The organism is Rossellomorea sp. GAMAL-10_SWC (genome assembly GCF_049568075.1).
GTDB lineage: Bacteria > Bacillota > Bacilli > Bacillales > Bacillaceae_G > Gottfriedia.
Window position 1 is genome coordinate 2,018,497 of the sequence record NZ_CP144911.1, and the last position, 57,671, is coordinate 2,076,167.

Sequence of the window (57,671 nt, forward strand, 5' to 3'; positions counted from 1 at the left end):
TAATTGTTTGGGCTAAAATAGTTCGATTGCCTTCAAGTACTCCATTTACATAGTCGTCTTCTGAAAGCTTTTTCTTTTTTTTGTTTTCGTAATCCATTTAAATCGAATCCTCTAGTCGGCGATTAATTTCTTCAATAACCTTTTGTGCCGCAACTGGGATAACAGTACCTGGTCCGAAGATTGCTGCCGCTCCGTTCTTCAATAAAAATTCATAGTCCCCTGCTGGTATTACCCCTCCAGCTACAAGAACAATGTCCTGTCGACCTAGTTTTTTTAACTCTTCCATTAATTGTGGAAGTAGCGTTTTATGACCACCTGCTAAAGAGCTCATCCCGATCACATGAACATCATTTTCAACTGCTTGAAGTGCCGTTTCCGCTGGTGTTTGGAATAAAGGACCGATATCTACATCAAAGCCTAAATCAGCAAATGCTGTTGCGATTACTTTCGCTCCACGGTCATGACCGTCTTGTCCAAGTTTAGCAATCATAATACGTGGACGACGACCTTCTTTCTCTTCAAAATCATCAGCCATTTTACGTACAATCTCTATTTCATCTTTTTCACCGTATTCCGCACTATAAACACCCATAATTGAACGAATAACGGCTTTATGTCTGCCTACTACTTTTTCATAAGCATCCGAAATTTCACCTAATGTTGCACGGGCTCTAGCGGCTTCGATTGCAAGCGCTAACAAATTACCTTCCCCTGACTCCGCTGCCTCAGTAATTGCGGCTAATGCTGCCTGAACTTTCCCTTCATCTCTAGATGCTCGAAGCTCTTGTAATCGCAAAATTTGCGCTTCACGAACTGCAGTATTATCGACTTCTAAAACATCTAATGGATCTTCTTTTTCAAGGCGGTATTTATTAACGCCAATAATTGTTTCTTTACCTGAATCGATGTGAGCTTGACGTCTTGCAGCGGCTTCTTCAATTCTCATCTTTGGTAAACCAGTTTCAATCGCTTTTGCCATACCACCTAATGATTCAACCTCTTGAATATGTGCCCATGCTTTTTGAACTAATTCATTTGTTAACGATTCAACGTAATACGAGCCTCCCCAAGGGTCCACTACATTACAAATTCCAGTTTCTTCTTGTAAATAAAGCTGCGTATTACGGGCAATACGAGCAGAGAAATCCGTTGGTAAAGCAATTGCTTCATCTAAAGCATTCGTATGAAGTGATTGAGTATGTCCTAATACAGCAGCCATCGCTTCAATACAAGTACGAGTAACATTATTAAATGGATCTTGTTCTGTTAAACTCCAACCAGATGTTTGTGAATGAGTTCTAAGCGCCATCGATTTTTCTTTCTTTGGATCAAATGATTTGATCAATTTAGCCCAAAGCATGCGCCCTGCTCTCATTTTTGCGATTTCCATGAAATAGTTCATTCCGATTCCCCAGAAGAATGATAATCGAGGAGCAAACGAATCAATATCGATTCCTGCTTTTAAACCTGTTCGAACATATTCCAAACCATTTGCTAAAGTATAGCCTAACTCGATATCTGCAGTTGCACCTGCTTCTTGCATATGGTATCCAGATATACTGATGCTGTTGAATTTAGGCATATGTTGTGAAGTATAAGAAAAAATATCAGCGATAATACGCATTGACGCTTCTGGTGGGTAAATATAAGTATTTCTCACCATATATTCTTTCAAAATATCGTTTTGAATCGTTCCTGTAAGCTGTGATTGGTGTACCCCTTGTTCCTCAGCAGCGACAATATAAAATGCTAAAACAGGTAGTACTGCACCATTCATTGTCATTGAAACTGACATTTTATCTAAAGGAATACCATCAAATAAAATTTTCATATCAAGAATTGAATCAATTGCAACCCCTGCTTTTCCAACATCCCCTTCAACACGAGGATGATCTGAATCATATCCACGGTGAGTAGCCAAATCAAACGCAATTGATAAACCTTTTTGACCAGCAGCTAAATTTCTTCGGTAAAATGCATTACTTTCTTCTGCAGTTGAAAAGCCGGCGTATTGACGAATTGTCCAAGGCTTGTTTATATACATTGCAGGGTACGGTCCACGTAAAAAAGGAGCGATTCCAGAAACGTAACCTAAGTGTTGCATTTGATTAAGATCATTCGAATCATATAATGGTTTTACATCTATTTGTTCTAAAGTTTTCCAATCATCATGGTTAACTTGCATCTGTTTAGGAGGTGCTGTATTTGGTGCTGAAAATGTTGTATTAAATGGCATCTTTGTAAAGTCTGTTAGTTTGTTCATTTCATAACCCCTCCATCCATTTGAAGATTTTGCAACTTCTCAAAATTATTTACATTGATATGAATGAAATCATCAATTCCAACTTCTTTATATAAATTCATATCATCTATTGACGGCTTTCCTGCTAATAGTACTTTTGCATACGGATTAATTGTTTTAATCTGATTTGTTAAAGAAGGTACAACTTCTGAATATTGATCATCTGTTGAACAAATGACAGCAATTTTCGATTCTGATTTTTTAAATGAATTGATTACATCATCAATTGATGAAAAGCCTTTATTTTGAAGCACCTTAAATCCTCCGACTTCAAAGAAATCAGTAACAAAGTCCGTACGAGGTTTATATGCTGCAACTTGTCCAAAATTTGCTACAAATACTGTTGGAAATTCACCTGTACTATTTTTATAGCTTTGAGAATTTTGGCGTAATGATTCATAGGGTTGTGCACCACGATGTATGTTTAATGGATTAACTCTAGGAAGTTCTGATTCTACTAGATTCATTGCATTTAAAATGTTCGATATTGTTACACCATCATTTGCTGCATCAATAATATCTTCAATTGAACAACCACTTTGTAATACGAAATGTTCGGAACTGCTCTCGATGTTTTCTTTAATCCCCTGAACTTCCTTACGATCCAATTCTTTTTTCTCTAACACTGTTTCATTCAGATTTGGATAAATATTAGTCCCAATAAATTTATCTTTTCTATTTTTTATGTTGCTCGATTTTTCTTCTGCAACCTGTCTAACTAATGCTTGAGGGAAGCCTTCTTGTATTGCTTTCACCATTCCACCTTTTTCTTCAATCTTTTGGAATAGTTCCCATGCCTTTTCAGCCAAAGAGTAAGTAAGTGATTCAATATACCAAGAACCACCAGCTGGATCAGCGACTTTTGATAAATTTGATTCTTTTTCAAGAATTAAATGTGTATTTCTCGCAATACGTCTAGAAAACTCATCAGATGATTTAATCGATTCATCAAATGGTGAAACATGAAGTGAGTCAGATCCACCAATTACGCCTGCAAAAGCTTCAACAGTTCCTCTAAGTATATTTACATATGGATCATAAATCGTTTTCGTCCAAGAAGATGTACGAGAATGAATTTGCATTTTTTGTGAAGCCTCATTACCACCTAATTCTTTCAACATTCTTGCAAAAATCATTCTAGCTGCTCTTAATTTTGCGATTTCCATAAAGAAGTTCGATCCAACAGAAAACGAGAAAAGTATTTTTGTCGCCGCATCGTCAAGCGGAATTTGTTGGTTATCCATTTCGCGTAGATACTCTAAACCAGTTGAAATAGCAAATGCTAATTCTTGCACTGCATTTCCTCCAGCATCGTGATAAGGATGTGACTGCACTAATATATTTCTTAAATTTGCTGTATGTCTAGCCGACCATTTTGTGATCTCAGCCATCATTTTGTAAGCATTTTCAAGAGAATACGGAAGTGTCCCTTCTTTCACTAAATTACTGATTGGATCCATTCCAATAAAGCCATTTATTTTATTAAAATCGTAATTTTGTTGTTGCAAATATGCGATAAATGAACCAAAAAATGCTTGCCCGCCGTTAACTGTTTCAATATATAAAGGAACTTCCTCTAAATTTATATTTTGAAAGGCTATTCTAAAATCATTAATAGATGTTAAGATTAACCCTTTATTTGAATTATTATTTTTAAGATTTGTTTCAAAAGATTCGTTAAGTTGAATCTTTAGCATCGTTTGCCCTTTGTCTAAATCATGTTTAGCAACACGGTTGAACTCTACTGGTGAAGAACAATCTAATTCCTGACTAATTTCCCATGGTTTTTCTAAATAGCCTTGTTCGCTTGTTCCTCTAACGAAAGGAAATTCACCTGGTTGTGCGTTTAAATAAGGATAGTTAGCGATATCCTCTTCCCCATACATCGGCTTCAAAATTATTTCTTCATACGTTTTTGTTACAAGCTTTTCCTCAATAGTGGCTCCTTTTAAGGATTTTTCAACAACATCTCTCCACTCTTGTACAGTAGGCTTTGGAAATTCAGCAAATAAATTCTCTTCCAAGTTATGGTTCGAAGTTTTCGTATTTTCTGACATGAATAAAGCCACTCCTTTCTTTAACTCTTAATTTAATAAGATGTAAAAAATAAATTAGATCATCGACTTTATCTATGTAATAAAGTCGATTTTTCTTTTCATTAAGAATATAAATGCAAAGAATAATTAAAATTTCGACAAACACTTTCAAAAATCCTCTAAAATTATGAAAATTACGTATTTTTTAAATCCTCTTATTTATAAGTATATTTTGATATTAGTTTTTTTAAAATTAAATGGTCATTTTAAACCAAAAAAGGCTGCCTAATTAGACAACCTTTTTGGACCATTACTAACTAACACATGCACATTAGTTACAAAAGAATGAGGCATAGTGGTGGTGAAATCGTCCTTTTTTTATATTTATTAAATTATATCAATCGAATATGTACTTGTAATTTGAGGGAATATCACATATTTTCAAATAAAATCAAACGATCTATATGCAACTAAATGCCATTTAGCTCAAAAAAAAATCGACTTTTATGTTTATCTTGTTGTTAACCAAAAGCATCTATTAGTCAACCATAAATCTCTAATTCACAACAGCGAATGAAAATTACACTCGTTCTTTCATGATAGTTTAAATTTATTATTATGCTTTCATTAAACTGATAAATGTAACAAAATTTAATTAGCCTAATTATGGTTCTTTTGAGAATGGTTTCTGTAAATTGGTGGACTTCCATTGTCCGCTTGTCAAAATTTGCACTTTTACCTCAACATCTAAGGAAGACGGTGAAAGTGAGATTGCTCCGTTCTTTTCAAATTTTTTCCAGTCTTTTACATTATTTCGATAAAGTATTTGTGAAAGCTGATAAACATCAATTCCTTTATTAACCCCATTTTTGTAGGTTTCTTCAACTTCCTTTTTCAATGTTTTTTCAGCTATTTGTTTTACGGTTTTCATAGGCAAATATTTTACAACTTGAAAAATATCTCCTTCTATACGAATCTCCATTCGAAAATGAGGTTTGTTGTTCTTTATGGAGGCTACTGTTTTGATTTTGGGTTTTTTCAATACGATTTCTGTAACGGGCTCCCCATCTTTTTTTAATAGGATCGGTGCTCGGGTGAAATCCTTGCCCGTCCATTTTAAACCTGATAAGTCTTTCTCAGACAAATACCCTTTGTATCGCTTTGAAGCTACAAAAGCCGACCCGTTATATTTTAATAAGGGGAAATCATTTTTGTCTGATTTCCATTTTTTTGTAATCGATAAAAATGGGATTTGTGTGGTCATCGCAGGCTCATAAAAATAAGCACGAAATTTGTAAAATACCAATGGACTAAAAAGAGAATAGTTTTTTGTCATTTCATTTGGGATATCCCTCACAGTATAAAGGGGTGAGAGATTTAAGATGGTTCCAGTTGCCAAAACCTCCTCGATAGGATCCTTTGTTCCAAATACCCACATCGTATTCCTAAACTGAAAGAAACGAGCAAAGAATTCATCAATTTGACGAATATCTCCATGTTTTAATATATTCTCGGAAAATACGACTGTATTAATGTGCTCCCAAGATACCCTTTGTTGAGTCGTTTTATAAAAGTCGAACGCTGAATGGTCTAAAATCTCCCCTGTTCCTTTTCCAATAAAAATTGGCTGTGGTGTCCGCATAGTGGTTTCTTGTTTTGCAAAAGTGGAAAAATTGATAAATTGAGGATAGAGCACGTATTGATTATTTTTAAAGTCAACTCCTAAGGCGTTTATGTACCATACATGCTCAACTTCTCTTGTGTCCCAACAGCCAGTTAACAGAAAAATAGATGGAAATACTATAAGAAGTTTTTTAAGCCAAAATTTTTTCCTCATCTTTTTTTTTCATCCTTTTGTTTCGTGCTATCGTTCGTATGAATCTCTTTCGGTCTCCGTATCATATTTTTAAAACGAATTCGGATTGTTGCCGGCATCAAACTAGTTGGTACAAATGGAGAGTATGGGGCCATAAATGGAACCCCGAAAGAGCGTAAATTCACAAGATGAATACAAATTACAAAAACAGAAAATATAAGCCCTGTTATACCGAGTAAGCTTGATAGTAGATAGACAAAATACCGAAGAATACTTAATGTTCCCGACAGCGACTGGTTGATCAAAGTAAACGTCGAAACCACAGAAATAGCCATCATTACAACAATACCAGGAGAAGCCAATCCTGCACTGATGGCCGCTTGCCCAATAATTAACCCACCTACTACGGATAACGTTTGACCAACCGTAGTAGGGATTCTAAGACCTGCCTCTCTCAGTAACTCAAATAAAAAAATCATCAAGAATCCCTCTAATGTAGTAGGGAATGGAACTCCCTCTCTCGACAAAGCCAGTGTTGCCAGCAATGTGTAAGGTATTTGATCCGGATGATAAGCGACTAAAGCAATCCAAAATCCCGGTAGAAAAACAGCTATAATTAAGCTGAAAATCCTCAGTACTCTTCCCAAGCTTGCAAAAGGGGCTGACGAATGCTGGTCCTCTGCATTATTCACGAAAAACACAAGAGTAACAGGTCCAATGGATGCAGTCGGAGAGCCTTCCACCAATAAAACGAAACGTCCATAAAGTAGGCAATTAACAGCATAATCAGGTCGTCCCGTATATTCTAATAAAGGGAAAAGACTGAAAGGCCGATCTGTAATAAGTTCTTCAATTTGGTCAGATGAAACAATGCCATCGACTTTAATATTATTTAATTTGGACCGTACTTGTTCTAAAACATCCTGTGAAATAACATCTTTCAAAAAAAGAACAGCAACCCTAGTTTTACTTCTAGTCCCAATAACAAATTCTTCATAACTAAGGGAGCATGTTTTCAATCTTTTTCGTATTAATCCAATATTAGTTTGAAGTTCTTCTACAAAACCGTCCCTTCCCCCTCTTAGTGTCACTTCCGTACTAGGTGATTCTACAGATCTTGCTGGTAGCATCGCTAGTTTGATGGAAAAAACCAGCCTAGACGCAGTGAGGAAAAAGAGAACTTCTCCTTCATAAATTTTTTGGGCGATGTCTTCCTGTGAAAAGTCTGATTTAACGAAAGTGATAGGGAAATCAAGTTTTGACTCAAAATCCTTTGCATCACCGGAAAATCCATTTTCCAACACTTCATGAAGATGAGGCATTATTGTTTTTCTCAATTCTTTTATGTCAATGAGACTTTGACAATATACAGATAAAATAGAAAAATAACGTTTGCCACTATCGATTTGATGTTTTTGGAAGATAACATCTTGCGCCCCTTCAAACCAGCCCCTTAAAATTTCTTCATCCCACTTGACCTTCATCTGATCTTGAACAGGTTGATTATTGCGCTTCATTGATGTTACCTCCATTCTTTTTATTCACAAACATGGAGAGGATGGCTAAAAGTACAAGAATCAAGAATATGAATACAAAAGTTCCCGGTAAAAATTGACGGGATAAAAACAAATAAAAAGAGGTATCATTAATCGACAAAATGGATATTAGAGTGACCCACCCGAGGAAAAAAATTTTCAATCCACTATTTACCTTCTTATTTGTAACTTGAAGAATATCTGAGACTAAAAAAGTAAGAAGAGACAAACGGATGAAAGCTCCAACAAACCATTGATAAACTGATAAAAAGTCGAGATGTTCAATATAACGACCAATTGATACTAGCCTCCATTCTTCAAAGGCTGGGTATCGTTGCTTAGCGGCCACGAATGGACCAAACTCTGTGATGGCCCCAATCGTTGGTCCAAGAGTAAGGATTACAAAAGTGATACCAATCCAAATCAAAGTAGTAACCTTTATTTTTTCATTTAAGTGATGATGAAAAAATAGGATAAAAGCAACCTCTATAAATCCTGATATTGGATATACCATGCCTTTTATAACAGGAGAAGTACCGTGTTCAATATATGGTTTTAAAAAAGAGTAATCTTTATGCGGAAAATTCGCAGTCATGACAAAAAAACCTAAAAGAATGACAATTGGGAGAAGGATACCCGCCGTTAACCCTATGGATTGAATTCCATGCTTTGCATTATAAAAACAAATAATAGAAAAAGTAGCGCCTAGTAATACTCTAGGTGTCATCGGGAGATAAAACGATAAAAAGGTTAACGTTTCCTTTAAAAGGACGACACCCGAGGAAAATAAGTATAGGAGGATCATAGCCATTAATGGATAGGTAATAAATCTCCCGAAATTTCCCTTAAGCCATAGAAACAACTGTTCTCCATTCATACGTTTTTGGATAAAGTAGAGAATTGGTATCAAGAATAATAAAGAAACGCTTGAGAGCAAAATGGTAATCCAAGAATCACGGCCCGAAACGTCTAAAACCATAGGAATGATAATGACATGGTTAACAAGTCCAGTACTACCAATTAAGATAAAAGACATTTGAAGCAAGTTGATAGTTTGGTTTTTCATGTACATTCCTCCAGAAAGCAAATTCATTACCAAGATAGTATATCCTTCTGGAATATTTTTATTATTTTTGAAGTACCCTCCCTACTTAATTATCTATATCAAAACCTACGTATATAGTATGTGGTTGTTTAAATTATCATTAATACACCTCAGAAACGATCCTACTAGTTTGTTCAATAGGAAACGAACCACTTTTGTGATTCGTGATATTTAACAAACTGTGCGCTAAAATTGTATCTTGAATGAACAATACACTTATACAGAGCCTTCTAAAAAAAGCATTAAAATAAAACAGCTAGTCTACCAATTAAATAAGTAGTCTAGCTGTTTTAATAAAATTGAACTCTATATTTCAATGATTATTTGATTTGATTTTGCCCTTGAGACACAGGTTAAAATCATTTTATTACTTTTTCTTTGATCCTCATCCAATAAGAAGTCGTGATGTTCAATTTGACCATCGATTACATTTACTTCACATGTTCCACATCTACCAACTCTACAGGAATAAGGTACTTTTATGCCCTCATCGAGTAAAACATCTAATAAAGTTTTATCAACTGGAACTTGTTTTGTGGTTCCATTTGCCAGTCTAACCTCAAAAGGTCTAGAGTTAGCCAATAATAGTGGTGTAAAAACCTCAATATGGACACTTGATTTTGGATAGCCAAATGCATAAGCCGATTCATTAAATTGAGAAATAAACCGATTAGGACCACAAAAATATACATGAGTTCCGATTGAATGGTCTAAAAGCGTTTCAACTTTTATTCGACTAGAATTGAGCTCTTTCGTAAAGTAAAAATTAGTCTCTTCTTTATAATATTCATTTAAAAAGTCATAAAATGCACTACTTGATTTTGTTGCCGAAGTATAGTGAAGTTCAAAAGATTTATTTTTACTTTTTAATTCTTTCATCATCGATAAAAATGGCGTTATGCCAATACCCGCTGCATAAAACACATGGTGTTTCGCTCTAGAACTTAATGGAAAATGATTTTTTGGATAGCTAATCCGTAATCGATCACCTACTTTAATTCGTTCATGCCAATATTTTGAAGCGCCCCTTGATTCCGAACTTAAATGAATGGCAATTTTATAAGTGTTATCAATAAGTGAATGATGAACTAAAGAATAGGGTCTGCAAATAATCTCATTTTCTGCAGCAACATATGTATTAATATGAGAACCTCCACTAAAAGTTGGAAGATTAAATTCATCAATTGGAATAAAACTAAACTCTTTAACCTGTTTTGTTATTTGCTTTATTTCATTAACACGAACTAGTATCGTATTCTCAATCAATCCATTCACTCCCATCTACAATTTAGCGATATTACCTAAATATGCGTCATAATAGACCGAATAATGGTCAGAAACTGAAAGTAATAAATGACAGTTTTGACACTGAACTTCTTTACCAATTTCTAAATTTTTTAATTCAGTTAAACTATGACAACGACAACAAAAAACCTTAGAGTTCAGTTCTCCATAACCAACATATTGTACTTCATCTTCAAAAAATCCAACATCTTCTATAATTGGTCTTAAATTTTTTAGCTCTTCTTTACTTAGTGCTATATATAAAAAACTACCCATTTTCTGACTTTGCAACCAAGTTTTAAGATTATTTTGCAATTGTTCCGGGCTCGAATCAAATCCGATGAAAACAAAATCAAAAGAATAATTTTTCTCAAGTAACTTTTCTAAAATTGGCTGGATTAACGACCTCCCTTTATGATTCGAACAGACTAAATATTTTCTTTTTCCATCTATAAATCTAGCTTCTTCAACTATTAAATTATTCATCGCATTCTACCCAACTTCATCAAGTTTATTTTTTAGATATGTTATTACTTCTTTTTTATATGTAGAGATTCCTTTATAATCTAAAATGAAATCCGGTAATTCACATAGAATTTTATAAAATTGCTCTAACCATTCCTTATTTAAGGTAAATTGCTCTAGTGGTAATAAGTGAGTATGAATCGTAAAAAGGAGCCCATTACTATCAGCCAACCTAAATAACTTTTGAACCTCGACACGTAAGTGAACAAATTCCCCGACATTATCAACTGTTACTTTTTTTCGATCCTTACCCCATTGATCGAATGTTTCTAATGAAGTATCTAATCTTTTTCCTGCCATTAATGACCAATTTTTACGAGTCCAAGGAGTACCTTGTTCAATATTTTTTAAGAAACGAAGAATTCGATCATCCAATGATTTTTCACTAAACATAGGGATTGGCTGATGAATCTCTTTAAATCTCATCCCTAGTTTAAAAGTAAGTGACCAATTAGAAGGAAAACAGAGATGTCCAGCATCTAAAAATAAATCACCATCTCGCTGACTCATATAAATTAAATCCTCTTGTACATGTCTACCTATGAAATTCAAAGGCTTTCCTAAGACGGAAGTTCGATCCCCAAACCTAAATTGTTCCTCCTCCATCAAAAGCTTATTATAAATAGTCCAATATTCATGCCCCTTATGAACTTCAAAATAGTTTGGATAATACCTTATTAAATGATCTAAAACTAATTCTACAATTTCCCATTGACCTTCAAAACTAGAAGGAATTGCCTGATAACAATCGCTAGGTGAATTGACTAACAAGCTTCTTTTTAATTTTATTTCATTCTCATATTTGGGAGTAATCTCGATGCTTACAGGTGGATCTAATTGAATAGAGTTGTTAGAGTATCGATAAATCTCCTCTTTAAACGGATACGGAAAGCTTTCTAATTCATTAACTTGATTCATCTGAACACCCTTTTTAGTAGATTAAAAATAAATCGTTCAAATAAGTTAAACTAGACAAAGGTAAACATGCTATTAATTTCTTTTTTATTCCATTAGATTTTAATTAATTATAAGAATATTCTGTTTTTTATGTCAATAGCTAGTCCGATTTATTGTTCAATTTAATAGAAAGTATACGATTGAATCGTTAATTAGTGGGTTATTTCATTTTTTGCTATTTTACTTACTTATGAACCCTTTATGAGGTACTAAAACTGAGCTTTTTGGCTTTTTACTTCCTCATGAACCCTTTATTAGGTACTATATCTCTGCTTTTTGCTTTTGTACTTCCTCATGAACTCTTTATGAGGTACTATATCTCTGCTTTTTGCTTTTGTACTTCCTCACGAACCCTTTATGAGGCACTATATCTCTGCTTTTTGCTTTTGTACTTCCTCACGAACCCTTTATGAGGCACTATATCTCTGCTTTTTGCTTTTGTACTTCCTCATGAACCCTTTATGAGGCACTATATCTCTGCTTTTTGCTTTTGTACTTCCTCATGAACCCTTTATGAGGCACTATATCTCTGCTTTTTGCTTTTGTACTTCCTCATGAACTCTTTATGAGGCACTATATCTCTGCTTTTTGCTTTTGTCTTCCTCATGAACTCTTTATGAGGTACTATATCTCAGCTTTTTGCCTTATGTACTTCCTCATGAACACCTTATGAGGTACTATATCTCAGCTTCTTGCAATTTTACTTACTCATGAACCCTTTATGAGGTACTAAAACTGAGCTTTTTGCGATTTTACTTCCTCATGAACCCTTTATGAGGGACTATATCTCATCTTCTTGCTAATTTAGTTCCTCATGAACCCTAGTGTGCAGGTCCTTTCATCCTTTTGCGTTTTCTTTACTAATTAACCTCAGTATGTTATTACCTTTCAATACATATAAAAAAAATTGCCTATATTCTTTTATAAGCAATTTTTGCATTTTGTTTATTCAATTTCTCCTGTCCAAGCAAGCATTCCGCCAGTCATATTCACAACATTAAATCCATGACTTTCTAAAAACTGTACTGCTCGACTACTTCTGCCACCAGCATGGCATACAACGATGTATTCATTATTTTTATCTAGGTCTGCCATACGGAATTCAATTAAACCAAGTGGAATATGCGTCGCACCTGGGATCATTCCGTTTGCTACTTCATCCGCCTCGCGAACATCAATAATATTAAGTGAATTTCCATTCTTTAATAAATCTTCAAGTTTTTCTGCTGTAATTTCTCTCATTCATTATTCTCCTTTATTAAGACCAGGTGCTCATTCCGCCTTTTACATTTGTAATATTGGTATAACCCATTTTTTTAAGAACTTTACATGCTTTTTTACTTCTCATTCCACTTTGGCAAATAATAATTGTTTCTTGATCTTTTGAAAGATGATTTAAATTTTGCTTTAACAAATGCAATGGAATATTTTTGAATTCTTTTATATGTCTTCCTTTATATTCTGCAGGTGTTCTAACATCAATGAATTGTTTTTTCTTACTTTTCAATTCATTTTTTAATTCATTTGTTGAAATTTGCTTTACACCTTTAATTGGAAGAAAAGTTTGTACTAGAAAATAAGCAATTAATACGATGATTAGAATATTTAACATTACTATTTAGGTCCTACTTTCAAGAAGTTGATGTTCAGAAATATTTTGGCCAGTGATAAGTTTTACGAATATTTTTTATCTGCTTTTTACTAATAAGTTAACTGCTTCTTTTACAAGTTCTTCTGCACTTTCTCCATTTTCATCAGCTAATCTTACACATTCAATTAGATTCGTACTAACGATGACTCCTATTGTACGATCCATTGCTGCTCTTACTGCTGATAATTGAGTGATAACATCTTTACACCCTTTATCTTCATCCATCATTTTTAAAATGCCTCTAAGTTGCCCTTCAATTCGTTTTACTCTATTTTTTATTTGATCATCATAAGACATAGAATTCTTTCCTTTCTTAGTAAAATTTTTACATTAGTTAAATTGAACTATATACCCAGATAGGTATGAAGTCAATAAAATTGCCGTCATTTTAGATTACTAGAAAAAGAAGATAGTCAATTTCATTTTAAACAGAATAAAAGCCTGGTATCTAACTACCCCAGGCTTTACTTCTTCACATATTTATTACTAAGAAAGGTATCGTGATGATCGCTACGATCATTAATAACCAATTATTCTTCTTAATATGAATAATTTCTTCCTCCAATAACAGCTCTTCATTTTTTTTCATTATATATTCCTACTTTCAGTTTTGATTAATTTATTCTTATATTTAAGATTTATTTCCTTAAATAAAGCTTAAAATACCTGTAAGTATCAATTTTGTTACTTTTTTACTTTATATAATGAAAATGAAATTTTAATGAAAAACCTTTTTTTAATTTCTACAATCCCTATTTATTCCATTTTACTTTTTCTTTTAGTGTATTATTCTTACTCGATCAAAAGGAAAAAAAACTCCTTCAACTTTTCCGACTATTTCAGACTGTTTAATATACCCTAAACCATTTCTGCTATCTTTACTATTTAGTCGATTATCACCCATTACCAAATACGACCTGCTAGGTACTTTAACTTGATTAAATTGAAGATATTCTTTATAGACATTTTTTAAATGATCATTTAAGTAGTTTTCAGCTAAATGTTTTCCATTAATATATAGGAGCCCGTTCGTTAAATTAACGTTATCACTTGGCAATCCAATGATTCTTTTGACATAATACTTAGGGTCATTTTGTTTTTTTATAATGACAACTTCGCCTCTATTTATTGATGAAATATGAAATGAGGCTTTATTTACAAACAAATAATCATGATTATGTAGGGTCGGTTGCATCGAAGCACCTTGAACAATAAAGGGTGAAAAAATAAAAATCTTTACAATTAATGCGATTGTAAAAGAATAGACTATTATTTTAAAAGTTTGCCATGAAGATTCCTTTTTTCGTATTTTCAAATTTGTATCCCCTTTAAATTTATTGTCTCCACATTTTACCATAACACGATTAATTATTTGAATATTCCTTACAAATATTTAAAGAAAAAAATAGCAAAGCTTTCTGTTTCACTTTGCCATTTCTTCAATGAATAAATCAGATAAATTAAACTTGTTTTGAGGCAGATTCTACTGCTTGCTCTCTAAGTCGGAATTTCTGTATTTTTCCAGAGGCAGTCATGGGATACTCTTTTACAAATTCTATATATCGAGGAATTTTATGTTTTGAGATTTTTCCCTTACAGTACATTCGAATATCCTCTGGTGTAATTTTTATTCCTTCTTTAATAATAATGCAAGCCATTACTTCTTCCCCATACACATGATCAGGTACTCCAACAACTTGAACATCTAACACATCTGGGTGAGTATATAAAAATTCTTCAATTTCACGAGGGTAAATATTTTCTCCCCCACGGATAATCATGTCTTTGAGCCTACCTGTAACTTTGCAATAGCCATTCTCATCCATGATTGCTAAATCTCCTGTATGTAGCCAACCATCTTCATCAATCGCAGTACGAGTAGCTTCTTCATTTTTGTAGTAACCTTTCATAACATGATAACCTCTAGTACATAGTTCCCCTTGTACTCCACGTGGTACTTCATTTGAAGTGCCTGGTTCTACTATTTTCACTTCAACATTTGGTAATGCCTTACCAACCGTTTCAACTCGTACCTCAATTGGATCATTGGTTCTAGTTTGTGTAATAACTGGAGAAGACTCCGTTTGGCCATATGCAATTGTAATCTCTGTAATACCCATTTTTTCGATTACTGCCTTCATAACCTCAATTGGACAGTTTGAACCTGCCATAATTCCAGTTCGTAATGTTGATAAATCATATTTAGAAAAATCAGGTTCATTTAATTCTGCGATAAACATTGTAGGAACTCCATGTAATCCAGTACATTTTTCATCTTGTACAGTTTGAAGTACTCTCTTTGGACTGAAGTCTTGTACAGGTACCATCGTTGCTCCAACAGTAACACAAGCCATGGTGCCTAAAACACATCCAAAGCAATGGAAAAATGGAACGGGTATGCATAAACGATCTGCCTTTGTTAATTCCATACAATTCGCAATATTGAACCCATTATTAACGATATTTGAGTGTGTAAGCATTACACCTTTTGGGAAACCAGTCGTTCCAGATGTATATTGCATGTTTATAACATCATACGGACTCATTCTTGCAATTCGCTTATCCAACTCTATGTCTGAAGTATTTTTAGCCATAGAAATAAGCTCATTCCATGAGAATGTTCCAGGATATTTTTTCTCACCTAGAACAATTACGTTCCGTAAAAATGGCAGTCGACTGCTATGAAGTTCTCCAGGAACAGCACCCTTTAATTCTGGTATAATTTCATAAAGCATTTCAATATATGAAGAATCCTTATACTGATCCATTAAAATAATCGTTGTTGAATCAGATTGCTTTAACAAATATTCTAGTTCTGCTGTACGATAATTTGTGTTTACTGTAACAAGAACTCCACCCATTTTGCCAGTTGCAAATTGGGAAGTAAGCCATTCAGGTGTATTTGAAGACCATATTGCAATATGATCACCTTTTTGAATTCTAAGACTCATCAAACCTTTTGCTACTTCTCTACAGTGATTTTCAAATTGTTCGTAATTCATCCTTAAACCTCTATCCGCATAGACAACAGCCTCATGAGTAGGATGTAATTTCGCTTTTTCTTCTAATAGTTTCCCAATCGTAATATCTAGTAAATTTGTCATCTTTTCCTCCTTAATTGGTTCCCTTCCAAAAGGACGCGTTATTACCACTTAAATTTAAACACAATTAAGAATATTCTATGTTTTTAGACTTTCCCCTTTAAAAAAACTACTGTAAAAGTAGAAAAGCCACAAGGAATTTCTTTTTCCTTGTGGCTTTTGTTTTTAGTTAATTTATTTGAGAGTTAAAATTAAAATATCTTTCCTATATTATACGTTACATAGCAACGTTATTATCATTCTTCACCACTTCTGGTTTAAATGCGCGTTCCCATTTTGCAATTACAACTGCTGCTAAAGAGTTACCTACTACGTTTACTGCAGTTCTAGCCATATCTAGAATACGGTCAATACCAGCAATAAATGCTAAACCTTCAACTGGAATTCCTGCTGTACCTAATGTTGCTAATAATACAACGAACGATACGCCTGGAACACCTGCAATACCTTTTGAAGTGACCATTAGAACTAACATTAGTGAAATTTGATCTGTGATTGATAAATGAATACCATACATTTGAGCGATGAAAATTGCTGCTAATGCTTGATATAAAGTTGATCCATCAAGATTGAATGAATAACCAGTCGGAATAACGAATGAAGAAATTGATCTTGGTACTCCGAATTTTTCTACTTTTTCCATAATTTTAGGTAAAACTGTTTCTGAACTCGCAGTAGAATATGCTAAGATCAATTCATCTTTAATTAATTTAATGAACTTAAATATATTAACTCCTACCATTTTAGCTACTAAGCCTAATACTACAACGATAAAGAATGCCATCGTTAGATAAACAGTTATGACTAATTTTCCAAGTGGAATTAAAGATTCTAATCCAAACTTTGAAACTGTAACTCCGATTAATGCAAAAACACCAAATGGAGCAAATTTCATAATTTGATTTGTAATGTAAAACATTGTATCAGCTGTTCCTTGGAAAAATGCTAAGACTGGCTTTCCTCTTTCTCCTACCGCTGTAATCCCAAGACCAAACAGCACTGAGAAAAAGATAATTGCTAACATATTTCCTTCAACAAAAGCTGAAAAAATATTTGGCGGTACGATATTTACAAATGTATCTGCAAACCCATGACTTTTCACTTCTTTTGCTGTTTCAACATAAGTATTTATATCAGTTTTGTGAAGAATACTCATATCTATACCAGCACCTGGTTTAACGATATTCGCTACTAGTAATCCGATTAAAATTGCAATTGTTGTAATAATCTCAAAGTACAGAATCGTTTTTCCGCCTAAACGGCCAAGTTTTTTTGTGTCACCAACACTAGCAACACCTACAATAATACTTGAAACAACGATAGGTATTACAATCATTTTAATCAGACGTAAAAAGATGTCTCCGATTGGTTGTAAATAGTCAGCAACCTTTGGATTTCCATAAAAAATTGCGCCTACAATGATCCCGATAACAAGACCAATTAATATTTGCCAAGCTAAGCCAATTTTTTTCATAATAAAAGTCCCCCTTGTAGTAGAATTTTGCCAAGTTTTTTAATTTACTAAAAATAACAAAACCATTTAAATTTTTTTAAATGGTTTAAGCACTACTTGGCTTATTAAGATATCGATGGAACTCTCATAAATTACCCATCATTTCCATAATTACTTTTTGATTATATTCAGAATTTACAATCAAAAAAAGTTATAAAAAACAGTATAACAGAAATCATTACGATTTCAATTTTACTATATTTTCCAAATTTCGATTAAGGTACATTACAATTCTACTAAAAAACTAAGATTTTGACAAATTCCCTTTATAGTTTTTTAATTTTTTTTTAATTTTTAACCAAATAATTACATATTTCTATTTATATTCAGAAAAAACTTGCATTTTCCAAATCATTTAAAACCCCTTTGTTTACAAGGAATAAGAAGAAAAAAGTTAAATATTATCAAGACTCTTATTTACGAATCTGTTCGTTTTGTTTATGATATAAGATGAATAATTTGGAAATATAATTTATTTTTTAATAATTAATGAAAATGCTTTCAAAATATTTTTTTGAAAGTGATTTTACATATTTTGTATAATCAGCCTTGATTATTACTAAAATAAGTTAGTAATTTATGTTTAAGAAGTGAGGTAAATTAATTGAAAACTAAAGTAAACCCAAAAGCAGTTATTGTCATTTTTGGAGCAACAGGAGACCTAGCAAAAAGAAAGCTTTTTATTTCAATATATAGATTATTTTTGAGCCAAAAAATTGATGAAGGTTTTGCGGTTGTAGGTGTAGGTAGAAGACCTTGGTCAAATGATGAGTTTCGTGAAACTGTAAAAAAATCAATTCAATCTATTACTTCATCTGATACTGAAATTGAAAGCTTTTTATCTCATTTTTATTACCATCAATTTGAAGTATTAGAACCGTCTTCGTATATAGAATTAGGAAATTTATTAACAAACTTGGATAATCATTACTTAATTCCTGGTAACCGTATTTTCTTCCTTGCAATGGCACCTGAATTTTTCGGAACAATTGCTAAACAGTTAAAACAAAATGGATTGGCTGATACAGAAGGCTGGAGTCGAATTGTAATCGAAAAACCATTTGGCCATGATTTACCGAGTGCAATTGAATTGAATGATGAAATTCGTGAAGCATTTTCAGAAAAACAAATCTACCGTATCGATCATTATTTAGGGAAAGAAATGGTTCAAAATATTGAAGTAATCCGTTTTGCAAATGCCATGTTTGAACCGCTATGGAATAATCGATTTATTTCAAATATCCAAATTACTTCTAGTGAAATTCTTGGTGTTGAAGACCGTGGAAAATACTATGAGAATTCTGGCGCTTTAAAAGATATGGTCCAGAATCATATGCTTCAAGTAGCGGCACTTCTTGCTATGGAGCCTCCTATTAAATTAACAACTGAAGAAATTCGTAGTGAAAAAGTTAAAGTATTTAAAGCTTTACGTAAAATTGATGAAAACGAAGTAAAAGATTACTTTGTTCGCGGACAATATGATGCTGGTGTAATTAACGGTGAAGAAGTTACAGCATATAGAAATGAAAACAATGTTGACCCTGAGTCTCAAACTGAAACATTTGTTGCAGGTAAACTTTTTATCGATAATTTTAGATGGGCTGGTGTTCCATTCTATATTCGAACAGGAAAAAGAATGGCGACAAAATCTACTAAGATAATTGTTCAGTTTTCAGATATACCAATGAATCTTTATTACAATACAAAAGAGACAATGTCTCCAAATTTATTAATTATACATATTCAACCAGACGAAGGAATTACATTGCAATTAAATGCAAAAAGATCTGGCTCAGAAGAAGGCTACACAAAGCCAATTCAATTAACATTTAATAATAATTGTGTTGATTGTGTTAATACACCAGAAGCATATGAGCGATTAATTTATGATTGTATGTTAGGTGATGGAACAAACTTTACACATTGGGATGAAGTAAAATATTCTTGGAGCTTTGTTGATGTCATCTCAAAAGCTTGGGACAATAATTTAGCACCACTTACAACATATAATTCTGGTACAATGGGTCCAAACGAAGCTGATACTTTATTGACAGTTGATGGTCACAAATGGTGGCCAGTTACTGATCGATTAAATGAAAATTAAAAACAATTTATCGATAAAAAAAGTTACTCCCTCATAATAGCGAGGGGGTAACTTTTTTATGTTTCAAAAACCAATTTGAAATTATGTCCACTGAGTATGGAACTTACCTTCTTTATCGATTCGTTCATAAGTATGCGCACCAAAATAATCTCTTTGTGCTTGAATTAAATTTGCAGGAAGTGTTTCAGTACGATAACTATCAAAATAAGCTAATGCTGCAGAGAAACATGGAATTGGTACACCAGCTTCAATTGCTACTACGCTAATTTTACGTAATGCACCTTGATAACTTTCTACGATTTCTTTGAAATATGGGTCAAGTAATAAGTTAGAAAGATTTGCATCTAGATCGTAAGCTTCTTTAATTTTTTGTAAGAAAGCCGCTCGAATAATACATCCACCTCTGAAAATCATTGCGATATCACCATATTGTAAATCCCAGTTATACTCATCAGATGCAGCTCTTAATTGAGCAAATCCTTGAGCATAAGAACAAATTTTACTCATATAAAGAGCTTTACGCACATCTTCAATAAGTTGCTCTTTATCACCATTATATGTACTAGTTGATGGACCAGATAATAATTTACTTGCTTTTACTCTTTCATCCTTCATTGCAGAAATAAAACGTGCAAATACAGACTCAGTAATAATAGAAGTAGGTACACCTAAATCTAGTGTGCTTTGACTAGTCCATTTTCCTGTACCTTTTTGTCCTGCTTTGTCTAAAATAACATCTACAAGTGGTTTACCTGTTTCTTCGTCTGTTTTAGTAAAGATGTCGGCTGTAATTTCAATTAAATAGCTATCAAGCTCACCCTTATTCCAATCACTAAATACATGATGTAATTCGTCAGCACTTAAGCCAAGTACATTTTTTAATAAAAAGTAAGCTTCTGAGATTAATTGCATATCTCCATATTCAATTCCATTATGGACCATTTTTACGTAATGACCAGCACCATCGGGGCCAATATATGTTGTACAAGGCTCATTTTTTACTTTTGCAGCAATCGCTTCAAAAATAGGTTTCACTAGTTCAAATGCTTCTTTTTGACCACCAGGCATAATTGAAGGACCTTTTAAAGCTCCCTCTTCCCCACCTGAAACACCTGTTCCAATAAAATGAATTCCACTATCAGATAGCATTTTGTTTCGTCTTTGAGTGTCTTTATAGTATGTATTTCCACCATCAATTAAAATATCACCTTTATCAAGATGAGGTAGTAATTGTTCAATTGTTGAATCAGTAGGTGCTCCTGCTTTTACCATTATCAATATTTTTCTAGGTGTTTCAAGAGAATTTACAAATTCTTCAATTGAAAATGTTCCAACTACATTTTTACCTTCTGCTTCTTTTAAAAATTCTTCTGTTTTTTCAACTGAGCGGTTATATACAGAAATTGAGAAACCTCTACTTTCAATATTTAAAGCTAGGTTTTTTCCCATTACTGCTAACCCAATTACGCCTATTTGTTGTTTAGCCAATTCAATTAGTCCTTTCTAATTAAAATTTGCAAGGGTTTTCAAATTAAAAATTGTAAAAAATTTACTATCCTTAATATATCCTCCGATTAGTTTTACTATCCTGTTTAATATTCTAACGACTAACCGAGCAAAATCCTTGCATACCATAAACTTAAGGTCAATAATGATATTAACATAACAAGCGCGCTGAATAAATGTAAACATGTTCTATACATTAAAATTTTATAATTTGAAAAGAAGTGAAACTATGGTAATAAATTACAACTATAATAAATGGACACAGCTTTTATTTACTTTAATTATTGCAATTATTGGTGGATTTTTATTTCAATTGATTAAACTCCCAATACCTTGGCTCCTAGGACCGATGTTTTTTGTACTTATACTTTCTAAAATTAAAGGGATAAAATTGTATTGGCCAAGTAAAATTCGAGATACAGCCATGATTATAATCGGTTACACAATTGGGCTATCATTTACATCTTCTACGTTTATTCAAATCGGACATCAATTAACTTCTATGATTTTGATGACCTTTCTACTCATCCTTTTTACAATTACAATCTCAATCATAATTTCTAAAGTATTTAAAATACATTATCCAACTGTTCTATTAGGTAGTATTCCAGGTGGATTAAGTCAAATGATTGCTCTTGCAGAAGAGATTAAGGATATTGACTTCACAATTGTCACATTCTTACAAATTTCTAGGCTTATGATGATCATTTTTATGGTCCCATTATTAATTTTTAGTCCATTTTTTAACGTACATAAAAGTTCGATCTCAGAAGCCATTCACCACACTTCAGCAAGCTGGCAAGGCTTATTTCCAAACATTATTATTTTTGCGATTGCATGTACGCTCCTGGGACTTTTAGGGAAGAAAATAAATTTTCCTACAGCATTACTTTTAGGACCAATGATCGCTACCATTATCCTTAATTTATCTGGACTACATGGACCTGCCTTACCATCTGTTATTTTAGATTCTTCTCAGCTAATGATGGGAAGTTATATTGGCTTATTATTGAAACCAGAAAACTTAACTAACAAATTAAAAATAGTTTTAGTTTCAGTCTTAAGTGGAGTCGTTTTATTAACATTTTCGCTATTGTCTAGTATATTTTTAACACATATTCACACCATTGATCATATTAGTGCCTTACTAAGTTTAGCACCTGGTGGAATGGATCAAATGGCATTAATTGCAAAAGAAGTAGACGCAGATATAACTGTCATTATGTGTTATCAACTATTTAGAACACTATTTATCTTTATTGTTGTACCATATTTATTAAGATATATTTTTAGAGCAAGGATTCAAGAAAGTAAGATAAAGAGAATTAGTAACGAATAAAAAAGCAAGGAAAATAACCTTTCCTTGCTTCAGTGTGAGACAAAATACAGAAAACTTGAGTTTCAGACTGATTGCAAGCGTTTGTCTTTCGAGGCGCGAAGCCTGGTGAGGAGCGGAGTTACCCTAGTCGGTAATGAGCACCGGAGACAGGCGAAGCAACGAAGAAAGCGAGCGTTTGTCAACAGTCTGAAGCAAGGAAAATAACCTTTCCTTGCTTTTTTATTCTTCATAGATCATCTTTCTAGTCATGCCTCCATCAATTATGATATTTTGACCATTGATAAAATTATTTTCTGGATCAGCTAAATAAATACAAGCTTTAGCGATATCTTCAGGCTTACCTACTCGATTTGACCAATGTTGAAGATGATCAGTTTCTTTTAATTCTTCATTTTGATCAACTTGAATCCATCCAGGGCTAATGCAGTTTACTGTTATACCATTTGGCTGTAGCGATGCTGCTAATGAATGGGTAATTGATACAATTCCACCCTTTGATGCCGCATAAGCTTCTGAATTTGGCTCCGACATAATCGCTCTCGTAGATGCCATATTTATTATTCTTCCTCCATTATTCATCACTTTAGCAGCTTCTCTTGACGAAATAAAAACGCTTCTCAAATTAGTATTAATTACTTGATCCCATTCATCTGTTGATAAACTTAAAAATGGCTTAAAAGCGGAAATTCCTGCATTATTAATTAAAATATCAAGTTTACCAATGTTATCAATGACATTGCGAATAAGATTTATGATATCTCTCTCTATACTAACATCAGTCTTAAAGAATATTGCTCTCCCACCATTTTCCTCAATTTTCTTGACAACTCTATGACCTTTTTGTTCATTTACATCAGCTATAAAAACAATTGCACCTAATTTTCCAAATGCAAATGCAACCCCCTCTCCAATTCCATTCGCACCACCTGTAATAATAATTGATTTCCCTTTAAACTTTTCTTCCATATTTTTATACCTCTTCTTACAATTAGTCTATTATTATTATTATTTCCAGCATTAACAGAAAAAGCCGTCAAATGACAGCTTTTAATTAATCTAGTTCGAATTAAGTTATCTCAATCTTGAGTTTCTTTTTTGCTTAATCCAACCTTTTTTATTAAATAGATTAACATATCTTTTTCAGCAGAATTTAGTTGAGAAAATAAGTTATGAATCATTTTACTATGAGCTGGAAAGATACAACTAATTACTCTTCTACCCTCTTCAGTCAAAGCTGCATATATAACTCGTCGATCTTTTGGACAATGAATGCGTTCAATATATCGCCTTGCCTCTAATTTATCTAATACATACGTCATATTTCCGCTTGAGATTAATATCCTTTTTCCAATCTGTTGAATTGGCTGATCTCCTTTATGATAAAGCAATTCTAAGACTGCAAACTCAGTCAAATTCAAACCAAAACATTTAATATTATTAATAGAAGCATCAGTCAAAAATCGATTTGCTTTACATATTTCAGAATATAACCGGAGCGAATTAGTTGAAATTTCATTTTGATTCAATCATATCAACCCCTTTCAACTATCTTGAATTAAAGATAATTTTAAAGTATTTCTTGAAAGTAGTCAATGTCCGAGTATGGATTCAGTTATTATATAATGTTTTTTAGTTTCACTTAGTTTACATAATAATATTATATAATACTAGTTTACATACAATTCTACAGGTTACTAACATGTTCTAAGTTCCGTACTGTTCATTCAATAGTGTTAAAGATTATACAATGGATCACCATTTTATGAGTAGCTATCTCTCTGGTTTTCGTTGGTTTACTTCCTCATGAGCCGCTTATGAGTAACTATATTCCTGATTTTCGCTGCTTTACTTCCTCATGAATCTCTTATGAGTAACTATATTCCTGATTTTCGCTGGTTTACTTCCTCATGAACCTCTTATGAGTAACTATATTCCTGATTTTCGCTGGTTTACTTCCTCATGAATCTCTTATGAGTAACGATATTCCTGATTTTCGCTGGTTTACTTCCTCATGAATCTCTTATGAGTAACGATATTCCTGATTTTCGCTGGTTTACTTCCTCAAGACCTCTTAAAAGTAACTAATCTTTTTTTACGATATTGAAAAGGTAAATTGTGGGTATCCTAACTGTTAGAATCGAGTGCCATAGACCATTTATTATGGTCCTTTAGTAAGCGAGACATTTATATTTAGGACGTGAGATTATGTCAGAGACAGATATGTCAAAATATGAGAAGAAAATTGAAGTTCGAAATATACGTATGGAAGATATTAGTGAAATTATGAAGTTATCAAACCGTTGTTTTCCTGGCATGGAAGGATGGAAACGGGAACAATTAGAAAGTCATATTCGCATTTTTCCTGAAGGGCAGTTTTGTGTAGAGTATGAAGATAAAATTATTGGTTCTTGTTCAAGTTTAATGGTTGACTTCGATGAATATGATGACCAGCATACTTGGAACGTCATAACTGATAATGGTTATATTACAAACCATGATCCGAATGGATTTAATTTATATGGAATTGAAGTAATGGTTGATCCGGAATACCGTCGTATGAAAATTGGCCATCGTCTTTACGAAGCGCGAAAGGAATTGGCTCGACAATTAAATCTTCAAAGTATTATCATTGGTGGTCGAATCCCAAATTATCATAAACATAGAGATGAAATGTCACCACGTGAATATGTAGCAGCGGTAGAAAAACACAGTATTTATGACCCTGTTTTATCATTTCAATTAATGGAAGGTTTTACAATTAAACGGATTAATACTCGTTACCTTCCGGATGATAAAGCATCAGATTCATTTGCCACTTTGATGGAATGGAGTAATATTGACTATCTTCCAAAATCTAAACGCGTTTACCGTGCATCATTCCCAGTTAGAATATGCGCAATACAATACATGATGAAAAAAATCGATTCATTCTCAGATTTCACGAAACAAATCGAGTATTATGTTGACGTCGCCGCTGACTTCGGTTCAGATTTTGCTGTTTTCCCAGAGTTGTTTACAACACAATTAATGTCTTTTCTAGAAGAAAAACGCCCTGATCAGGCTGTTCGTAGGCTTGCAACATATACAGAGCAATATATCGAACTTTTTACAGAGCTTGCTGTACGCTACAATGTCAATATTGTGGGGGGATCTCACTTCGTTGAGGAAGACGGTAATATCTACAATGTTGCATATCTATTTAGACGTGATGGTACGATTGAAAAGCAATTAAAAATTCATGCAACTCCTAATGAGAGAAAATGGTGGGGAATTTCAGAAGGAAACGAAATCCATGTGTTTGATACAGATTGTGGAAAAATCGCTATCCAAATATGCTACGATATCGAGTTTCCAGAACTTGCTCGTATTGCAGTAGATCAAGGTGCAAACATCATTTTCGTTCCATTTTGTACGGATGATCGTCAAGGTTACCTCCGTGTTCGTTATTGCGCTCAAGCAAGAGCGATCGAGAACCAAGTATATACATGTATCGCAGGAACAGTTGGGAACTTAACACATGTACAAAACATGGATATTCAATATGCACAATCTGGTATTTTCTCCCCTTCTGATTTTGGCTTCGCAAGAGATGGCATTGTAGGAGAATGTGATGCAAATGTTGATACTGTCGTAGTCGGAGATGTTGACCTTGAAAAATTAAGACGTTCACGAAATACGGGATCAGTCCGTCAATTACGCGATCGACGTCGTGATTTATATCGAATTGAATTTAAGAATTTAAAGCTAGAATAGAACTTGATTGATAAAAAAATTGATATTAAAGGATTAAGCTCAGTCAAAAATAGTAAGCTGAGCTTAATTTATTTTTATATTCAATTTATATCTTGGCTCCCTATTGTTTGACTCATTTATTACCATATTCAACCATTTTCTCTAGACTCATATCGTTTTATATTTTAATTAATCAATTTACTCTTTAATTAATTAAATCAATCTATTAACCCTTAATCTACTTGTAAGTAATAATTTGACATTTTTAGACATTGATACAAATCTCTACTATTCTAAAAAAATATTATTCTGAGTAATCTTTCCTAAAATTTTTAAAAAGTACAAATCTGTATACGATAACATTTTTTTATGATATCTTTACTTTATAATTTGATTATTCAGAAATAATTACAATTTTAAATTATATGTCGAGTTTTTGTATTTTTCTTATTATTTCTAATGAAATCTGTTTAATATGAGGAGTGAAGGTTTTGGAATTTAACGATGTATTACATGGCCACAGATCAATTCGAGAATATGAGGATATGGAAGTAAGCCAAGAACTGTTAGATCAAATATTAGATGCAGGTATTCGTGCGTCTTCAAGTGGTAATATGCAATCTTATTCGATTATTGTCACAAAAGACAAGGAAATTAGAAAGAAATTATATTCTGCTCATATGGAGCAATCAATGGTTATTGATGCACCTATTCTTTTAACTTTTTGTGTGGATTTTAATCGAATGAGAAAGTGGCTTACGCTTAATGATGCACCTGTGCATTTTGATAATTTCATGAGCTTTATGATTGGTGCCATTGATGCTACTTTGGCATCCCAAAACTGTGCTTTAGCAGCTGAGAACGCAGGTCTTGGCCTATGCTACATGGGCTCTACCCTAGCAAATTGTAATCAGATAGGTGAAATCCTAAACTTACCACCAAATGTCGTACCAGTTGTAGGCTATTCTTTAGGCTATCCAAAAGAAAATCCAGCATTACGTGACCGACTTCCAAGACAAGGTCTAGTTCATTATGAACAATATAATGATTATTCAGATGAAGATATTCTTGAAATCTATAAAGAAAGAAATGAAAAAGGCTGGCAACGTTACATGGACGTTCCAAAGCTTAAAGAAATGACAGAGCGACTAGGATTAAAGAATTTAGCTCAAATTTATACGATTGCAAAGTATACACAAGAATCTCATCATGAATATTCACAAACAGTACTAGAATATTTAGAGAAACAAAATTTTATGAATAATAAATGATAGTTAACAATAAAAAAGTCGATTTCCAATGAAGAATCGACTTTTTATATTTTCATTTTTTATAGATTACTAGTTATTCTTCTCATTTATAAAGATAAATATATAAACTAATATCCTCTTGCTTAATGTTATAATTCTTAAATTCTGTTTCATTTAAAAACATCTCAAAATTTTCTTTTGTATAAGCACCTTTTTTCAAGAAAGTTTTAAATGCAAATTTTACAAAATACTTATCAAACCCCGTCATTCCAGTTTTTCTAATTTCACCTTCTATATCTTGTGCAGTTGCATTAAAATTCATATCGATTATAAGTGATGTTCCACCTGGTTTTAATACCCTATACATTTCTTTGAGTGCTTTTACTGGATCCATAAAGTTCTTAAATGCTGCACTGCAAACAATAAAATCAAATGTGTTATCATCGCAAGGTAGATTTGATGCATTTCCTTCTTTAAAATTTACTAAAACATTTGCTTCCTTTGCATTATTTTTTTCAATGTTAACAAAATCTGGACTTAACTCTACTCCTGTAACATCAAAACCTATTTTTGCAAGCTCAATAGATAGATATCCTGGCCCAGGAGCTACTTCTAAAATCTTTGCACCTTCTTGAACTAAAGATTGTATTTCGGTTGCATATTCTTGCATTTGTGTCATACGGCTTTTTCGGGAGTTTTTGTCATACCATTTTGCTGTATACCCATAAATACCAACATCTTTTTTCTTCCGCATATTTTTCATCATCACATCCACCCTACCTCTTTTTTTAATGTTATCAATCATTGTTCACAAGCCTTATTATTAAAAAAATTTATTTGATTTAGCTAGTAGGTAATTTGTTTGAACTTTAAAGTAGTTTATATTTCTAGTACAATAAGAGAACAAAAACGTCTAACAACGTTAGTTATCTAACACCGTTAGAGTAACATCTAACACTGTTAGAGTCAATGAAAATTATTAAATTTTTGGAGAGATTTTATGGCGATAACGAAAGAAGCAATTGTAAAAGCATCCCTCGATATTTTAAATCGTGACGGAATAAGTAATTTATCGATGCGCACATTAGCGAAAGAGCTTGAAATCAAAGCTGCATCCTTATATTGGCATATTAAAGATAAACAGGGTTTGTATGATTTAATTGCAGAGCACTTAAATAATGAAATTGTGCTACCTGAAGAATTAGATGATGCTAGGGAAGCTTTAACAGCTCTAGCATTTGAAGTGCGAAGAGTCTTATTAAAAACACGAGATGCAGTAGAAGTTTTTTCGCAATCAATGCCAACTACACCAAGTAGATTAAAAGCAGTAAAATTCACTTTAGAAAATTTAACTAAATACGGTGTATCTGATCAAAACTGTCTAGTTGCTGGTAACCTTTTTAACAACTATGTATTATCATTTGTAGCAGATGAACATCGTGCAATGCAGTTCACATACACTCCCGAAGAAGTAACTGCATTTACATCATTTTTTGGTGAGCAGTATCATTATAGTTTTGATTTTGAAGAACAATTTCTATATGGATTAAGGGTAATATTTGCTGGATTACATACCGAATAATTGAACTACTCGCCACTTAACGCCCTTACAGGTTGTTTGAAGTGGGTGATTCTTGGGAACTGAGCATACTTGCTAGTGTATTTCTTTGCCAGCAGAGGTTTCTCTTATTTGACAAGCTATCCCCGTAGATTCCTACGGTTCTATGTTTATTTAGGCCAAAGCCAATATTCGTAATCCTTCAGCTAGAATGTTTTTACTGGCATTTATGTCTCGATCGTGATGTTGATGGCAAATAGGATATGTCCATTCCCTGATTGCAAGAAGAGTAATGAATCAACGTGATGCTTTCCTTAACAAGTTGAGTTCAGAAATAATCAAAAACCACGATCTAGATAAAAAAGTCACATCATACTTTCGATGTGACTTTTTGAAATAGAATTTACATCAATTTTTAATCCGTTAACTTTCTTTGAAACGAAATAGGATCTGAAACCTAATCAGCTCCTATTTTAGTTACATTCATTTCCTTACTAACTGGTTTCCCGTCCTTATCCAATAATGGGGTAAGTACTCCAATATAACCATCCCAACTAAATAAATATTGTATTCCTGTCTCTTAATCTTTTTTACGACAGACATCATTTTAGCTTCTTTATAGATTACATAAAGCTATTATCTAATCTTTTATAGACAAATGTATCCTCCTTAATCAAACCGTACTGTATCAAAACCATCCATTATATCTTCTAATTCAGTTAAAAAATTTAATTGGACTGGACCTGGAATTTGCTCCATCCACTTTTTAACTTCAGGTAACTCTTCAGCCTCTTCAATATTTGTTGGTTTTGGATCAAGCGTTTCCCACCATTTCTTCAATTCATCAATAAATTCATAGAAATAGCGTTCAAATCTTTCTGCCCACTCAGCTCCTTCATCATCAGTCGTTTTTTGCATCATGCTCCAAGCTTCCATTGCTGTTTCAAAGTATTCATCAATCTTTTTCATGGTATTTTCCTTTCACGATAAAAGTACTACTTACTCTATTATATTAACTTTTTCAAGCTTTTACTTCATTCAGAAATTGATTAGAATCCATTCGATGTGTTGGTCATTTTTCAATTTCATAACCACACCAGTGAATTAAAATCTTGGTCGATCATTATTATGTGACTGTCTCGTAATTTCTTCATGTAATTTTTGACTTTCTGTTTTATCTGGCGCTTTTGTTCCGAACTTTTTTTGCATAAAGAACCCAAATGCAATTGCGACAACTATAAACCCCCAAAATAGATAGCCAAATAGTGTCAATTCAATCACTCCTATTAATTAGTATAGGCAAAATAAAAATCGACTTTACGCCGATCGTGTTGATTTAAAGTATATTTAATATACTGCATATTTACTATTACAACCTATGAATTAATTCATTTATTCCTGGTATTAATATCAAAAGTATTGAGGAAGAAACCAATAGTATTCTGACTTTATTCGATAATTTCACTTTTCCTTTACCATTGTACCATCCACTAAATTGAATTTTGTTCCGATATAAGACAAATATTAATAAAAGGATTCCAAATGAACTCCACCATCCAGAATTAGAAAGATTTACACCAAAATCCATGTATATTTCTGATAAAACTGTTGAAAATAGAGCACCTAGTATCCCGAAGATTACTATGATTCTAATCAATTCTAATATTAGTCCCATTGAAGCTAACATTGCCTTCACTTAAAGCCTCCAAAAGTTTATTTTACTTTTTAAAATAGTTCCATCTAAATATATATTCGATGTTTGGTAATTTTCACCTTTTTTATTATATTTACATAATCAAAATTTTAAACGTTTTCAGTAAAAATTGAATGTAGTATTTCCTTATCAAAACAAAGGAAATAATTGAAAGAACTGGATCCAATCCATCATTAATTGAATTCGAAATTACTGAAATTGTTATGAAAAACACGGCTTCTAGTGCTCAAATTATAAATAACTTAAAAGAAATTGGAATTAAATTCTTCTTTCGAAAATCCATTAAAAATAGATCGTTCCTTCATTCAAAATATGACTGAAAATCCTAAGAACTTTTCGTTGGTCAAAGCGATTATTAAGATGGGCCATAGTTTAGGATTTAAAATTGTTGCAGAGGGAGTCGAAACTGAAGAGCAAATGAAAATGTTAAAAAATTTAAATTGCGATATCGGTCAAGGATATTATTTTAATCGTCCTTTACCGATAAAGGTAATCTGCCCTTCAATGGAGATAGGAATTAACTGATTCGAACTTTACTAAAGGGCGTATTAATACGTCCTTTTTTTGAACTCACTATTCTAACAAGATATTCAAGGCTTCTCGTGAGGAATAAAGTGTAAATAGTTAGAAAATACTATTGAAAGGTTTTTAATGTTCAGGGGGGATACTTTGTTTAGTCAGGTCGTAAAATCTATACCCAATTTACTTACAATCGGAAATTTAATTTGTGGTGTTCTATCGATTACGCTTAATATGAGTGGTTTAATCATGTTATCCTCAATTTTTATTTTCATCGCTGCTATTTTTGATCTTCTTGACGGTAGAGTTGCAAGGAAACTAAAAGTGAATAGTGAATTTGGTGTAGAGCTAGATTCTTTAGCGGATATTGTTAGTTTCGGCGTTGCCCCTGCGCTCTTATTTCATTCCATTTCAGCACCATCAATCTTAACCTCACTTGCATTTATCGTTTTTCCTACGATGGGGGCATTAAGATTAGCAAAATTTAGTGCTAAGCCTACCATAGGTTATTTTAAGGGATTACCTATTCCTGCCGCTGGTTTACCTTTAGCTGGTATGGGAATGTTTTTTTATAGTAATGCATGGATTACTTTAATTCTTGCTTTCTTAATGGTTAGTCCAATTAGGTTTAAAAAGCTTTAATAACTGCAATTAAAAATGCTATTACCCTCTGTAGTGGAAATAGCATTTTTAATTTATATTGAAAAATTATTGTAGCATTATTTTACTTATTATTAAATGAAATGATTGCATTTTTTAAGGTGTAAAGTTTTGCTGTGAAAATATAAAGTTCATTATAATTATTTTCCACGTATTCATCAATAATGCTAATCCCTTTTATAAAGTTCTCAATCAATAAATATGTATATTTTCCGTCCCATGCGAACCGATTAATTCTGAATAATTCATCTGCTAATACTTGGAATCTAAATTCTTCAATTAATAGTTTTATTTGATATATTTTGTCTTTATTATTAGTAGTTGTATATTTACTATTTTCATAACTATTATGTACTAATTTGACAAAATCATTTATATCTTCAGCTAACATATTCGCTTTTTGCATCTCAAATTTCATATCTCCATCCCCTATAGTGTTAAAAATATACATCACTAGAGTGTATGTTTTTATTTTAAATCATATCACAAACAATCCAATTAATCTCGTATCCTACTTCTTCATGGAAAAAAGCAATTCTAAAAAATAAGAGCCACAATTGTGACCCTATACTTTTTATTTTTTGTATTGGTAGAATCAAATATCAGAAAGGGCTCATATTTTTCTACTTTTCCCTTTAGATTTGATCATCCTATGTACTTCTGTTGTTTCTCCATTATCAACATGTTTTTTAATGTTTGATACATCAATATCTGTTTCAATTTTTACGACTTTACTCTCATTTCTTCCTAATTTTACTTTATATGGAGCATTTTTTTTCATAAGTGATAACATTGCGCCTTCGTCCTCAAACGGATACTTATCATAAAAATCAATCGTAAAAAGCACATCACTATTACTATAGTTTTTAAAAGGAAGTTCACATTCTGCATGCATTATTGTTTCATTTTTCATTTCAAAACTACACTTACTTTTATTCCGATCATATGAAACTGCATAAATGTCAGTAGCAATTGTCTTTTGGTATGCACTTGCAAGAAAAGTTGGAGTACTAACTGAAAAGAATAATGCAATCAAAATAATCCGCAACCTAAATTTTTTTAATGATTTTGATAGAAAATAAAAGCTAGCAATCAATAATAATACTGATGTAATTCCTACATAATTTAATCCACTTTCTTTTGTAATCGGTATATTATTTACAGAAAATTTTGCACCTAAAGTATCATCATTAGGAAAAGTGAAATTAAATGCCATAGATGTCAAAAACAGAATGATTGAAAGATAAAAAAACTTTTTGTTTTTTAGCAATTTGTATCACTCTCCTTTTTTAATTTACAACCTCTAGTTAATGGAAGAGTTACTTATTTTTTTAACCCACTCTTTCCCATATATACTTCGTATGCTTCATCTATTTTCTGTTTACAAATCTCACTCCACAAAGTTTGAAGATCTTTAATTTTTTCTTCATTAGCATGTTCTGGCTCCATCTCACCGTCAAAACCAATATGCGAATCAACATCCGAAACTAAACCTTTTTCATCCGAATAGGCAATCTCATTCGGAACATAAGTTCCCCCTCGATGTTGACAATTATTTTCGATACAATGAAAACCTGGTTTTTTAACTTCTTTACAAAATCCTAGAATTGTTGAATTTGCTTCATTTTCAATAATATGTAAGCAATAAATTTCTAATAATACTTGGTTATAAGAAATATTAATCTACTCCTTTCATCGGTCCTAACCTATTTATTAATCAATCTGTTTTCCATATTCATCCAAATAACGATTTTCTAAACTAAATGCATTTGATGCTTTGTTCATTGTAATGATTTTAGCGCTCGGACTCCCAACTTTTATTTCAACTTTTTCGGTGCTCCCCGTTGCATTCACAAGGCTAACGCTCAATTTAGAAACAGTATTATGATGATTTGTAATGACTAGTATTTTCAAAGGTAAGGGCTTGTCATCTTTATATTTGATAGGTAAAGCAAAGTCTTGTAAGTTTGAATCTATCTTATTTTCATTATTTATGTCACTTTCAAAGTACGATCCGTATTCAGCATCTAGAAATCTATAGTTTCCAATATTGTCTTTTTTAAAGTGAATGTACGACGGAGTATCGTTTTGCAAATAGGCTACATATCGATCATTTCCAAAGTCAAATATTTTAATAATTTCAATTGAGTTTTCTCCATTGGTTACAGAATGGATTGTTGCTAGGATATTTTTTTGATTGTTTCCATTCATTTGTAAAGCATGCTTAAGGAGTTTGTAACTGATGATGGCAAAACACAACAAAAACAATAATTTGTATATTATTTTCTGATTAATCACGGTCGACCTCCATTCACTATTTTTTGATTCTATTGTTCTGAATTATCCTTTACGCAAAATAAACCGTCAATTGGGTTATTTCCCTGCTTTTCCCAATATATTTCCAATACTATTCTGTACACATTTAAATAGTCGATTAATTTTCTTGTTAATTCAGTTAAATTTGTTATATTGTTCAAAAAAATTAATTTTGGGCTATCAGTAGCTTAAAATCGTATATATAATAGAAAATGCGGAAGTATTTGGTATTTTGAATTCGATTTCCAACTTTCGCTCCATCAAATCGTAATTCCTTATTTATCTGCCTTTTAGATAAAGGAGGAAGTAAAATGCAAAAATTGATTTATATGATTGGCATTCCTGGTAGTGGGAAAAGTGAAATGGCTAAACAAATCGCCAAGAAAGAAAAAGCCATTGTTTTATCCACTGATGAGTTACGTCAAACTCTATTCTTTAATGTAAATAAGCAAAAGAGAACGAATCTTCTGTATATGGAATTATATAAAAGAGCCAATCGTTTACTTGCTGAAGGGAAGTTTGTTCTCATTGATGCTACAAATATTGAACGGGAAAGACGAATGAAAGCATTAAGTAAATTCGTAGATGTTCATAAAGAGTGCTATTACATGGATGTGCCTTATGAGGTTTGTGTAGACCGAAATAACAAGAGAACGCGTGTTGTAGAAGATCGAATTCTAGTTAAAATGAGGAAGAACCTCGATTTTCCTTTAAAAAATGAAGGATGGGATGTCATCCATCCAATTCACGAGCCATTTTCATATGAAATGACGAAAGAAGAATTAACAAATCTATTAGTAAGTGAAGTTTCATACGAAGAGTTATTTGAAAAGCTCAAAACTGTACCCTTTTTTCAAGCTATGAAGGATTTTAATCAAGAAAATCCGTTTCATTCGCTAGCATTATGCCAACACACATACGGCCTCATTGAGTACATTAATGAAATGTACGAAGAGAAAGATAAACTAATTCTGCAAATGGCAGCTCTGTTTCATGATGTTGGGAAGGTATTCTGTAAGACGTATAAGGTTACCAAAGGATATTATTCATACTTTGGTCATGAAAAAGTTTCTTCACAAATTGCATTTCATTTTTTAACGGAGCTTTGTTTTGAAGATGAATTTATTCAAGCTGTAGTTGGGATTATCGAAATGCACATGTTAATTAACTACGGTGGTAATGAAGGAGCAACTGAAATTTATCATTTACTTGGGGATGAATTACTCGCAAAACTTTATTTCTTTCGTGAAGCAGATACGTTTGCGAAGTGAGGTGTTAGAATATGAAAATGAAGTATCCAAAGACTTTTCATTTACCTTGGTCGGAATCTAAAACTTCTGATGACAAAACACTTCATAATATTGACCATTTTATTGGAAATGAAGTTGTTGTAACGGAAAAAATAGATGGAGAAAATTGCTCGATTTATCGAGATGGGATTCACGCAAGATCAACTGATAGCCTAGACCATCCATCCAGACATTGGGTTAAAATGCTACAAGCTACGATTGGTTACCAAATCCCCGAACATTGGCGAGTTTGTGGGGAAAATGTATATGCAATGCATTCGATTCTTTATGAGGAATTAGATAGTTATTTTTATGTCTTTTCGATATGGGACGAACAAAATAGGTGTCTATCTTGGGAAGATACAATGATATGGTCTAAATTATTAGGTCTAAAAACAGCACCAGTTTTATATAAGGGTGTTTTTAATGAAGAAGCTATAAAATCTTGCTATACAACGAAGTCAAATTTAGGCGGAGAACAAGAAGGATATGTTATACGATTAACTGATGGATTTCAATACAATGATTTTAAACACTCGGTTGCAAAATTTGTTCGAGAAAATCATGTGCAGACAGATAAACATTGGATGACCAAACAGATTAAAGCAAATCGACTAAAACTAGAATAGAAGAGATTATTTTTTAACACTATTTTAAATTTTATTAAAAGGAATGAGAACAATGTAATTTGTTATTTTTATAAAAATATATGAAGTAAGCCATAGTATTCAACGATAAAGAGTTGATTTATATATGAACATCCATATTAAATTGGAAGGAATGGTTCGACTCTCCCAACCATTACACCAACATAAATGATTTTTTATTCTCAAATACCCCTCTCTTTAAGTCATAAAAAAGAGACGCTATCCCTCAAAGAATCGCATCTCCAAAATATTCTTCTCTTGTAATCATTCAAAAAACCAAAATTTTTTTTTAAACCTATTTAATATAAGTTAATCCGATTCGATTATTAAAAATTTGATTTCGATTTTTGAAAACAAATGATCCATCAACATAATCAATGACTAGTTGGTCTTCGTATACATCTTCAAAATTTTTATTTACCATAAATTCAAACTGGTCTCCAATGATCATTTTTTCATTAGGACCACATTCTCTTTTATTAATAACTTTTATCTCATAAATGTTATTAACGACATCACAGCTTCCACGGTCAAATTCTAATTGAAGTAATTTATTTTGATCTACTGCGCCAAGTATTTCTTTAGCTGCATCAGTTATTTTAAAATCCATATTAAAAGTCTCCTAATTTAGATTAAACGTTTAAAAATTTCACACACACTGCTTCAGGTATTTGTACGTCTGATTGAAGCACTGTTAATTTTCCAGTCGTTTTATTTCTTGCATATAATACTAGAGTCCCTGACATTTCATTTGAACCAACTAAATAGTTCTCAGATGGATCTAAAACGAAATCTCTTGGCCAATTACCCTCACTTGAGGTAATTTCCACTAATTCAAGCTTACCAGTATCTTGATTTACACTAAATACTGCGATACTATTATGACCACGATTTCCTGCATATACAAATTGACCGTCTTTTGAAATATGGATGGCACTTCCTTGATTGTTTTCAGTAAAATCACTAGGGATTGTAGAAATATATTGTAAATCTGTAAAGCTTCCATCTTCATTTAATTGTAGCGAAATTACTTCTGAACTAAGCTCCGTCATAATATAAGCGAACTTTCCATTCGGATGGAATGTGATATGACGTGGCCCACTTCCAGGTTTAACAGATAGACTGCTTACTTCAATTAAAGAATTGTTTTCGATTTTATAAGTAATTAATTGATCGATTCCTAAATCAATTGCAACAACATATTTTTCATTTAATGTAAAACCTGAAAAATGGGCATGAGGTTTTTCCTGACGTTCTTTATTCGGACCTGTTCCTTCATGTTGCATAATCGATTTAACATCACTAGCAAAACCATTTTCTTGATTGATTTTAAATAATTCAATTGTACCTTTATGATAATTTGCTGTAACAATATTTTGCTTAACTGAGTCAACGCTAATATGACAAGGTGAAGCGCCTTCATTAAGCTGTTCATTTAATTTTTTAAGCTCACCACTGTTTTCATCAATTGAATAAACTGCAATTCCACCTAAGTTTCCTTCTTTTGCAACAGCATATAGGTTCTTATTATCTTCACTAATTGTTAAATAAGTTGGATTTCCTAGTTCAGCAACAGCTTTTACATCAGTTATTCTTTCTTTTACTGTATCAAGTGTAAATTGATAAATACCTTTACTTTCACTTTTTGTGTATGTACCTACATAACCAACAAATTTTTGATTCGAATTCATTACTATTTCCTCCTCTATTCCTTGTTTTTATGTAAATACCCCCATTTCATAGCTACAAATGAGTTTCAATGAAGATGGGGGCTTTATACTTATTAGATTTAAAGTTTGTTACAAATTATAATGAAGTTTTTGCCCAGTCAGCAGCAAATTTTTCAATACCTTGATCTGTTAATGGGTGTTTAGATAATTGCTCAATAACACTGTAAGGAATTGTTGCGATATGAGCTCCAGCTAATGCTACACGAGTAACATGGTCTGGGTGACGAACTGACGCAGCAATGATTTGAGCGTCCATATTATGAACTCGGAATAATTCAGCAATTTTAGCAACTAATAATACGCCATCTTCAGAAATATCGTCTAAACGACCTAAGAATGGAGATACATAAGTAGCACCCGCTCTAGCTGCTAATAATGCTTGGTTAACAGTAAAGATTAATGTTACGTTTGTTTTAACACCTTTTTTCGTTAAGTAGCGGCAAGCTTCTAAACCAGCAAGTGTCATTGGTAATTTAATTGTAATATTTTTATCTCCGCCGTTTATTTTAATAAGCTCGTCAGCTTCAGCGATCATTTCTTCAGCAGATACAGCATTTGGCGTTACTTCAGCAGAAACAGATTCTACTTCAGGAACTAATTTTAAAATTTCTTCGATACGGTCTTCGAATTTAACGCCTTCTTTTGCTACTAAAGATGGATTTGTCGTTACTCCAGATAATACGCCCATTTTATAAGCTTTTTGGATGTCTTCTACATTAGCTGTGTCAATAAAAAATTTCATTTTTAAATTCCTCCAATTTTTAGGGATATTTCCTATTTTATACTTTATTTATTTCTTTTCAACTGCATGTCCACCAAATTCATTACGAAGAGCCGCAACAACTTTACCAGTGAACGTGTCGTTATCTAATGAACGGTAGCGCATTAATAATGACATTGCAATAACTGGTGTAGCAGCTTGAAGGTCTAGAGCTGTTTCAATTGTCCATTTTCCTTCACCAGATGAATGCATTACGCCTCTAATTTCATCAAGCTTAGCATCTTTTGAGAATGCATTTTCAGTTAATTCCATTAACCAAGAACGAATTACAGAACCATTATTCCATACTTTCGCAACTTTTTCATAATCATAATCAAAGTCACTTTTTTCTAATACTTCAAATCCTTCACCGATTGCAGCCATCATACCGTATTCGATACCATTATGAACCATTTTTAGGAAATGTCCACTACCAATTTTACCAGCATATAGGAAACCATTTTCTACAGAAGTATCTTTAAAGATTGGTTCTACGATTTCCCAAGCTTCTTGGTCTCCACCAACCATATAACAAGCACCGTTACGAGCGCCTTCCATACCGCCAGAAGTACCAGCATCCATGAACCTTATACCATGTTCTTTTAATTCATCATAACGTCTAATAGACTCTTTATAATGTGAGTTTCCTGCTTCAATGATAATATCCCCTTCTGATAAGAATGGTTTAACATCATTAATAACTGAATCTACAACACCATGTGGTACCATGATCCATAGAACTCTTGGCGTATCAAGATTTTTAACTAATTCTTCTAAGCTTGAAGTACCAACAGCACCAAAGCCTTTCATTTCTTCTACTGCAGCAGTATTTAAATCAAATGCTACTACTTCATGATTATGATCCATTAAATTTTGACCTAAGTTTAGACCCATTTTTCCTAATCCAATTAAACCAACTTTCATTACGTTATCCTCCCATATTATCTACTGTAATATTAATGTTTTTCTCTAAGTAAAAATTTTTATGATAAAAAAATAAATAAAATATTATTTGATCAAGAATTTAATAAAGTTTTACTTACGTTTACTACATTCTTAGTACTAAAACCAAATAATTCCATTACTTCATTACCTGTTCCAGATGCTCCAAAAGTCTCAATTGAGATTTTTTTACCTTTAAAACCAACATAGCGTTCCCATCCAAGTGAAATCCCCATTTCAATTGAAACACGGTTTAATACATGTGATGGTAACACAGACTCTTTGTATTCATCTGATTGCTGATCGAATAGCTCCCAACTTGGCATTGCTACAACACGAACTGATAAGTCTTCTTTTTCTAATTCATTTTTACTATTCACTGCAAGTGATACTTCTGAACCTGTAGCGATTAAAATTAAGTCTGGTTGATCGTTCGTTTCTGTTAAAACATATCCACCTTTTGAAAGATTATCTAATCTAGAAGCTGTTTCTCCATAAACAGGTAAATTTTGACGACTTAATACTAAAGCGATTGGTCCATTTGTATTTTGTAACGCATATGCCCAAGCATTAGCTGTTTCATTTGCGTCTGATGGACGAATAACTGTTAAACCAGGGATAGCACGTAAAGCAGCTAAATGTTCAACTGGCTCATGTGTAGGGCCGTCTTCACCAACTGCAATTGAGTCATGAGTGAATACATATGTTACTGGTAATTTTTGTAATGCTGCTAAGCGAATTGATGGACGTAAATAATCATTAAATACGAAGAATGTACTTACAAAAGGTTTAACTCCACCATGTAATGCCATACCATTTGCAGCTGCACCCATCGCATGCTCACGTACACCAAAATAAATATTGCGTCCAGCAAATGATTCGACAGCAAATTTACTTTCATCTTTAATATCTGTCATAGTTGAATGAGATAAATCTGCGCTTCCACCGAAAATTTCAGGAACTGTTTTAATGTAGTGATTAATTGCTTCTCCACTTGCAACTCGTGTAGAGATTGTTTTATTCTCGTCAAAAGTTAATAAATCTTCTGTTTCGATTAAAACTTCACCTTTAATTGCTTTTTCAAGCTGAGCTGCTAATTCTGGGAAAGCTTCACGGTATGCATTAAATATTTGATTCCACTCAGCTTCTTTTTCACTGCCTTTTTCTTGTATTTCTTTGAAATGACATTTAACTTCTTCTGGTACAAAGAAATCTTCTTCGTAGTTCCAAGCATATGCTTTTTTCGTTTCTTTTGCTTCTTCAAGACCTAATGGATTACCATGGGCTTTATTTGTACCAGCCACTTTTGGACTTCCGTATCCAATAATTGTTCGAACTTCAATAATTGTCGGTTGGTCTGTGTTTTGTTTAGCTTGTTCGATCGCTTTAGAAATTTCTACATGATCGTTTCCATCTTCTACTCTTAAATATTGCCAGTTAAATGATTCAGCTCTCTTTTTCATATCTTCTGAATAAGAAAGATTTAATGTGCCATCTAATGAAATATCGTTTGAATCGTATAATACAACTAACTTCCCAAGTTTCATATGGCCAGCAAGTGACATAGCTTCGTATGCAACACCTTCCATTAAATCACCATCACCAACTAATGCATAAGTAAAGTGATCGATAATAGAAAGTTTATCTTTGTTAAATTTACCTGCTAAATGAGCTTCAGCCATTGCCATACCAACAGCAGTAGCGATACCTTGACCTAATGGGCCAGTCGTAGCTTCAACACCATCAGTGTGTCCAAATTCTGGATGACCAGGTGTTTTACTATTTAGTTTACGGAAATCTTTAAGGTCTTCGATTGAAACATCGTAGCCTGCAAGATGTAGTAAACTATATAACATACTTGAACCATGACCAGCTGATAAAACAAAACGGTCACGGTCAAACCATTTTGAACTTTTTGGATTATGCTTTAAATGCTCTGCCCATAATGCATAGGCCATTGGCGCTGCACCCATTGGTAAACCAGGATGACCAGAATTAGCTTGGTTAATCGCATCAATTGAAAGTGTACGGATTGTATTAATTGATAATGTAGAAATCGAACTCATAATTTAAATGCTCCTTTTTAGATCTGCTTTGTTGTTTTCATTTTCTTGTACAAAATCTGTATCTAGCCACCATTTGAAACCATCTTCTGCTAATAATTCATCAGCAGCTTCTGGACCAAATGAACCGGATTTATAAGTATGAAGTGGTACTAAATTTTCTTCAAATGCTTCTAAAATTGGTTGAACCCATTGCCATGATAATTCTACCTCATTCCAATGAGCAAAAAATTTCGAATCGCCTCTTAACGCATCGTAAACTAATAACTCATACGCTTCTGGACGATCTTCTTTATTCGCAAAATACTCAGCTTGTACAGGTTCAATATTACCCTCTACGTTTTTACTATTTAAATAGAAAGAAACTCTTTCATTAGGATTAATTTCAATAACCAATAAATTTGTTCCATTGTCAGTTCTAAGGTTTTGAATCGGACTTTTGAATTCAAAAACGATTCGAGTTGATTTTTCTTTCATTCTTTTACCTGTACGGATATAGAATGGGATTCCCTTCCAAAAATCGTTTTCGATTAATACTCTAGCTGCTACATAAGTATCATTTTGTGATGAAAACTCAATTCCTGGTTCTTGTCTATATGCAACTACTTTTTTACCATTTTGTTCACCAGAACCATATTGACCTCGAACTACATGAGAAACTATTTCTTCTTTTGATAGAGGTCGAAGAGATTCAAGAACCTTTTTCTTCTCAGCTCTCACATCGCTTGCAGTATTTTGTTTCGTTAAATGCATAGCAGACATCATTAACATTTGTAACATATGATTTTGGAACATATCTCGAATTGCACCAGATTTATCATAATAACCCGCACGCTCTTCAACTCCGACTGTTTCACTTGCCGTAATTTGAACATTTGCGATATATTGATTATTCCATAACGCTTGTAAAACTGGATTAGCAAACTCTAAAGCTTCTAAGTTTTGAACCATAGGTTTGCCTAAATAATGATCAATTCGGAAGATCTCATCTTCATTAAATGACTTACTTAATTTTTCATTTAAATCTCTAGCAGTTTTCAAGTCACGTCCAAAAGGTTTTTCAATAATTAGACGCTTCCAACCTTTTGTCGTACCAAGTCCACTTTCCTTAATATTTGATGCAATAACTTCAAAAAATTCTGGTGCTACAGATAAATAAAATAATCTGTTTTCAGGTATCTGTAATTCCAGTTCTCTTTCTTTGACTAAATCTAATAAATCAACGAATCCTTCTTTGTTCGTGATATCTAGCTGTTGGTAACGAATTGAATCTAGAAATTCTTGGACCATTTTTTGATCTTCTAAAGAACGTCTTGAAAAAGTAATTAGTGATTGCATTACTTGATTCTGAAATTCGTCATTTGAAAAATCTTTTCTACCAATTCCAATGATTGAAAAAGACTCAGGCATCTTTTGATCTATATATAAATTATATAAAGCAGGAAAAATTTTTCGTTTTGCTAAATCGCCTGTGGCTCCGAACAATACAAATGACATAGAATCCATTAACTAAACCTCCTCTTAGTCGAACTTTTAACTATTGATAATAAAAAATATATTTTCAAACGATCTTTTATTTTTATTTAGAGCTAATGTTAGTTCAAATAATTCATTCCAATTATTCATTCGGAAAATATTTTTTACCCAAACCTATAATACATGAAAAAAATTTTTCTTTCCAATAAAATGCTTATGTTTCTATTTATTGGATTTTTTTAATTTCATTAAAAAAACCTTAATTAACTTTTTATGTTAATTAAGGCCACGTGATTGAAAAAACAATCTTGTCTATTAATTATCAAATTTTCGTAAAGGAGTAGAGTGTTGTTGATTTCCACTACGTGGTGCTCGCTTTCCAAGGGGCGAGACCTGAGCCTTCTCGGTGAGCCTCCGGGGTCTCAGCCTTCCCGCTTATCCCATAGGAGTCGAGCACCCCTTCCTTCCAATCAACTTCATCATGAAAAAAAGTCCACAATAAATCCTAATCAAATAACCTTTACTTAGTGTAACATAGCAGTTTATTAATCAGTTTGTAAGTGAATTGAGATTTAACATTAACTAATAAACTAATCATTTAAAACTATCTATCTAAAAATTGCTCTAATTTTTTTAATTTCCGAAAAAACAATCTCTAGTTTGTTGATTGTTGAAACAAATTAAAATTTTAACATCGTTATTAAATATAAAATAAATTTTAACATCAATAACACTTAATTTTGTTTTACCTGTATAACGTTTTAGATTTCAACACTCTGACCTTAATTAACTTTTGACGTTAATTAAGGCTTTAGAATGAAATATTATGTGAAAATCAATCTTAGGCTTGTCAATACTAGACCAATAATAAATCCACAAACCGCTCCATTTACACGAATCCAAGTAATATCCTTACCAATTTTATTTTCCAATAAATCAGTTATTTCTTCGGTAGATAATTTTTCAATATTGTATCTAACTAAATCACTAATTTTATGGTGATATTTTTCAATTGTATTGGTTAATAGTTTCTTAAAACTTTGCTCAACATTTTCAATCCAATTCGAATTTTTAATGAAGCTGATTATTTTTTGGATCGCATTTAAAATAAAAGCTTCGTCATTAATTTTTGTTCTAAACAGTTTAATTGCTTGATCTACTATATATTCATAGCCTTTAATTTTCCATTCATCTAATAGGCGAATAATGTTTTCATTCGATTTGTTTTTTTCTGCTTCCATTCGAATAAACGATAAAATGAAATTCCTTCTATCACTATTAGGGTGTTTTAATTCAGTTAGTAAATCGATTAATCCGCTATGTATAAATTCTGTTATTTTCTCTTCTCCAATCATTGGGAGAAAAGCTTTAATCATAAAAAACTTTCGCTCGATAAACTGTATAACTTCTTTGCCGATTAATTCCTTAATATGTGGTAGGCTAACTGTTTCTTCGATTTTATTAATTAAAAATTCATATGTCTTTGCATCCCAATCTTTTTCAATAACCGTATCGACAGCTTTACTTAATAAATTCTGAGATGAAATGGAATCAATTGTCGGTTTAAATGTATTTAATAAAAATTCTTTGATTGTATCATCCTCAATAGATGCACCAAACTGCTTGATTGAATGAACCATTTTATTTCTTGATTCATCATTTTCAAGCATTTTTTCAAATGCATTCATACCTTGATTAATCCAAGCACGTTCTTCTACCTTTTCAATTAAACTTTCTTTACTTAGCCATTGATTATTAAGTGTGCTTAAAATCCCCTCTGTAATCTTCTTTCTATTTTTAGGCAATAAAGCTGTATGTGGGATCGGTACACCAAGAGGATGACGAAACATTGCAGTAACTGCAAACCAATCCGCAAGACCACCTACTAAAGCTGCCTCAAATCCACCAGAAAGGATTTGAAATAATTTAGTTTGAAACGGCATTGTTGCAGCGAAACCACAAGTAGCCACTATAAGTGAAATATTGGCTAGCCGTTTTGAATTCTTTTCTTTCATTTACTAAAAGCCTCCTGTATCTATTTGAAAATAGTATATCATTCCTTTAATTTATTTTCTAAAATCAATTCTATTAAATCATAAAAGATTTTGTCCGTAACCATAATTGGAAAGTTTTTTAAATTTACTATCAAAAAAAGAGACTGTTTTCACAGCCTCAACGTATTGAGTATCGATCTACAAACTTATTTTTAAGCAGTTGAGCCAATTAAAAATTCAATTGAAAATGATGACAAGTAATATTTAATTTATTTTTAAGATAAAACCTATGAGCATCGTAACGTTGTACCCCTGAATCTAAATGGAATTGTTCGCAATTATTTTGTTTTGCTTCATGTATTAACCAGTTCCACAAAAGTTGTGCATAGCCCATTTTACGATGATTTTCACTTGTAATTAAGTCATCAACATAAAAATATTTCCCCCATGCTAATGATTCTGTTACACGATAACCAGCAACAGCTGTTACTTCATCGTTTTCGATTACGGCTACAAGATGATAATTATTTGTGTTGATTAATCTGTTAATCGTGTTTACAAATTCATCTTCTCTTAAATGTGGACGTAATTGACTTACTGTTTGAAACGTTTTCAAAATATCCGAACTACTTTTCATTATTTTTACTTCTGCCATCTTTTATCTCTCCATTCACAAAAAACGTTCTACTATAAAAATACCATAATTTTCTATCGTTTTTTATGAATTGATATTTTTTATTTATGGTTCAAATCCTTTTTGACTAATAAAAAGTTGATCGTCTGAAAAATATTTTCTAAACCGTTGATAAACTATATGATAGGCATCTGGACCATACCAATCTTCTAGATTAAGCTCAGTATATTTTTTTTCAATTCCAAGACGACCTGTTCGTTTCCCTCCGCTTCCGTCACCCATGAAAAAATCATCGATACAGATTCTATGAACAATTCCCGATAACTTTTTTGGGAAATCCTCGCTACTAGGAAGTATAGGAGCGATTGTAGCTTGGGTTGGAATTCCAGCTTTTACAAGTTCTTCGATCGTTTTAAGTCGTGCATCAATAGGAGGTGCATTTGGTGAGAAAGACTTTCTTATTTCATCCAAGTCAGTTTCAATCGTCATGCTTACACGTACTTTCACTTTAAGTTGCTTTAAAAGATCAATATCTCTTTTTACTAGTGGACTCCGAGTTTGGACAAATAAAAAGTCAGGCTGATTATGAGCCATAACTTCTAATAATCTTCTAGTCAATCTTTCTTTAAATTCAATCGGTTGATAGGGATCAGTGCTAGAAGACATAAAAATGGTTACTTTATCTTTGCTTTTTGCCTTTTTCAATTCTTTCTCTAGAATAATAGGGGCGCACTGTTTAATATCAACCCAACTACCCCATTCTTTTTTTCGGAAAAGTGAAACAGGCATTTGTCTTACATAGCAATATGAACATGCAAATGAGCAACCAGTATAAGGATTTAAAGAGTGAGTATATCCTGAGAGAAAACCTGTACCTTTATTTAGAATGGTTTTTGGATTTTTATATAATATTTCACTTTTCATCCAAACACCTCCTAATTAATTTTTCCAATTCTAGTTTCTAGTTTCAATTTTTAAAAGACTTTTCTTCATTTCTAATCCACCACGATAGCCAGTTAATGATCCATCCTTCCCAATTACGCGATGACAAGGAATTATGATTAATATTGGATTTGCACCAATTGCTCTCCCGACTGCTCGTACAGATTTTGGCTTATTTAGGTAACAAGCAATGTCGGAATAAGTATTAGTTTCTCCATAACCGATTGAGCAAAGCGCACTCCAAACTAAATTTTGAAAAGCTGTTCCACGTAAATCAAGTCTACTATTAAAATTAGTCCGCTCGCCCTCTAAAAATTCAATTATCTCTTTTTTATAAGCTTCTACTATTGTCTCATCTTCTATCATTTCAAATCTAGGAAAGTATTTATCCTTAAATAAAAGTAATTCTTGTATGGTTCCACATTGTGAGCCTACGAAACATAGTCCTTTTGTAGTTGCAGCAATATGAATCTTCCATTCTTTATGTTCGATTAAGGTCCAATATAATTTTTCGGTTGAATGCAATTTAAATCACCCTTTGCTCTTCAAGTTCATATTTAAATTTTATTATAGACTTAATTAAGAAAAATGGACGGATATTAGAATGAAAGAGCAAGAATTTGAAAAAGATTTTAGAATGAACTGCAAATAAAGTCTTGGAGAACTCAGTAAATAATGCTTTGATAACTGCAAATAAGTGCTGGATAACTGCATTATGTCCTGGTGAACTGCAAAAAGGGAGTCTATCTGTGCAAATAAAAGTGTTCTGCAATTAAAATTTGAAAATCGCAATTAAAAATGTCTAAACTGCAATTAAATTCAAAAGAATCGCAAATAAAATAAAAAATTACCCATACCTGTTAGGGTATTATAACCTAAAGTTTGTGTACTAGAGTGTAATTTCAATTGAAAAGCTAGTAAATATACTTTAACCTTTCTAGAATGAATAAAAAATTGATATATATCAGCTAATTACCTGCAAGGAAGAGATCAATTCCGTCAATAATACCCTAATGCCTCGTACATTTTACTAAAATTAGGAGGGGGGCAACTTCACAGCATTTCACTTAACAAATCAAACAGCCCCTTACCTATCCACAAAGCTCCAAAAATGTATTCTATTTCTGTTTCTCAATCATATCCATTACTAATTTTTCAGCTGCATTTTTATATAGATTACTCATATTAACGAAAGAAGTAATTAAGAGCAATTGTTCGATATATTCTTTACTTTCATCATCAATCAGTTCAATTTCTTTGTTTACATTTTCACTAGATTGTTGAAGTTCAGTTTTAAACTTTTCGAGGTTTAGTTCATTTAAATGTAAAAAAATTGAATAAATATCATCAATATTTATTTCATTGTTTTCAAGGATTCTTTGATTTAAACCGTTTAAAGTTTCTTTTATATCATTAATCGAAAGAGCACCCTTTAAATGGTAAATTAAACTGATTAAAATTATATGATTCTTTGTGTATTTCTTATTTTTTATTGGGAAAAGCAATTTAGCTTTAGCGTAATTATTAATCATTGTTTTTGTCATTACTTTTTCATTAGAATTCGGTTTCGCAAATTTATTATCAAATAGTTGAATTACTTGATCCATATAAAGATCAAGATTAGGAATATCATCTAATAATATTTTTTTATCTAAATCTATTTCTTCTATTAATTCATTAATCTTTTTCATTTTACGTCCTCTTTTTATGTAATTTACTGTTTAATTTTAACATAAATAAATTGCACTTTAAACACTTGACTATATAATGTCGTTAATGATAACTTTATATGTAGTTATTAAAACTACATAACATAGTTGGAGGAGATATACATGGGGAACTTTATGCGTGAACCTATTAATTCCATGACACATTTAGTCGGTGCTGTATTATCATTATTTGGGTTACTAGCGATGGTTTTAAAGTCAACTTTTTCTGGTGGAAGTGTGCTACAAACATCTGCCGTTATTGCATTCGGTGTAAGTATGATTCTTCTCTATTCAGCTTCAACGACCTATCATATGGCAAAAGCTAGCGATAAAATAATCGCTTTCTTAAGACGAATGGATCATTCAATGATCTTTGTCTTAATTGCAGGTACATATACTCCTTTTTGTATCATTAGTCTAAAAGGTACATTGGGATGGATCATCTTTTCGATTGTTTCTTTCATTGCATTTTGTGGTGTTTTGTTCAAGTTGATTTGGTTTAGTTGCCCAAGATGGTTATCAACAGCTCTTTATATCGCTTTAGGATGGGTCATTATACTTGCTTCGGCTCCTTTATCTGATGCAATTAGTATAAAAGGAATGATCGCGCTAATCTTAGGTGGAATTTTCTACACGGTTGGTGGCGTGATTTATGGAATTAAACCTAAATTTTTATCTTTTAAAAATTGGGGATTCCATGAAATTTTTCATATTTTCATTATGCTTGGAACACTTTGTCATTTCTTCTGTGTTTATTATTTTGTAATCTAAATAAACAAAAAACCATCCTTAATGGATGGTTTCAGCGTGAAGACAAAGTACAGAAAACTTGATTTTCAGACTGATTGCTAGCGCTTGTCTTTCGAGGCATGAAGCCTGATGAGGAGCGGAGTTACCTTAGACGGTAATGAGCACCGCTCAACAGACGAAGCAACGAAGAAAGCGATCGTTTGGCGGGCAGTCTGAAACCATCCTCAATGGATGGTTTTTTTTATTTTAAGATGCCCGTTCCAACAATTTTCACTTCAACTTTTGGTTTAATTGTAATTTTACCATAATCTTTGTTCCAATCCAGTTTTTTCCACACGTCTGGATGAAATGAAATTAACTGTCTACCAATTCCGAATGCATCGCAATTTGATTCTTGAACTGTTTTAATTATTTTTTCAGCTTTTAATGTTAGTTGCTTTGAAATTTTTTTATTTAACTTATCAATTTCTTTTAGGGAATCTAATTCATCATGTGCGTATTCAAGTGTATCAACGTCCAGTTTTAGATTTAAATTTACGGTTATTTTATTGTCTTTTGAAACTTTAATTTCCATTTTCGGCTTATTTTTTTTCACTTGAATCGTTATATACCGTTCCCTAATATCTTTTTCTTTTGGACTAACTTCTACATTAAATCTTGCGTACTTCTTCATTTGATCTTTAAATAAAAGTAACATGGTAGGTTCATCACCTAAAAGATTATACCCTGTATATTTGTGATCGTTAAATAATGCTACCCCAGAAATATCAATCAATTTATCATCATCTTTTTCAATTAGCGGTAAAAAAATATCTTCACCTGGGTCGAACATAATTGTACAGATCGTTTGAACATTTTCAATAGGAATCATCGTATGGCTTTCTGCGTTAGTTACTAAGTCCAAAATTTCTTCACTTATAAGGGTTTCCTCTACTTTGCTTAATTTTAAAATTTCTCCCGCTCGCCCTTTAGTAATAATAACTTTTGCCCCTAATGAACTTCTTGGGTCTCTATATATAACATCGAATATAGGATAAATATCCTGTTTAGACAATTCATCTCCAAGTAATAAAACCCTTGTTTTATTAGTAGCATAATCTCCCGCTACTTTTCGAGTAACTTTTATTCTTGCATCACTTGTTGTATTTCCAGTAGCAGTAATAATGACATTAGTTGTTTTAACTTGTGAAGGATCACTTCCACCTTGACTATTTGTTTTAATGACTGCAGTTACTAGCATATTATTATCCTCTGCTAAATCAAATCCAGCACTATAAACTAGCCTAGACTCCTTTAGTAATCTTTGATCCCAACAACTAGTTAAAGGCAAAATACAAATTATAGAGATCAATACTATTTTATATTTCATATGGGTTACCGAGTTCTTTCTTTTTTCTAATAAGCGAAACAATTAATAAAATTAAAGGTAATACAAAGATAAAAACATAACTTGTAAAAGAAAGAATTGTCCCAAATTTCATTACAAATTCTTCACTATGTGGTAAAAAAGTACAGATGATCGCGATGGCAAGTCCTGTAAACATAGTTGTTTTACCATGGTTTTTAAACTTTAAGAGTTTGCTGATTCCGAAACTAGTTAAATATAAATAGGTCACAAGTGAAGTTAAGATTGGTACAACCCAAATCGAAAGAAAGACAAGATCGAGTCTTTCAATCACTTCATATGATAAAGATTTTAGTAAATATAAAATTGGCTCAGGTACGATTTCAATTTCTGCTTTGCTAAAACTCATATAACTCGTAATTAAAAAAAATGTATATAAAAGGCTTACAAAACTAATTGCGATCGTTCCAGATTTTAATATTTTGTTTGGCTTTCCTTTTACATACGGAAATAATACTAAAATGAATTCAAATCCCATCATTGAGATTAGCGCATCGTGAGCTCCAAGAAGAATGTTTTTAACCCCCGCTTGTCCGACTGGAAATAAATATCGATAATTTACATTATTGTAAGAACAAAATTCAAAGAATATCAAAAATAATATTAAAATACAGACGAATACAAAAAATCGTCCAATTACTTTCAAATTTTCTTTCGCTAAATATACTCCTGTACCAACTATAAATAGGATTAATACAAAAGGTGGCGTAAATGTAAGAATCCATTTTTTAAGTACAGAAATGGTGATGATCACGACATAAATCGCCACAATAAAGAAAAATAAGATATAAAGATACGAAATGACAGTCCCAATATATTTACCGACTATTTTCGATGCATATTCATAGATCGTTTCTTTTGGAAATCTACTACCAAGTAACCACATTATTAGTAATAGTACAAATACCCCAACCCCAGCTATTAATGTTGAAATCCAACCGTCGTGTTCTGCATGTTTATGGACTACATATGGTAGTGAAAGTAATCCAACACCGATTTGAGCTTGAATGATGACGAATGTGAATTGCGATATTGAAAGCATCTTTTCATTTTTCATCATTTTCCCATCCTCTAGAATTATTTTCTCGTTTAAAATTCTTTGGTAAAGGTGCAAATGGTCGTTTTTTCATTTTCCATTGTGGCGCACGAACAACTGTATCTTTTAGATCTGCTTTTCTAAATGGAGCAAATGGCGCGAAATATGGTGACCCGAATGATTCAAGTTTACATAGATGAATTAGGATAATACTAAGACCAAAAACAATTCCTATTAATCCTATTAACGATGCTGCAAACATTAAAGGAAAACCAAGCAATCGAACAGAGGTTCCCATTTCATTGTCCGGTACAACAAATGATGCAATTGCAGTAAGTGAAATAACGACAATCATCGTATTTGAAACTAAATTTGCCTGTACAACAGCAGTTCCAATAACTAAACCTCCTACAACACCTATTGTTTGTGCAATTGGATTAGGTAACCGTATTGCTGATTCTCTAAGCAATTCTAACGTTATTTGCATTCCTAGAGCTTCAATTAACGGTGGGTATGGAACGTTTTCTAATGAACTTTTTACATTAAATACTAGATCTATTGGAATAATTTCAAAGTGAAAAGAAACTAATGCAATATATAAAGCAGGCAATGATATAGAAATTAAAAAACTAACCAATCTTAAAATACGTGCAAATGAAGCGACCATCCATCGGCTATTGTAATCATCTGGTGATTGATAAAAAGTGAAAAAAGTAATTGGTAAAACAAGTGCTGAAGGGCTACCATCTGTTAAAATAGCAACCTTTCCTTCCATTAAGTTTCCAGCTATTCGGTCAGATCGCTCAGTAGTTAATACTTGCGGAAAAGGTGAATAAGGGTCATCTTCTATGAATTCCTCAAGATTACCTGGTGAATGGACATAATCAACATTTATATATGAAAGTCTTCTATGGACTTCCTTAACTAACTCCTCATTTGCAATCGTATCAATATATATAACTGCTAATCGTGTGTCAGATTCTATCCCTAATGATAAAGTTTTTACAACAAGATTAGGATTACTAATTCTTCGTCTTATTTGATTAATATTTGTCAGTATACATTCTACTAATCCATCGTGGGAGCCTCTGATCGTTTGCTCACTACTAGGCTCTTGAATAGATCTATTTTGATAGGAAGTAGTTTCTAAAATAACTACAGTTTTTTCAAATTCTGTGAAAATGAGCGTGTTTCCTTTTACAATACTGAGAATACATTCATCGAATGAATCCGAACTTTTAACATCATTAACTGATACTGTATTTGGAATCGTATCTTTTGGATTATTAATAATTTGTTGAATAATTTGGACTTCAAGAGCTTCTCTACCTACAATTGTACTAATATAGACAACTACAATCTTTTTATTATGAAACATTAAATGTCTGATTGTTAAATCACTTGTATTTATTAGTGATTTTTTAACATTTTCTACATTCTGATCCAAATTGCCACTAATTTCGATGATTGAACCTCGATTATTTTGGTTATGTTTATTAGAACGCATTATGCATTTCACCTAATTTCCAAACTCATACAATAAATTAGATTTATTTTGCGTTAAATTAAGGTTATTATTCACTTGTAAATTCCAGTATTTGTAAAAACGTTAACATTCGAATAAAAAAAGGCTTCCCTATAAGTCAAAATAATGACTATAAGGTCGCCTTTTTATTGTACTTAATTATTCATTTACTCTTTTTTTCCAAATTCCAAGCATGATCGCTGTGATAATAGAGCCAATTAAGATAGCTAGTAAATACAATACTGGCTTATTTACTAACGGAATAACAAATGCTCCACCATGTGGTGCAGGTAATGTAATACCAAACGCCATTGCAAGTCCACCTGCAATTGAAGAACCTACAACAGAACTGACAATTACCCTTACTGGGTCTGCAGCAGCAAATGGTATCGCTCCTTCTGTTATAAAAGAAATCCCCATAATATAGTTCGTAATACCTGATTTACGTTCCATTTCAGTAAACTTCGATTTGAAAAGTGTAGTAGCTAAAGCAATACCTAATGGAGGAACCATACCACCTGCCATTACTGCAGCATGTGGTGCAAAATTATTTGCTGCAATTGCAGCTATACCAAATGTGAATGCAGCTTTATTTATAGGTCCACCCATATCGACTGCCATCATTCCACCAAGAATTAATCCTAACAATACAGCGTTTCCACCATTTAAACTACTTAACCAATGAGTTAAAGCTGAATTTAAATAAGTTACAGGAGGATTTACGACTAATTCCATTAAAACACCAGTAATTAATAATCCAAATACTGGATATAATAGAACTGGCTTAATACCTTCTAATGATTTTGGTAACTTAGAAAATACTTTCTTTAGTCCAAGTACAACATAACCAGCTAAGAAACCTGCAATTAAACCACCTAAGAATCCTGCTCCAGCACTTGAAGCTAAAAATCCACCAACTACCCCTGGTACAAATCCAGGTCGATCGGCAATCGAACTTGCAATAAAACCAGCTAATATAGGTACTAAATAACTAAAAGCACCAGTTCCTCCAATTTTCATTAGTAATTCAGCAATAGGACCTTTTGTATGAATTCCTCCAAAAGCAAATGCTAACGCAATTAGAATTCCTCCACCAACGACAAAAGGTAACATATTACTTACACCATTCATTAAGTGCTTGTAAATCCCTGAACCTTGATTAGTTGAAGAACTTCCTCCACCATTATGATTAGCATGAAAAATTGGTGCATCTTGTTTAACAGCTCTTTCAAGTAATTCCTTTGACTTACGAATTCCATCTGCTACTGGTACTTGGATGACATGCTTTCCATCAAAGCGATTTACTTCAACTTGTTTATCCGCTGCTACGATAATAGCTGCTGCTCTATTAATCTCATCTTTTGTTAATTCATTTTTTATCCCTGTTGATCCATTCGTTTCAACTTTTAAATCAATATTTAATTCTTTTGCTTTTGCCTTTAAAGCATCTGCCGCCATATAAGTGTGAGCAATACCTGTTGGACATGCAGTAACTGCAAGGACTAGTGGACGTGAAGAATCTTCTATAACTGTTTCTTCTTTTTCATCATTTAACGATTTTTCTTTTTGATCGATTAACTGAATAATTTCATTTGCATCCTTTGCACTTAATAAAGATCCGCGAAATTCTTCATCCATTAATAGTGAAGATAATCTAGATAAAGTTTCTAAATGCGCATTATTTGCGCCTTCACTAGCTGCAATCATAAAAAATAAATGCGCCGGTTGACCATCAAGTGATTCATAATCAATCCCATCTTTTGATCGACCAAATGCAATGGCAGGAGTCTTAACCGCCGCTGTTTTAGCATGTGGAATTGCAATACCTTCTCCAATTCCCGTTGTACTTTGACCTTCACGTGTTAAAATCGCTTCTTTAAACTGTTGTTGATCGTTTAATTTCCCTGCTTGATCTAAAACTTGTATTAATTCATCAATTACTGACATTTTTGATGATGAATTCAAATCAATGAGAACTGTATCTATTTTTAATAATTCTGTGATTCTCATATTTCGTCCCCCTAATCTTTTTCAATCTTTACTTGATTAAGTAATTCTTCAATTTTCTCTCTTTTTGTTAAATCCTCTGAAAAAGCGGTAGCACTACCTGATGCTACACCTACTTTAAATGCAGTTTCAATATTATTTGTTTTTACATAAGTACCAACAAAACCAGCCACAAGTGAATCACCTGCACCGACTGAATTAATTACTTCTCCCTTTGGAACATTTGATACATAAACGGAAGACTCTGTAATAAGAATCGCTCCATCACCTGCAAACGAAATTCCTACATTTTGAGCACCCATTTCAACTAATTTTTTACCGTACGGGATTGCTTGCTCAATTGAAGTAATTTTGACATCAAATAAATCACCTAATTCGTGATGATTTGGCTTGATAAAAAATGGACGATGTTTAACCACATCTAAAAGTACTTTTCCACTTGCATCTACAATGATATGAATTCCATTTTCTTGTCCCCACAAAGTCAATTGTTCATATAAATCAGATGGTAATGTATTAGGGATATTACCAGCTAATACAACATAATCACCTTTTTTAATTTGTTTTAATTTATAAAAAAATTGATCTAATTTTTCTTCAGAAATTGCAGGGCCTTGTCCGTTAATTTCAGTTTCTAGTTGAGATTTTAATTTTATGTTAATTCTAGAATCGCCTTCTACTTGAACAAAGTCAGATGTAACGCTTTCATTTTCCAAGACATTTTTAATAAAATCTCCTGTAAATCCTCCAACGAAACCAAGTGCTATGCTTTCCACATCTAATCTTTTCAAAACTCTAGAAACATTAATTCCTTTACCACCAGGAAATTTATTTTCCCTTTTCATTCGATTAATTTTTCCTAACCCTAGATCCTCTACTTCAACGATGTAATCAATTGAAGGATTAAGTGTTACTGTATAAATCATGATTTCACTACCTTTATCAAAGATGTTTTTTCCTCTAATTGTTTGGCTAGAGCATCATCTATTTCGTCCGTTAAAATAATCGCTTCTTCAATTTCACCAATCTTCGCAAAACTTGTTTCACCAAATTTACTGTAATCAGCTATTATAAATACTTTCTCTGAAATAGAGATTGCTGTTTTCTTTACAAACGCCTCTTCAGGATCTGGCGTAGTATAGCCAAATTGTGGATGGATACCATTCGCCCCAATAAAACATTTATCAAATCGATAATTCTTTAGACTTTCAGAAGCCATACTTCCAATCAACGCTTTTGTATGCCCTTTCATTTTTCCACCTATAAGATATGCGGACACTTCATTTTCGAAAAGAGCTTCAACATGCATTAATCCATTCGTAACGACTGTTACATCTAACCCCTTTAATAAAGGAATCATTTCGAATGTAGTACTACCAGCATCTAAATATATACAATCGCCCTCATTAATTTGAGTTACTGCAAGCCCGGCGATTAATTTTTTACTTTGAACGTTTTTGGATGTTTTTTCAGTCATACTTAATTCAGTGGCTTTACTATTGATTGAAGCTGCTCCACCATGGACTCTTTTTAAGAGATTAAGAGACTCAAGCTCAACTAAATCACGACGTATTGTTGACTCAGAAGTATTTGTAGCCTCTACAATATCCCTTAATTTCACAATACCCATTCTTTTGATCATCTCTATAATGAATTGTTGTCTTTCCGGAGTTAACATAGAATTCATCCTTTCATAAAACCAAGTATAAGACACAAAAAATAAAAAATCAATCATTTTCTTCCAAAAACGTTCATTAAAAACCTAAATCATTCAAAAGCTTTCAAAACCGTTCAAATTTGTAAAAATTTTCAAGCTACATTAAACTAAAAATAGAAGGTAAATTTGTTTTTTATATTATTTCTTATGATTACTCATAATATTTATCTAAACAAGTAATACTCAAATTTTAGATTCATAGAGTCTGGTTAAAATTTTGGTTTATCATTATTAAAATAGAAATGGGGAATACCTTTTGAAAGAGAATATCCAAATTCGTGAAGAACTTATTGAAGTGATTGATCATTTAACAGATGAACAGTTAAATAAGAAGGTAAATAATGAAAAATGGTCCATTATGCAAGTACTTGAACATTTATACTTAATGGAATCTAAATTAGTAAAGCTAATGACACGTACATTTAATGAAGCACCTAGTGAAGTTATACAAGATAAGCCAATTCATCTAGCAACTGATCGTACTAAAAAAATAACCTCTCCACCTCATTTTGAACCAACTGA

The 57,671-nt window shown here is 32.4% G+C and carries 55 protein-coding genes and 1 pseudogene (2 of these 56 only partly in view); 11 read left to right on the forward strand and 45 right to left on the reverse strand.

The window, feature by feature from the left end; translation table 11 throughout:
• From meaB to V5E38_RS09855, 15 genes are all read right to left on the reverse strand, one after another.
• On the reverse strand, nt 1-97 hold the beginning of the coding sequence (gene meaB, locus V5E38_RS09785) for a methylmalonyl Co-A mutase-associated GTPase MeaB (RefSeq protein WP_097977014.1). The gene continues 923 nt to the left of window position 1, outside the view; 97 of the gene's 1,020 nt are visible here — the first part of the coding sequence; its start codon is at nt 95-97; the stop codon falls past the left edge of the window.
• Nucleotides 98-2,263, reverse strand: a complete 2,166-nt coding sequence (gene scpA, locus V5E38_RS09790; protein ID WP_499213132.1) for a methylmalonyl-CoA mutase — start codon at nt 2,261-2,263, stop codon at nt 98-100.
• Nucleotides 2,260-4,359, reverse strand: coding sequence for a methylmalonyl-CoA mutase family protein (locus V5E38_RS09795; RefSeq protein ID WP_499213133.1), 2,100 nt, complete (start codon nt 4,357-4,359; stop codon nt 2,260-2,262). Before V5E38_RS09795 ends, scpA begins: the two co-directional genes overlap by 4 nt.
• 643 nt (nt 4,360-5,002) lie before the next feature.
• Nucleotides 5,003-6,175: a Ger(x)C family spore germination protein gene (gene gerXC / locus V5E38_RS09800; RefSeq protein WP_499213134.1), complete on the reverse strand. Its 1,173-nt coding sequence runs from the start codon at nt 6,173-6,175 to the stop codon at nt 5,003-5,005.
• Nucleotides 6,172-7,671 carry a spore germination protein gene (gene gerXA / locus V5E38_RS09805; protein ID WP_499213135.1) on the reverse strand — a complete coding sequence of 500 codons (1,500 nt, stop codon included), beginning with the start codon at nt 7,669-7,671 and terminating at the stop codon, nt 6,172-6,174. Before gerXA ends, gerXC begins: the two co-directional genes overlap by 4 nt.
• Nucleotides 7,658-8,755, reverse strand: coding sequence for a GerAB/ArcD/ProY family transporter (gerXB, locus tag V5E38_RS09810; protein ID WP_499213136.1), 1,098 nt, complete (start codon nt 8,753-8,755; stop codon nt 7,658-7,660). The genes gerXA and gerXB overlap by 14 nt, the downstream gene beginning before the upstream one ends.
• Before the next feature lie 345 nt (nt 8,756-9,100).
• Nucleotides 9,101-10,060: a PDR/VanB family oxidoreductase gene (locus V5E38_RS09815; protein WP_499213137.1), complete on the reverse strand. Its 960-nt coding sequence runs from the start codon at nt 10,058-10,060 to the stop codon at nt 9,101-9,103.
• A gap of 15 nt (nt 10,061-10,075) precedes the next feature.
• Nucleotides 10,076-10,564 (reverse strand): hypothetical protein, encoded by a 489-nt coding sequence (locus tag V5E38_RS09820; protein ID WP_499213138.1) that lies wholly within the window; start codon nt 10,562-10,564, stop codon nt 10,076-10,078.
• 6 nt (nt 10,565-10,570) lie between these two features.
• Complete coding sequence (locus V5E38_RS09825; protein ID WP_499213139.1) at nt 10,571-11,521, reverse strand: heme-dependent oxidative N-demethylase family protein; 951 nt, start codon at nt 11,519-11,521, stop codon at nt 10,571-10,573.
• Between the two features lie 984 nt (nt 11,522-12,505).
• Nucleotides 12,506-12,802, reverse strand: coding sequence for a rhodanese-like domain-containing protein (locus V5E38_RS09830; RefSeq protein WP_499213140.1), 297 nt, complete (start codon nt 12,800-12,802; stop codon nt 12,506-12,508).
• Nucleotides 12,803-12,818: 16 nt separating this feature from the next.
• Complete coding sequence (locus V5E38_RS09835; protein WP_499213141.1) at nt 12,819-13,172, reverse strand: rhodanese-like domain-containing protein; 354 nt, start codon at nt 13,170-13,172, stop codon at nt 12,819-12,821.
• A 75-nt stretch (nt 13,173-13,247) separates the two neighbouring features.
• Entirely contained in the window at nt 13,248-13,508 is a 261-nt protein-coding gene (locus tag V5E38_RS09840; protein WP_098234579.1) for a metal-sensitive transcriptional regulator, read from the reverse strand.
• A gap of 481 nt (nt 13,509-13,989) precedes the next feature.
• The gene (gene lepB, locus V5E38_RS09845) at nt 13,990-14,526 is read right to left on the reverse strand and encodes a S26 family signal peptidase (protein ID WP_499213142.1); all 537 of its coding nucleotides are present in this window, start codon (nt 14,524-14,526) and stop codon (nt 13,990-13,992) included.
• 145 nt (nt 14,527-14,671) lie between these two features.
• Nucleotides 14,672-16,315, reverse strand: a complete 1,644-nt coding sequence (locus tag V5E38_RS09850; RefSeq protein WP_499213143.1) for an AMP-binding protein — start codon at nt 16,313-16,315, stop codon at nt 14,672-14,674.
• A gap of 214 nt (nt 16,316-16,529) precedes the next feature.
• On the reverse strand, nt 16,530-17,786 hold the full coding sequence (locus tag V5E38_RS09855) for a cation:dicarboxylase symporter family transporter (protein WP_499213144.1): 1,257 nt from the start codon (nt 17,784-17,786) through the stop codon (nt 16,530-16,532).
• Between the two features lie 643 nt (nt 17,787-18,429).
• On the opposite strand from V5E38_RS09855, the gene zwf (V5E38_RS09860) reads away from it, so the two are divergent.
• Entirely contained in the window at nt 18,430-19,929 is a 1,500-nt protein-coding gene (gene zwf / locus V5E38_RS09860) for a glucose-6-phosphate dehydrogenase (protein ID WP_499213145.1), read from the forward strand.
• Between the two features lie 81 nt (nt 19,930-20,010).
• Here zwf (V5E38_RS09860) and gnd (V5E38_RS09865) read toward each other — a convergent pair whose 3' ends face one another.
• Entirely contained in the window at nt 20,011-21,417 is a 1,407-nt protein-coding gene (gene gnd / locus V5E38_RS09865; RefSeq protein ID WP_499213146.1) for an NADP(+)-dependent, decarboxylating phosphogluconate dehydrogenase, read from the reverse strand.
• A 247-nt stretch (nt 21,418-21,664) separates the two neighbouring features.
• On the opposite strand from gnd (V5E38_RS09865), the gene V5E38_RS09870 reads away from it, so the two are divergent.
• On the forward strand, nt 21,665-22,774 hold the full coding sequence (locus V5E38_RS09870; RefSeq protein WP_499213147.1) for an AbrB family transcriptional regulator: 1,110 nt from the start codon (nt 21,665-21,667) through the stop codon (nt 22,772-22,774).
• Nucleotides 22,775-22,993: 219 nt separating this feature from the next.
• Here the strand turns inward: V5E38_RS09870 and V5E38_RS09875 are convergent, their stop codons facing one another.
• Both V5E38_RS09875 and V5E38_RS09880 read right to left on the reverse strand, forming a co-directional pair.
• A complete protein-coding gene (locus tag V5E38_RS09875) occupies nt 22,994-23,740 on the reverse strand; it encodes an SDR family NAD(P)-dependent oxidoreductase (RefSeq protein WP_499213148.1) in 747 nt (248 codons plus the stop codon).
• A 110-nt stretch (nt 23,741-23,850) separates the two neighbouring features.
• The gene (locus tag V5E38_RS09880) at nt 23,851-24,300 is read right to left on the reverse strand and encodes a MarR family winged helix-turn-helix transcriptional regulator (protein ID WP_499213149.1); all 450 of its coding nucleotides are present in this window, start codon (nt 24,298-24,300) and stop codon (nt 23,851-23,853) included.
• Nucleotides 24,301-24,979: 679 nt separating this feature from the next.
• On the opposite strand from V5E38_RS09880, the gene V5E38_RS09885 reads away from it, so the two are divergent.
• On the forward strand, nt 24,980-26,527 hold the full coding sequence (locus V5E38_RS09885; protein ID WP_069032142.1) for a bifunctional GNAT family N-acetyltransferase/carbon-nitrogen hydrolase family protein: 1,548 nt from the start codon (nt 24,980-24,982) through the stop codon (nt 26,525-26,527).
• A gap of 470 nt (nt 26,528-26,997) precedes the next feature.
• Nucleotides 26,998-27,777, forward strand: a complete 780-nt coding sequence (locus V5E38_RS09890; protein ID WP_499213150.1) for a nitroreductase family protein — start codon at nt 26,998-27,000, stop codon at nt 27,775-27,777.
• Between the two features lie 82 nt (nt 27,778-27,859).
• Here the strand turns inward: V5E38_RS09890 and V5E38_RS09895 are convergent, their stop codons facing one another.
• Nucleotides 27,860-28,561 carry a class I SAM-dependent methyltransferase gene (locus V5E38_RS09895; protein ID WP_499213151.1) on the reverse strand — a complete coding sequence of 234 codons (702 nt, stop codon included), beginning with the start codon at nt 28,559-28,561 and terminating at the stop codon, nt 27,860-27,862.
• A gap of 195 nt (nt 28,562-28,756) precedes the next feature.
• Here V5E38_RS09895 and V5E38_RS09900 point away from each other — a divergent pair, with 195 nt between their 5' ends.
• Complete coding sequence (locus tag V5E38_RS09900) at nt 28,757-29,338, forward strand: TetR family transcriptional regulator (protein WP_499213152.1); 582 nt, start codon at nt 28,757-28,759, stop codon at nt 29,336-29,338.
• A gap of 150 nt (nt 29,339-29,488) precedes the next feature.
• Here V5E38_RS09900 and V5E38_RS09905 read toward each other — a convergent pair.
• The 5 genes and pseudogenes from V5E38_RS09905 to V5E38_RS09925 form a co-directional block, all read right to left on the reverse strand.
• Nucleotides 29,489-29,599 (reverse strand): annotated as a pseudogene (locus V5E38_RS09905) (RNA-guided endonuclease TnpB family protein); the annotation flags it as partial.
• Between the two features lie 172 nt (nt 29,600-29,771).
• Nucleotides 29,772-29,885, reverse strand: a complete 114-nt coding sequence (locus V5E38_RS09910; protein ID WP_499213558.1) for a DUF6440 family protein — start codon at nt 29,883-29,885, stop codon at nt 29,772-29,774.
• Between the two features lie 98 nt (nt 29,886-29,983).
• The gene (locus V5E38_RS09915; RefSeq protein WP_097976978.1) at nt 29,984-30,283 is read right to left on the reverse strand and encodes a hypothetical protein; all 300 of its coding nucleotides are present in this window, start codon (nt 30,281-30,283) and stop codon (nt 29,984-29,986) included.
• A gap of 135 nt (nt 30,284-30,418) precedes the next feature.
• A complete protein-coding gene (locus V5E38_RS09920) occupies nt 30,419-30,586 on the reverse strand; it encodes a hypothetical protein (protein WP_499213153.1) in 168 nt (55 codons plus the stop codon).
• Between the two features lie 97 nt (nt 30,587-30,683).
• Entirely contained in the window at nt 30,684-31,001 is a 318-nt protein-coding gene (locus tag V5E38_RS09925; RefSeq protein ID WP_499213559.1) for a hypothetical protein, read from the reverse strand.
• Nucleotides 31,002-31,280: 279 nt separating this feature from the next.
• On the opposite strand from V5E38_RS09925, the gene V5E38_RS09930 reads away from it, so the two are divergent.
• Nucleotides 31,281-31,553 (forward strand): EAL domain-containing protein, encoded by a 273-nt coding sequence (locus V5E38_RS09930; protein WP_499213154.1) that lies wholly within the window; start codon nt 31,281-31,283, stop codon nt 31,551-31,553.
• A 144-nt stretch (nt 31,554-31,697) separates the two neighbouring features.
• The gene (gene pssA / locus V5E38_RS09935) at nt 31,698-32,189 is read left to right on the forward strand and encodes a CDP-alcohol phosphatidyltransferase family protein (RefSeq protein ID WP_499213155.1); all 492 of its coding nucleotides are present in this window, start codon (nt 31,698-31,700) and stop codon (nt 32,187-32,189) included.
• A gap of 82 nt (nt 32,190-32,271) precedes the next feature.
• Here the strand turns inward: pssA and V5E38_RS09940 are convergent, their stop codons facing one another.
• The 4 genes from V5E38_RS09940 to V5E38_RS09955 form a co-directional block, all read right to left on the reverse strand.
• Entirely contained in the window at nt 32,272-32,625 is a 354-nt protein-coding gene (locus V5E38_RS09940) for a hypothetical protein (RefSeq protein ID WP_387326312.1), read from the reverse strand.
• A 195-nt stretch (nt 32,626-32,820) separates the two neighbouring features.
• Nucleotides 32,821-33,477: an MFS transporter gene (locus tag V5E38_RS09945; RefSeq protein WP_499213156.1), complete on the reverse strand. Its 657-nt coding sequence runs from the start codon at nt 33,475-33,477 to the stop codon at nt 32,821-32,823.
• A 53-nt stretch (nt 33,478-33,530) separates the two neighbouring features.
• On the reverse strand, nt 33,531-33,656 hold the full coding sequence (locus V5E38_RS09950; RefSeq protein ID WP_499213157.1) for a hypothetical protein: 126 nt from the start codon (nt 33,654-33,656) through the stop codon (nt 33,531-33,533).
• A gap of 264 nt (nt 33,657-33,920) precedes the next feature.
• On the reverse strand, nt 33,921-34,505 hold the full coding sequence (locus tag V5E38_RS09955) for a hypothetical protein (RefSeq protein WP_499213158.1): 585 nt from the start codon (nt 34,503-34,505) through the stop codon (nt 33,921-33,923).
• A gap of 329 nt (nt 34,506-34,834) precedes the next feature.
• Here V5E38_RS09955 and V5E38_RS09960 point away from each other — a divergent pair, with 329 nt between their 5' ends.
• Together V5E38_RS09960 and V5E38_RS09965 are read left to right on the forward strand one after the other, a co-directional pair.
• Nucleotides 34,835-35,794 (forward strand): AAA family ATPase, encoded by a 960-nt coding sequence (locus V5E38_RS09960; protein ID WP_499213159.1) that lies wholly within the window; start codon nt 34,835-34,837, stop codon nt 35,792-35,794.
• Nucleotides 35,795-35,805: 11 nt separating this feature from the next.
• Nucleotides 35,806-36,441: an RNA ligase family protein gene (locus V5E38_RS09965; RefSeq protein WP_499213160.1), complete on the forward strand. Its 636-nt coding sequence runs from the start codon at nt 35,806-35,808 to the stop codon at nt 36,439-36,441.
• Between the two features lie 313 nt (nt 36,442-36,754).
• Here V5E38_RS09965 and V5E38_RS09970 read toward each other — a convergent pair whose 3' ends face one another.
• The 11 genes from V5E38_RS09970 to V5E38_RS10020 form a co-directional block, all read right to left on the reverse strand.
• Nucleotides 36,755-37,069: an iron-sulfur cluster biosynthesis family protein gene (locus tag V5E38_RS09970; protein WP_097976968.1), complete on the reverse strand. Its 315-nt coding sequence runs from the start codon at nt 37,067-37,069 to the stop codon at nt 36,755-36,757.
• Between the two features lie 22 nt (nt 37,070-37,091).
• Nucleotides 37,092-38,150: a lactonase family protein gene (locus tag V5E38_RS09975; RefSeq protein WP_499213161.1), complete on the reverse strand. Its 1,059-nt coding sequence runs from the start codon at nt 38,148-38,150 to the stop codon at nt 37,092-37,094.
• A gap of 115 nt (nt 38,151-38,265) precedes the next feature.
• Nucleotides 38,266-38,931, reverse strand: a complete 666-nt coding sequence (fsa, locus tag V5E38_RS09980) for a fructose-6-phosphate aldolase (RefSeq protein ID WP_098233961.1) — start codon at nt 38,929-38,931, stop codon at nt 38,266-38,268.
• A 48-nt stretch (nt 38,932-38,979) separates the two neighbouring features.
• Entirely contained in the window at nt 38,980-39,873 is an 894-nt protein-coding gene (gene gnd, locus V5E38_RS09985) for a phosphogluconate dehydrogenase (NAD(+)-dependent, decarboxylating) (protein ID WP_098426111.1), read from the reverse strand.
• Nucleotides 39,874-39,965: 92 nt separating this feature from the next.
• On the reverse strand, nt 39,966-41,960 hold the full coding sequence (gene tkt / locus V5E38_RS09990) for a transketolase family protein (protein WP_499213560.1): 1,995 nt from the start codon (nt 41,958-41,960) through the stop codon (nt 39,966-39,968).
• The gene (zwf, locus tag V5E38_RS09995; protein WP_499213162.1) at nt 41,961-43,460 is read right to left on the reverse strand and encodes a glucose-6-phosphate dehydrogenase; all 1,500 of its coding nucleotides are present in this window, start codon (nt 43,458-43,460) and stop codon (nt 41,961-41,963) included. It lies immediately after the preceding gene.
• Nucleotides 43,461-44,254: 794 nt separating this feature from the next.
• Complete coding sequence (locus V5E38_RS10000; protein WP_499213163.1) at nt 44,255-45,445, reverse strand: DUF445 domain-containing protein; 1,191 nt, start codon at nt 45,443-45,445, stop codon at nt 44,255-44,257.
• A gap of 208 nt (nt 45,446-45,653) precedes the next feature.
• Entirely contained in the window at nt 45,654-46,079 is a 426-nt protein-coding gene (locus V5E38_RS10005) for a GNAT family N-acetyltransferase (protein ID WP_335478640.1), read from the reverse strand.
• Between the two features lie 84 nt (nt 46,080-46,163).
• Nucleotides 46,164-46,982, reverse strand: coding sequence for an SPL family radical SAM protein (locus V5E38_RS10010; protein ID WP_499213164.1), 819 nt, complete (start codon nt 46,980-46,982; stop codon nt 46,164-46,166).
• Nucleotides 46,983-47,012: 30 nt separating this feature from the next.
• Complete coding sequence (locus V5E38_RS10015; protein WP_335478636.1) at nt 47,013-47,525, reverse strand: methylated-DNA--[protein]-cysteine S-methyltransferase; 513 nt, start codon at nt 47,523-47,525, stop codon at nt 47,013-47,015.
• Nucleotides 47,526-48,118: 593 nt separating this feature from the next.
• Nucleotides 48,119-48,691, reverse strand: coding sequence for a DUF1836 domain-containing protein (locus V5E38_RS10020; RefSeq protein WP_499213165.1), 573 nt, complete (start codon nt 48,689-48,691; stop codon nt 48,119-48,121).
• 141 nt (nt 48,692-48,832) lie between these two features.
• On the opposite strand from V5E38_RS10020, the gene trhA reads away from it, so the two are divergent.
• On the forward strand, nt 48,833-49,480 hold the full coding sequence (trhA, locus tag V5E38_RS10025; protein WP_499213166.1) for a PAQR family membrane homeostasis protein: 648 nt from the start codon (nt 48,833-48,835) through the stop codon (nt 49,478-49,480).
• A 220-nt stretch (nt 49,481-49,700) separates the two neighbouring features.
• Here trhA and V5E38_RS10030 read toward each other — a convergent pair whose 3' ends face one another.
• The 6 genes from V5E38_RS10030 to V5E38_RS10055 all read right to left on the reverse strand — a co-directional run bounded on the left by V5E38_RS10030 (nt 49,701) and on the right by V5E38_RS10055 (nt 57,110).
• Nucleotides 49,701-50,828 (reverse strand): Ger(x)C family spore germination protein, encoded by a 1,128-nt coding sequence (locus tag V5E38_RS10030; protein ID WP_499213167.1) that lies wholly within the window; start codon nt 50,826-50,828, stop codon nt 49,701-49,703.
• Nucleotides 50,818-51,924 (reverse strand): GerAB/ArcD/ProY family transporter, encoded by a 1,107-nt coding sequence (locus V5E38_RS10035; protein ID WP_499213168.1) that lies wholly within the window; start codon nt 51,922-51,924, stop codon nt 50,818-50,820. The genes V5E38_RS10030 and V5E38_RS10035 overlap by 11 nt, the downstream gene beginning before the upstream one ends.
• The gene (locus tag V5E38_RS10040) at nt 51,911-53,407 is read right to left on the reverse strand and encodes a spore germination protein (protein WP_499213169.1); all 1,497 of its coding nucleotides are present in this window, start codon (nt 53,405-53,407) and stop codon (nt 51,911-51,913) included. The genes V5E38_RS10035 and V5E38_RS10040 overlap by 14 nt, the downstream gene beginning before the upstream one ends.
• 177 nt (nt 53,408-53,584) lie before the next feature.
• Complete coding sequence (locus tag V5E38_RS10045) at nt 53,585-55,435, reverse strand: PTS fructose transporter subunit IIABC (RefSeq protein ID WP_499213170.1); 1,851 nt, start codon at nt 55,433-55,435, stop codon at nt 53,585-53,587.
• Nucleotides 55,436-55,446: 11 nt separating this feature from the next.
• A complete protein-coding gene (pfkB, locus tag V5E38_RS10050; RefSeq protein WP_499213171.1) occupies nt 55,447-56,358 on the reverse strand; it encodes a 1-phosphofructokinase family hexose kinase in 912 nt (303 codons plus the stop codon).
• Nucleotides 56,355-57,110 (reverse strand): DeoR/GlpR family DNA-binding transcription regulator, encoded by a 756-nt coding sequence (locus V5E38_RS10055; RefSeq protein WP_286133577.1) that lies wholly within the window; start codon nt 57,108-57,110, stop codon nt 56,355-56,357. Before V5E38_RS10055 ends, pfkB begins: the two co-directional genes overlap by 4 nt.
• A gap of 295 nt (nt 57,111-57,405) precedes the next feature.
• Between V5E38_RS10055 and V5E38_RS10060 the strand changes: the two genes are divergently transcribed.
• Nucleotides 57,406-57,671: the 5' portion of a DinB family protein gene (locus V5E38_RS10060; protein ID WP_499213172.1), read on the forward strand. 226 nt of this gene lie beyond the right edge of the window; 266 of the gene's 492 nt are visible here — the first part of the coding sequence; its start codon is at nt 57,406-57,408; the stop codon falls past the right edge of the window.

Coding starts and splice junctions, on each gene's coding strand:
- scpA (WP_499213132.1), bottom strand. CDS start 2,263: ATGAACAAACTAACAGACTTTACAAAGATGCCATTTAATACAACATTT.
- V5E38_RS09795 (WP_499213133.1), bottom strand. CDS start 4,359: ATGTCAGAAAATACGAAAACTTCGAACCATAACTTGGAAGAGAATTTA.
- gerXC (WP_499213134.1), bottom strand. CDS start 6,175: ATGAGGAAAAAATTTTGGCTTAAAAAACTTCTTATAGTATTTCCATCT.
- gerXA (WP_499213135.1), bottom strand. CDS start 7,671: ATGAAGCGCAATAATCAACCTGTTCAAGATCAGATGAAGGTCAAGTGG.
- gerXB (WP_499213136.1), bottom strand. CDS start 8,755: ATGAAAAACCAAACTATCAACTTGCTTCAAATGTCTTTTATCTTAATT.
- V5E38_RS09820 (WP_499213138.1), bottom strand. CDS start 10,564: ATGAATAATTTAATAGTTGAAGAAGCTAGATTTATAGATGGAAAAAGA.
- V5E38_RS09825 (WP_499213139.1), bottom strand. CDS start 11,521: ATGAATCAAGTTAATGAATTAGAAAGCTTTCCGTATCCGTTTAAAGAG.
- V5E38_RS09830 (WP_499213140.1), bottom strand. CDS start 12,802: ATGAGAGAAATTACAGCAGAAAAACTTGAAGATTTATTAAAGAATGGA.
- V5E38_RS09835 (WP_499213141.1), bottom strand. CDS start 13,172: ATGTTAAATATTCTAATCATCGTATTAATTGCTTATTTTCTAGTACAA.
- V5E38_RS09840 (WP_098234579.1), bottom strand. CDS start 13,508: ATGTCTTATGATGATCAAATAAAAAATAGAGTAAAACGAATTGAAGGG.
- V5E38_RS09850 (WP_499213143.1), bottom strand. CDS start 16,315: ATGACAAATTTACTAGATATTACGATTGGGAAACTATTAGAAGAAAAA.
- V5E38_RS09855 (WP_499213144.1), bottom strand. CDS start 17,786: ATGAAAAAAATTGGCTTAGCTTGGCAAATATTAATTGGTCTTGTTATC.
- V5E38_RS09870 (WP_499213147.1), top strand. CDS start 21,665: ATGGTAATAAATTACAACTATAATAAATGGACACAGCTTTTATTTACT.
- V5E38_RS09875 (WP_499213148.1), bottom strand. CDS start 23,740: ATGGAAGAAAAGTTTAAAGGGAAATCAATTATTATTACAGGTGGTGCG.
- V5E38_RS09885 (WP_069032142.1), top strand. CDS start 24,980: ATGTCAGAGACAGATATGTCAAAATATGAGAAGAAAATTGAAGTTCGA.
- V5E38_RS09895 (WP_499213151.1), bottom strand. CDS start 28,561: ATGATTGATAACATTAAAAAAAGAGGTAGGGTGGATGTGATGATGAAA.
- V5E38_RS09900 (WP_499213152.1), top strand. CDS start 28,757: ATGGCGATAACGAAAGAAGCAATTGTAAAAGCATCCCTCGATATTTTA.
- V5E38_RS09915 (WP_097976978.1), bottom strand. CDS start 30,283: ATGAAAAAGATTGATGAATACTTTGAAACAGCAATGGAAGCTTGGAGC.
- V5E38_RS09925 (WP_499213559.1), bottom strand. CDS start 31,001: ATGTTAGCTTCAATGGGACTAATATTAGAATTGATTAGAATCATAGTA.
- V5E38_RS09940 (WP_387326312.1), bottom strand. CDS start 32,625: ATGAAATTTGAGATGCAAAAAGCGAATATGTTAGCTGAAGATATAAAT.
- V5E38_RS09950 (WP_499213157.1), bottom strand. CDS start 33,656: ATGGAGCCAGAACATGCTAATGAAGAAAAAATTAAAGATCTTCAAACT.
- V5E38_RS09960 (WP_499213159.1), top strand. CDS start 34,835: ATGCAAAAATTGATTTATATGATTGGCATTCCTGGTAGTGGGAAAAGT.
- V5E38_RS09965 (WP_499213160.1), top strand. CDS start 35,806: ATGAAAATGAAGTATCCAAAGACTTTTCATTTACCTTGGTCGGAATCT.
- V5E38_RS09970 (WP_097976968.1), bottom strand. CDS start 37,069: ATGGATTTTAAAATAACTGATGCAGCTAAAGAAATACTTGGCGCAGTA.
- V5E38_RS09975 (WP_499213161.1), bottom strand. CDS start 38,150: ATGAATTCGAATCAAAAATTTGTTGGTTATGTAGGTACATACACAAAA.
- fsa (WP_098233961.1), bottom strand. CDS start 38,931: ATGAAATTTTTTATTGACACAGCTAATGTAGAAGACATCCAAAAAGCT.
- gnd (WP_098426111.1), bottom strand. CDS start 39,873: ATGAAAGTTGGTTTAATTGGATTAGGAAAAATGGGTCTAAACTTAGGT.
- zwf (WP_499213162.1), bottom strand. CDS start 43,460: ATGGATTCTATGTCATTTGTATTGTTCGGAGCCACAGGCGATTTAGCA.
- V5E38_RS10000 (WP_499213163.1), bottom strand. CDS start 45,445: ATGAAAGAAAAGAATTCAAAACGGCTAGCCAATATTTCACTTATAGTG.
- V5E38_RS10005 (WP_335478640.1), bottom strand. CDS start 46,079: ATGGCAGAAGTAAAAATAATGAAAAGTAGTTCGGATATTTTGAAAACG.
- V5E38_RS10010 (WP_499213164.1), bottom strand. CDS start 46,982: ATGAAAAGTGAAATATTATATAAAAATCCAAAAACCATTCTAAATAAA.
- V5E38_RS10020 (WP_499213165.1), bottom strand. CDS start 48,691: ATGAAAAAGATTAATGAATTAATAGAAGAAATAGATTTAGATAAAAAA.
- trhA (WP_499213166.1), top strand. CDS start 48,833: ATGGGGAACTTTATGCGTGAACCTATTAATTCCATGACACATTTAGTC.
- V5E38_RS10030 (WP_499213167.1), bottom strand. CDS start 50,828: ATGAAATATAAAATAGTATTGATCTCTATAATTTGTATTTTGCCTTTA.
- V5E38_RS10035 (WP_499213168.1), bottom strand. CDS start 51,924: ATGATGAAAAATGAAAAGATGCTTTCAATATCGCAATTCACATTCGTC.
- V5E38_RS10040 (WP_499213169.1), bottom strand. CDS start 53,407: ATGCGTTCTAATAAACATAACCAAAATAATCGAGGTTCAATCATCGAA.
- V5E38_RS10045 (WP_499213170.1), bottom strand. CDS start 55,435: ATGAGAATCACAGAATTATTAAAAATAGATACAGTTCTCATTGATTTG.
- pfkB (WP_499213171.1), bottom strand. CDS start 56,358: ATGATTTATACAGTAACACTTAATCCTTCAATTGATTACATCGTTGAA.
- V5E38_RS10055 (WP_286133577.1), bottom strand. CDS start 57,110: ATGTTAACTCCGGAAAGACAACAATTCATTATAGAGATGATCAAAAGA.